The sequence below is a fragment of the Streptomyces sp. NPDC059917 genome, assembly GCF_042730635.1.
Taxonomy (GTDB): domain Bacteria; phylum Actinomycetota; class Actinomycetes; order Streptomycetales; family Streptomycetaceae; genus Streptomyces.
In genome coordinates this window covers 1-56,512 of sequence record NZ_JBHWLC010000032.1, presented here as the reverse complement: position 1 = coordinate 56,512, position 56,512 = coordinate 1, and the positions used below count along the sequence as shown (strand labels likewise).

General features: G+C 74.5%; 48 protein-coding genes (1 of these 48 cut by a window edge). 25 read left to right on the top strand and 23 right to left on the bottom strand.

Annotated elements, in window-relative coordinates:
* Positions 1–225: the end of a VOC family protein gene (locus ACFWAR_RS20035; protein WP_385778914.1), read on the top strand. Its footprint begins 258 nt before the window's first position; only the last 225 of its 483 coding nucleotides appear in the window; its start codon lies off the left edge, out of view; it ends in the stop codon at positions 223–225.
* A 23-nt stretch (positions 226–248) separates the two neighbouring features.
* Here ACFWAR_RS20035 and ACFWAR_RS20030 read toward each other — a convergent pair whose 3' ends face one another.
* A complete protein-coding gene (locus ACFWAR_RS20030) occupies positions 249–983 on the bottom strand; it encodes an NAD-dependent deacetylase (protein ID WP_385778912.1) in 735 nt (244 codons plus the stop codon).
* Between the two features lie 78 nt (positions 984–1,061).
* Entirely contained in the window at positions 1,062–1,514 is a 453-nt protein-coding gene (locus tag ACFWAR_RS20025; RefSeq protein ID WP_385778910.1) for a VOC family protein, read from the bottom strand.
* 164 nt (positions 1,515–1,678) lie between these two features.
* Between ACFWAR_RS20025 and ACFWAR_RS20020 the strand changes: the two genes are divergently transcribed.
* Together ACFWAR_RS20020 and ACFWAR_RS20015 are read left to right on the top strand one after the other, a co-directional pair.
* Complete coding sequence (locus ACFWAR_RS20020) at positions 1,679–2,287, top strand: hypothetical protein (RefSeq protein ID WP_385778908.1); 609 nt, start codon at positions 1,679–1,681, stop codon at positions 2,285–2,287.
* Positions 2,288–2,349: 62 nt separating this feature from the next.
* Positions 2,350–3,216, top strand: coding sequence for a GNAT family N-acetyltransferase (locus ACFWAR_RS20015; RefSeq protein WP_385778906.1), 867 nt, complete (start codon positions 2,350–2,352; stop codon positions 3,214–3,216).
* A 13-nt stretch (positions 3,217–3,229) separates the two neighbouring features.
* Here ACFWAR_RS20015 and ACFWAR_RS20010 read toward each other — a convergent pair whose 3' ends face one another.
* From ACFWAR_RS20010 to ACFWAR_RS20000, 3 genes are all read right to left on the bottom strand, one after another.
* Positions 3,230–3,652, bottom strand: coding sequence for an SSI family serine proteinase inhibitor (locus ACFWAR_RS20010; RefSeq protein WP_385778904.1), 423 nt, complete (start codon positions 3,650–3,652; stop codon positions 3,230–3,232).
* Between the two features lie 315 nt (positions 3,653–3,967).
* A complete protein-coding gene (locus tag ACFWAR_RS20005; RefSeq protein ID WP_385778902.1) occupies positions 3,968–4,414 on the bottom strand; it encodes a Crp/Fnr family transcriptional regulator in 447 nt (148 codons plus the stop codon).
* An 82-nt stretch (positions 4,415–4,496) separates the two neighbouring features.
* Entirely contained in the window at positions 4,497–4,799 is a 303-nt protein-coding gene (locus ACFWAR_RS20000; RefSeq protein WP_351049094.1) for a hypothetical protein, read from the bottom strand.
* A gap of 202 nt (positions 4,800–5,001) precedes the next feature.
* Here ACFWAR_RS20000 and ACFWAR_RS19995 point away from each other — a divergent pair, with 202 nt between their 5' ends.
* Both ACFWAR_RS19995 and ACFWAR_RS19990 read left to right on the top strand, forming a co-directional pair.
* Positions 5,002–6,963: a glycoside hydrolase family 5 protein gene (locus ACFWAR_RS19995; RefSeq protein WP_385778900.1), complete on the top strand. Its 1,962-nt coding sequence runs from the start codon at positions 5,002–5,004 to the stop codon at positions 6,961–6,963.
* 181 nt (positions 6,964–7,144) lie between these two features.
* On the top strand, positions 7,145–9,883 hold the full coding sequence (locus ACFWAR_RS19990) for a DNRLRE domain-containing protein (protein WP_385778898.1): 2,739 nt from the start codon (positions 7,145–7,147) through the stop codon (positions 9,881–9,883).
* 67 nt (positions 9,884–9,950) lie between these two features.
* Here ACFWAR_RS19990 and ACFWAR_RS19985 read toward each other — a convergent pair whose 3' ends face one another.
* The gene (locus ACFWAR_RS19985) at positions 9,951–10,283 is read right to left on the bottom strand and encodes an ArsR/SmtB family transcription factor (RefSeq protein WP_385778896.1); all 333 of its coding nucleotides are present in this window, start codon (positions 10,281–10,283) and stop codon (positions 9,951–9,953) included.
* Positions 10,284–10,355: 72 nt separating this feature from the next.
* Between ACFWAR_RS19985 and ACFWAR_RS19980 the strand changes: the two genes are divergently transcribed.
* Positions 10,356–12,368, top strand: coding sequence for a heavy metal translocating P-type ATPase (locus ACFWAR_RS19980; protein WP_385778894.1), 2,013 nt, complete (start codon positions 10,356–10,358; stop codon positions 12,366–12,368).
* Between the two features lie 118 nt (positions 12,369–12,486).
* Here ACFWAR_RS19980 and ACFWAR_RS19975 read toward each other — a convergent pair whose 3' ends face one another.
* From ACFWAR_RS19975 to ACFWAR_RS19965, 3 genes are all read right to left on the bottom strand, one after another.
* Entirely contained in the window at positions 12,487–13,620 is a 1,134-nt protein-coding gene (locus ACFWAR_RS19975) for a serine hydrolase domain-containing protein (RefSeq protein ID WP_385778892.1), read from the bottom strand.
* A 113-nt stretch (positions 13,621–13,733) separates the two neighbouring features.
* Positions 13,734–14,243 (bottom strand): GNAT family N-acetyltransferase, encoded by a 510-nt coding sequence (locus tag ACFWAR_RS19970; RefSeq protein ID WP_385778962.1) that lies wholly within the window; start codon positions 14,241–14,243, stop codon positions 13,734–13,736.
* A gap of 436 nt (positions 14,244–14,679) precedes the next feature.
* Positions 14,680–15,168 (bottom strand): hypothetical protein, encoded by a 489-nt coding sequence (locus tag ACFWAR_RS19965; protein ID WP_385778890.1) that lies wholly within the window; start codon positions 15,166–15,168, stop codon positions 14,680–14,682.
* Between the two features lie 102 nt (positions 15,169–15,270).
* Between ACFWAR_RS19965 and ACFWAR_RS19960 the strand changes: the two genes are divergently transcribed.
* Both ACFWAR_RS19960 and ACFWAR_RS19955 read left to right on the top strand, forming a co-directional pair.
* Positions 15,271–15,606, top strand: coding sequence for a hypothetical protein (locus ACFWAR_RS19960; RefSeq protein ID WP_385778888.1), 336 nt, complete (start codon positions 15,271–15,273; stop codon positions 15,604–15,606).
* Positions 15,607–15,775: 169 nt separating this feature from the next.
* Positions 15,776–16,516, top strand: coding sequence for an SDR family NAD(P)-dependent oxidoreductase (locus ACFWAR_RS19955; RefSeq protein WP_385778886.1), 741 nt, complete (start codon positions 15,776–15,778; stop codon positions 16,514–16,516).
* Between the two features lie 281 nt (positions 16,517–16,797).
* Here the strand turns inward: ACFWAR_RS19955 and ACFWAR_RS19950 are convergent, their stop codons facing one another.
* The 3 genes from ACFWAR_RS19950 to ACFWAR_RS19940 form a co-directional block, all read right to left on the bottom strand.
* Entirely contained in the window at positions 16,798–17,334 is a 537-nt protein-coding gene (locus tag ACFWAR_RS19950) for an AAA family ATPase (RefSeq protein ID WP_385778884.1), read from the bottom strand.
* On the bottom strand, positions 17,331–18,206 hold the full coding sequence (locus tag ACFWAR_RS19945; protein ID WP_385778960.1) for a MerR family transcriptional regulator: 876 nt from the start codon (positions 18,204–18,206) through the stop codon (positions 17,331–17,333). Before ACFWAR_RS19945 ends, ACFWAR_RS19950 begins: the two co-directional genes overlap by 4 nt.
* A 107-nt stretch (positions 18,207–18,313) precedes the next feature.
* Positions 18,314–18,889, bottom strand: coding sequence for a hypothetical protein (locus ACFWAR_RS19940; RefSeq protein ID WP_385778882.1), 576 nt, complete (start codon positions 18,887–18,889; stop codon positions 18,314–18,316).
* Between the two features lie 454 nt (positions 18,890–19,343).
* On the opposite strand from ACFWAR_RS19940, the gene ACFWAR_RS19935 reads away from it, so the two are divergent.
* On the top strand, positions 19,344–20,195 hold the full coding sequence (locus ACFWAR_RS19935; protein WP_385778880.1) for a peptidoglycan-binding protein: 852 nt from the start codon (positions 19,344–19,346) through the stop codon (positions 20,193–20,195).
* A 166-nt stretch (positions 20,196–20,361) separates the two neighbouring features.
* Here the strand turns inward: ACFWAR_RS19935 and ACFWAR_RS19930 are convergent, their stop codons facing one another.
* Complete coding sequence (locus tag ACFWAR_RS19930; RefSeq protein ID WP_385778878.1) at positions 20,362–21,114, bottom strand: SDR family NAD(P)-dependent oxidoreductase; 753 nt, start codon at positions 21,112–21,114, stop codon at positions 20,362–20,364.
* 184 nt (positions 21,115–21,298) lie between these two features.
* Between ACFWAR_RS19930 and ACFWAR_RS19925 the strand changes: the two genes are divergently transcribed.
* The 7 genes from ACFWAR_RS19925 (at position 21,299) to ACFWAR_RS19895 (ending at position 29,726) form a co-directional block, all read left to right on the top strand.
* Positions 21,299–22,636, top strand: a complete 1,338-nt coding sequence (locus ACFWAR_RS19925) for a tetratricopeptide repeat protein (protein ID WP_385778876.1) — start codon at positions 21,299–21,301, stop codon at positions 22,634–22,636.
* Positions 22,633–23,727 (top strand): tetratricopeptide repeat protein, encoded by a 1,095-nt coding sequence (locus tag ACFWAR_RS19920; RefSeq protein WP_385778874.1) that lies wholly within the window; start codon positions 22,633–22,635, stop codon positions 23,725–23,727. Before ACFWAR_RS19925 ends, ACFWAR_RS19920 begins: the two co-directional genes overlap by 4 nt.
* Positions 23,724–24,836: a tetratricopeptide repeat protein gene (locus ACFWAR_RS19915; RefSeq protein ID WP_385778872.1), complete on the top strand. Its 1,113-nt coding sequence runs from the start codon at positions 23,724–23,726 to the stop codon at positions 24,834–24,836. Before ACFWAR_RS19920 ends, ACFWAR_RS19915 begins: the two co-directional genes overlap by 4 nt.
* A gap of 186 nt (positions 24,837–25,022) precedes the next feature.
* Positions 25,023–25,481: a hypothetical protein gene (locus ACFWAR_RS19910; protein WP_385778870.1), complete on the top strand. Its 459-nt coding sequence runs from the start codon at positions 25,023–25,025 to the stop codon at positions 25,479–25,481.
* A 108-nt stretch (positions 25,482–25,589) separates the two neighbouring features.
* A complete protein-coding gene (locus ACFWAR_RS19905; protein WP_385778868.1) occupies positions 25,590–28,139 on the top strand; it encodes a glycoside hydrolase family 3 protein in 2,550 nt (849 codons plus the stop codon).
* 88 nt (positions 28,140–28,227) lie between these two features.
* Complete coding sequence (locus tag ACFWAR_RS19900; protein WP_385778866.1) at positions 28,228–29,331, top strand: LacI family DNA-binding transcriptional regulator; 1,104 nt, start codon at positions 28,228–28,230, stop codon at positions 29,329–29,331.
* Positions 29,332–29,525: 194 nt separating this feature from the next.
* On the top strand, positions 29,526–29,726 hold the full coding sequence (locus tag ACFWAR_RS19895; protein WP_385778864.1) for a hypothetical protein: 201 nt from the start codon (positions 29,526–29,528) through the stop codon (positions 29,724–29,726).
* Positions 29,727–29,829: 103 nt separating this feature from the next.
* Here ACFWAR_RS19895 and ACFWAR_RS19890 read toward each other — a convergent pair whose 3' ends face one another.
* Positions 29,830–30,126, bottom strand: a complete 297-nt coding sequence (locus ACFWAR_RS19890) for a hypothetical protein (RefSeq protein WP_385778862.1) — start codon at positions 30,124–30,126, stop codon at positions 29,830–29,832.
* Between the two features lie 280 nt (positions 30,127–30,406).
* On the opposite strand from ACFWAR_RS19890, the gene ACFWAR_RS19885 reads away from it, so the two are divergent.
* Positions 30,407–31,147, top strand: coding sequence for a YoaK family protein (locus ACFWAR_RS19885; protein WP_385778860.1), 741 nt, complete (start codon positions 30,407–30,409; stop codon positions 31,145–31,147).
* A gap of 88 nt (positions 31,148–31,235) precedes the next feature.
* Here ACFWAR_RS19885 and ACFWAR_RS19880 read toward each other — a convergent pair whose 3' ends face one another.
* A complete protein-coding gene (locus ACFWAR_RS19880) occupies positions 31,236–32,537 on the bottom strand; it encodes an ROK family protein (protein ID WP_385778858.1) in 1,302 nt (433 codons plus the stop codon).
* Positions 32,538–32,720: 183 nt separating this feature from the next.
* Here ACFWAR_RS19880 and ACFWAR_RS19875 point away from each other — a divergent pair, with 183 nt between their 5' ends.
* From ACFWAR_RS19875 to ACFWAR_RS19855, 5 genes are all read left to right on the top strand, one after another.
* The gene (locus ACFWAR_RS19875) at positions 32,721–34,040 is read left to right on the top strand and encodes an ABC transporter substrate-binding protein (protein ID WP_385778857.1); all 1,320 of its coding nucleotides are present in this window, start codon (positions 32,721–32,723) and stop codon (positions 34,038–34,040) included.
* 10 nt (positions 34,041–34,050) lie between these two features.
* On the top strand, positions 34,051–35,019 hold the full coding sequence (locus ACFWAR_RS19870; protein ID WP_385778856.1) for a carbohydrate ABC transporter permease: 969 nt from the start codon (positions 34,051–34,053) through the stop codon (positions 35,017–35,019).
* On the top strand, positions 35,012–35,878 hold the full coding sequence (locus ACFWAR_RS19865) for a carbohydrate ABC transporter permease (protein ID WP_354383227.1): 867 nt from the start codon (positions 35,012–35,014) through the stop codon (positions 35,876–35,878). The genes ACFWAR_RS19870 and ACFWAR_RS19865 overlap by 8 nt, the downstream gene beginning before the upstream one ends.
* On the top strand, positions 35,875–37,281 hold the full coding sequence (locus ACFWAR_RS19860; protein ID WP_385778853.1) for a GH1 family beta-glucosidase: 1,407 nt from the start codon (positions 35,875–35,877) through the stop codon (positions 37,279–37,281). Before ACFWAR_RS19865 ends, ACFWAR_RS19860 begins: the two co-directional genes overlap by 4 nt.
* Positions 37,282–37,427: 146 nt before the next feature.
* Complete coding sequence (locus ACFWAR_RS19855; protein ID WP_385778958.1) at positions 37,428–38,345, top strand: NADP-dependent oxidoreductase; 918 nt, start codon at positions 37,428–37,430, stop codon at positions 38,343–38,345.
* Between the two features lie 83 nt (positions 38,346–38,428).
* Here ACFWAR_RS19855 and ACFWAR_RS19850 read toward each other — a convergent pair whose 3' ends face one another.
* The 8 genes from ACFWAR_RS19850 to ACFWAR_RS19815 all read right to left on the bottom strand — a co-directional run bounded on the left by ACFWAR_RS19850 (position 38,429) and on the right by ACFWAR_RS19815 (position 52,531).
* Complete coding sequence (locus ACFWAR_RS19850; protein ID WP_385778851.1) at positions 38,429–40,159, bottom strand: discoidin domain-containing protein; 1,731 nt, start codon at positions 40,157–40,159, stop codon at positions 38,429–38,431.
* A gap of 44 nt (positions 40,160–40,203) precedes the next feature.
* Complete coding sequence (locus ACFWAR_RS19845; protein ID WP_385778849.1) at positions 40,204–41,280, bottom strand: DUF1996 domain-containing protein; 1,077 nt, start codon at positions 41,278–41,280, stop codon at positions 40,204–40,206.
* Between the two features lie 132 nt (positions 41,281–41,412).
* On the bottom strand, positions 41,413–43,572 hold the full coding sequence (locus ACFWAR_RS19840) for a discoidin domain-containing protein (RefSeq protein WP_385778847.1): 2,160 nt from the start codon (positions 43,570–43,572) through the stop codon (positions 41,413–41,415).
* Positions 43,573–43,880: 308 nt separating this feature from the next.
* On the bottom strand, positions 43,881–46,895 hold the full coding sequence (locus ACFWAR_RS19835; RefSeq protein ID WP_385778956.1) for a poly(A) polymerase: 3,015 nt from the start codon (positions 46,893–46,895) through the stop codon (positions 43,881–43,883).
* Positions 46,882–48,702 carry an RNA ligase family protein gene (locus ACFWAR_RS19830; RefSeq protein ID WP_385778845.1) on the bottom strand — a complete coding sequence of 607 codons (1,821 nt, stop codon included), beginning with the start codon at positions 48,700–48,702 and terminating at the stop codon, positions 46,882–46,884. The genes ACFWAR_RS19835 and ACFWAR_RS19830 overlap by 14 nt, the downstream gene beginning before the upstream one ends.
* A gap of 102 nt (positions 48,703–48,804) precedes the next feature.
* Positions 48,805–49,290 (bottom strand): hypothetical protein, encoded by a 486-nt coding sequence (locus tag ACFWAR_RS19825; RefSeq protein ID WP_385778843.1) that lies wholly within the window; start codon positions 49,288–49,290, stop codon positions 48,805–48,807.
* Between the two features lie 128 nt (positions 49,291–49,418).
* A complete protein-coding gene (locus tag ACFWAR_RS19820; protein WP_385778841.1) occupies positions 49,419–50,639 on the bottom strand; it encodes a DUF418 domain-containing protein in 1,221 nt (406 codons plus the stop codon).
* A gap of 140 nt (positions 50,640–50,779) precedes the next feature.
* Positions 50,780–52,531, bottom strand: coding sequence for a VanW family protein (locus ACFWAR_RS19815; protein ID WP_385778839.1), 1,752 nt, complete (start codon positions 52,529–52,531; stop codon positions 50,780–50,782).
* 282 nt (positions 52,532–52,813) lie between these two features.
* On the opposite strand from ACFWAR_RS19815, the gene ACFWAR_RS19810 reads away from it, so the two are divergent.
* The 3 genes from ACFWAR_RS19810 (at position 52,814) to ACFWAR_RS19800 (ending at position 56,437) form a co-directional block, all read left to right on the top strand.
* Positions 52,814–54,013: an NUDIX domain-containing protein gene (locus ACFWAR_RS19810; protein WP_385778837.1), complete on the top strand. Its 1,200-nt coding sequence runs from the start codon at positions 52,814–52,816 to the stop codon at positions 54,011–54,013.
* Between the two features lie 121 nt (positions 54,014–54,134).
* On the top strand, positions 54,135–54,779 hold the full coding sequence (locus tag ACFWAR_RS19805; protein ID WP_385778835.1) for a GNAT family N-acetyltransferase: 645 nt from the start codon (positions 54,135–54,137) through the stop codon (positions 54,777–54,779).
* A 731-nt stretch (positions 54,780–55,510) separates the two neighbouring features.
* Entirely contained in the window at positions 55,511–56,437 is a 927-nt protein-coding gene (locus ACFWAR_RS19800; protein ID WP_385778833.1) for a class I SAM-dependent methyltransferase, read from the top strand.
* The last annotated feature ends 75 nt before the right edge of the window (positions 56,438–56,512 follow it).

Below are 56,512 nucleotides of genomic sequence, written 5' to 3'. Positions count from 1 at the left end.
GAAGTGGACCACTACTGGGAGGCGCTGACCGCCGACGGCGGCGCGGAGTCCCAGTGCGGCTGGCTCAAGGACCGCTTCGGCCTGTCCTGGCAGGTCGTCCCGGCCGAGGTGATCGACCTGATCAGCGACCCCGACCCGGAGAAGGCCGCACGGGCCAGCGCCGCCGTGTACACGATGAAGAAGATCGACCTGGCGGCGGTGCGCACGGCCCACGCGGGCGGCTGAGCCGCGGGGCCGGGGCGCAGCGATTAGACCTGGACCTCCTGGAGCCGGTCGAGGAGCGCGGGCAGGGCGCTTCCGATCGGTTCCCGGATCACCTCGTCGGCGAGCGGGTCGTACGGGGTCTCCTCCGCGTTCACGATGATCAGCCGGGCGCCGTGCTCGGCCGCGATCCCGGCCAGCGAGGCGGCGGGCTGCACCTGGAGGGTGCTGCCCACGGCGATGAAGACCTGGCAGCCCTTGGCCACCGCCACGGCCTGCGCCAACACCTCGGGATCGAGGCGCTCGCCGAACATCACGGTCCCGGCCTTGAGGATCCCGCCGCAGGTCAGGCAGGCGGGGTCGGGCTCGCCCGCCGCGACCCGGTCCAGGGTCTCGGACATCGGGGAGCGGACGTGGCACCGGGTGCAGACGACGGCCCGGGCGGTTCCGTGCAGCTCGAAGACCTTGCGGTCGGGCATTCCGGCGAGCTGGTGCAGCCCGTCGACGTTCTGGGTGACGACCCGCACCGGGGTCCCGGCGCGCTCCATCGCGGCCACGGCCAGGTGCGCCGCGTTGGGCAGGGCGCCGAGCGCGGCGATCTCGGCGCGCATCAGCCAGGACCGCCGCCGGATCTCCGGATCCGCCATGTAGTACTCGTAGGTCACCAATTTTTCGGCGCCGGGCTCCCGGCGCCACAGGCCCTGCGGCCCCCGGTAGTCCGGAATCCCGGAATCGGTGGACATTCCGGCCCCGCTGAACACGACGACGAGTGGCTTCCCCATGCCCCGACCCTACGCAGCCCCCGCCCCCCGGGGCGAAGCATTAAGCGGCGCGCCGACCGGCCGGTGGCGCCGGTGGCGTCACTGCACGCAGAACTCGTTGCCCTCGGGGTCCGCCATCACCACGTGCGACATGCCGTGCTCCGCCACCGTCCGCAGCACCGTGGCCCCCAGCGCGGTCAAGCGCTCGCTCTCCGCGTCCCGCCGCTCCGGACCGAAGTGCAGGTCGATGTGCATCCGGTTCTTGCCCTGCTTGGGCTCCGGCACGGCGTTGAAGAGCACGCGGCGCCCCAGCCCGACCCCGGTCGCCGGGTCGACCGGGTCCTCGGGGTGGCGCACGGCCGCGGCGCCGCGCCACACCTTCCGGCCGTCCACCACCATCCAGTCGGCGTCCGTGACCGCGCCGAAGCCGATCAGCCGCTCGATCAGCTCGGAATGCTCCTCCTGCGCGTATCCCAGCGCCGCCGACCAGAACCGCGCGAGGCGCAGCGGATCGGCACAGTCGACGACGAGTTTCCACTGCACAGCGGTCATGGGGTCCTCCGCGAGGGATCGGATCCTGTTCTGGGATCCCGTTATATCCGGGCCCACTGACATCAGCTGAGTACGGGTACTCACGTCCGCGCGGCGCGCGTTGGCGATACTGATCGTTCGGCCCCGCCCGCGGGGTACCACCCGTCAGGGACCCTGGAGACGTTTTGACACCCCGCCGCATTCCCGCTGCCGTCCTCTCGGTCTGCGCCCTGCTCGCGCTGACCGGCTGCGGCACCACGTCGACCACGGGGGGCGGCGCCGATCCGGTCCCGGCCGTTTCCCCGAGCGTGGACTACGCGGCCCGCGCCCGGGCGGCCGCGGCCCGGCACGACCAGCTGTACCCCGAGATCGCCGCGCGGTGCGCGGACCGGGCCACCGGCCTGCCGGAGGCGCCGCAGGGCAGCGCCGGGACGGATCCGGAGGCGGACAAGTACGCCGAGAACCACGCCTTCAAGCGGGAACTGCCCGACACCCCCAGGGAGCAGTGCCTCGGCCGGGCCCACGCGGACCGCATCCGGGCGGCCCTGACGGGGGAGGGCAGGACGGTCCCGCACACCGAGGCGGAGCTGCGGACCGCGCTGGAGGGGCTCGGCTACGCGGTGGATCCGGGCGTCATCAAGAGCGGTCCGGGGCAGACCGGCACCCTCTGGTTCCAGCTGCGCGTCCACGAGGGCGGGCCCTGCGTCGGCGGCCAACTGCACGACCCGGTGCGGATCGAGACCCACGGCTCGTACATGGAGGGCGGCTGCTGGGAGCCCCGGGGCGGTCACTGACGGGCCGTCGGCCGCGCGGGCACCGTACCGGGACGGACCGCACCTCTGGTACAACACCGCACATGAGCGCATTCGAGATCGTCGGCGCGAGCGCCGCGGACATGGAACTGTTCCGGGCGTGGTCCGACGACGAAGGATGGAATCCCGGTGACACCGACCGGTTGGCCTTCGCCGTGGCCGATCCGCGCGGCTTCCTCGTGGGGCGCCTGGACGGCGAGCCCGTGGCCTGCGTCTCGGCGGTCCGCTACGGCGCCGGGTTCGGCTTCGTCGGCTTCTACATCGTCCGCCCCGCCGTGCGCGGGCAGGGGTACGGGATCCAGCTCTGGCACGCGGCCATGGCCCGGCTCGACGGGCGCCTCGTCGGCCTGGACGGGGTCGTCGCCCAGCAGGACAACTACCGCAAGTCCGGCTTCCGTTCGGCCTGGAACAACGTCCGCCACGAGGGCGTTCCCGGCGACTTCGGGAGCCCCGGCGCCGGCATCGAGGTGATCGACGCCCGCTCGCTGCCCTTCGCCGAACTGGCCGCCTACGACCGGCGGTTCTTCCCCGAGCCGCGCGATTCCTTCCTCGCGGCCTGGACCGGGCTGCCGGGCCGCACGGCGCTCGCGGCCGTCCGCGACGGGCGGGTGGAGGGTCTCGGGGTGATCCGGCCGTGCAGTGCGGCCTCGCGGATCGGTCCGCTCTACGCCGCCACCCCGGCCGTCGCCGCCGCCCTGATCCAGCGGCTGGCGGCGACGGTGCCCGGGGCCCCGGACGGGGGAGCGGGACCGGTGGCGGTGGACGTGCCCGACGCCAATCCCGCCGCCCTCGCCCTCGTGTCCGGACTCGGCCTGGTCCCCACCTTCGAGGCCGCCCGGATGTACACGGGCCCCGCGCCGGAGGTCGACCTCCCCGGTCTCTACGGGGTGACCAGCCTCGAACTGGGCTGACCCGGGGCGATCGTCAGAACGCGAACAGGGAGCCGCTGCCGCCCCGCATCGCGCAGCGGTTGGCGAAGGTGTGCTGGTAGGTGTAGTGCTTGCCCTGCCACACTCCGTCGGCCGTGACCGTCACCGGGTCCCATTCCCTGGTGCACGGCCCGGCGGAGCCGCCGCGGGTGATCGTGTCGGCCTGCCCGGCGGCCGCGAGTAACTCCGTACACGCGCCGGCCGGGTCCGGGTGGGTCCCGCTCGGGCGGGGTGCGCAGACGAGCGTCACGGCGCGCAGGACCGTTCCGTTGCGGGCGTCGTCGCCCGCCGTGATCCCGAGCACCAGCGCGGACGGCGCGTAGAGGCTCTCGGTGCCGGAGGGCGCGGCGTCGGCCGCCCCCGACCCGGCCAGTGCGGTGAGCGCGGTGAGCGCCATGGCCGCGGAAGCGAGACCCATACCCCTTGCGATGGACCGCATTTCGAACACTCCCTTGGGTGGTTGTTTCGGATAACGGACACGAGTGTTGCCCACCCAGGGCGCGTCCGCTCACCCGCACCCCCATTTCACGTCACCGAAAGCGACCAGGTGATTGCTGGTTGTGTCGGTCCGGACTCCTGTGACCTGTAGGAAAACCTGTATAGAACCTGTATACGAAACGGCCGAAGATCGGTCCGTCGACATCGGGCCAGCCGACGCCCGCGGCAGGCCGGTATCCGGTCGGTGCGGGGCCCGGCGGCGCGGCCGCGGGGCCGGGCGGAAGGCGCGAAAGCCCTAGTGGGGGGCGTACAGGTCGAGCAGGCGGGTGCGGGTCTGGTGCAGGCGGTGGGCCAGTACCCGGCCCACCCAGTGGCCCACGGCGGAACCGAAGGCCGGGTCGGCGTCCATCAGCATCCGGACCGTGGTTCCGTCGAACTCGTACGCGCGCACCGGGGTCATCGCCTCGGCGCCCAGCTGCCAGACGTAGGGCGGGAACAGCCACGACCAGCCCACCAGCTCACCGGGGCCGAGGCTCTCCACCGGGGTGGGCCGGCGGCCGGGGACCGGGATCTCCAGGGTGACGGTGCCGGAGCGCACGATCCAGAAGGTTTCGGCGCGGTTTCCTTCGTCGAAGATCCGCGCGCCCTCGGGGAAGTTGACCTCGTGGGCGTGGCTCATCAGCCGCCCGCGGTGTTCCGTGGACAGGGCGGCTGCGATCCGGATGGGGGAAGGGTTGCTCACGACGGCCTCCGATCGGGACCCCCCGCTCCACCCAGTGTCGCCGACCGGCGGCCCGATGGCCGTTCCCGGGCGCGATCCGCCGTCATTCGTCGCCGTTGGCCTCCAGGCAGGCCAGCTCCATCGCGTCGAGCACCGCCTCGTAGCTGCGCTGGCTCAGCTCCGCGACGTTCTCTATCTGGGCGGTCGCCCACGCGGAGAGGGTCATCACGAGGACCCGCAGCCCGTCCGTGCCGTGCTCGGCGAGGATCGCGTCCGCGAGGACCATCGCGTCCTCCGGCACCCGCTCCGGCGGCTCCAGCCCGGCCAGCTCCCGCAGCAGCGTGATGGTGCGGCGCGAGATCTCCGGGGTGATCCTCGCCAGCCGCATGTCTTCTTCCCTGTCCATCCGCCCCCGCCTTCCGTCGACCGAGCCGATCCCCCTGCAGGCACGGTAGAGGGGCCGGGGCCACGGCGTGGCGCTTTCTCCAGGGTGCCCGCCCGCCGGGGACCCGGCGGGCGGCCCCGTCGCCCTTCCGTCGGCGGCGACCGGCCGGTAACTTGACCGCGTTCATTCATGTCTGACAGGCGACCGGACCGGCAGGTGCGAGATGCAGAGCCCCCTGAACGTGGCCCGCCACGCCCTTCTGCGGTGTGCGCCGCTGCTGTGCGCGCTGCTGGTCACGGCCCTCGCCGTACCGGCCGGACCGGCGCGGGCCGCCGGGGACCGGCAGGAGCGGGAGGCGGCGGCGGGCGCCGTCCCGGCGGCCGCGGCGACCTGGACGCCGCCGCTGTCGACCCGGGGCCGCTACGTCGTGGACGCGAAGGGCGAGCGCATGCGGCTGCGCTCCGGGAACTGGGACGGCGCCCAGGGCTCCTGGAACGGCTCCGGGAACGCGGCCGACCCCGCCACCCACCACGCGGGTCAGGACTCCCACGGGATTCCGCTCGGCCTCGACCGGACCCCGATCGCGGCCCTGCTCGCCGACTTCCACGCACTGGGCCTCAACAGCATCCGGCTGCCCTTCTCCGGCGAGATGCTGCGCACCACCGCCCCCGTCCCGGACGCGGCGGTGGCGGCCAATCCGACGCTGCGCGGGAAGACGCCGTTCCAGGTGTACGACGCGGTCGTCGCGGCGCTGACCGCCGACGGATTCGCGGTCATCCTCAACAACCACACCAACACCACCCGGTGGTGCTGCGGCCTGGACGGCAACGAACGCTGGAACAGCGGGCGTTCCACCGCCCAGTGGGCCGACGACTGGGTCTTCCTCGCCCGGCACTACCGCGGCAACCCGCGGGTGGTCGGCGCCGACCTCTACAACGAGGTGCGCCGCGACACCCTGGACGACCCCAACTGGGGCCTGGGCGACGGCCACGACTGGTACGCGGCGGCCGAGGAGGCCGCCGACCGGATCCTCACCGAGGCCAACCCCGACCTGCTCGTCGTCATCGAGGGCATCAACTGGACCGGCATCCCGCTGGACGGCCTGCCGCACGGCCGCCCCACCCTGACCCCCGTGCGCACCCTCTCCCACACGCTCGTGGCCTCGGACAAGCTGGTCTACTCCGCCCACTTCTACGGCTACACCGGGCCCCACCACAGCGGCGCCACCGGGCTCGGCGAGACCCATGACCCGCGCTACCAGGACATGAGCGCCGCCGAACTCGAACAGACCCTGTACGACCAGGCCTTCTACGTCGCCGCGGAGAGCGGCAACCACTTCACCGCCCCGGTGTGGATCAGCGAGTTCGGCATCGGGGCCGGTGAGGGCGGCGCCGCGCAGCGGACCTGGTTCAACCGCCTCACCTCGTACCTGGCCACCTCCGACGCCGATTTCGCGTACTGGCCGCTGGTCGGCTGGAGCACCACGGCGCAGGGCGCGCCGGGCGGCGACGACTGGGCCCTGCTCCGCTACGACGCCGCGGGCCGCCGCACCGGCGTCCTGGACCCGGGGGACTGGCGCACCGCCCCCTGGGCCGCCCTCGCCGCCTCCGCCGGGCGCGTCGGGCCGGTAGCCCCCGTCACCCGCTGGTCGATGCTGACCACCGACCACCGCGACCAGGTCGCCTCGCTGCTCACCCGGGCCACCGGCGACTGGGACGGCGGCGCCCGCAAGGCGGTCTGCCCCGATGGCTCCGGGCTGGTCGGCCTGAGCCACACCGGGGGCCGGGGCCTGTGCGTCGGCTCGGGGCTGCGGGCCGCGACGGGCGCGCAGAGCGTGGTGCGCGACGAGCGGTACGTACCGGCCGGTGGCGACTGGGCGGGCGGCTACACGAAGCTCCAGTGCCCGGCGGGCCAGTTCCTGATCGGGTACAGCGTGCGCGGCGAGCGGCTCTCCGCGGCCCTGTGCGCGCCGGGCCGCGCCGGTCTCGCCGGAGCGGGCCGCACGGTCTGGTTCGACCGGGGCGACAACCGGCCGCCGGGCGCGGCGGGCGGGGAGTTCGCCTACGGCGCCTACAAGGGCCAGTGCCTGCCCACGGAGTACGCGGCGGGCATCGCCTTCACCACCCGGGTCGGGTCCCGGCCCTCCGCCGCGGCGCTCCTGTGCCGCGCCGCGCCGGTCGGCTGAGGGGGCGCCGGGCGCGTCGGGAGCGCGCTTTTGCGCATCCGATGGGTCAAGTGTGGTGAACGCGGCGCGAAATCGTCCTAGTGTGCGCCCTACGCACGGCACCGGTTCGGCTGTTTCCGGCCATGTGCGCACACGCACCGCCGTGCACCTTCATCACCTCGCACTGTGAACTGGGGGGTTCATGCGCAGATCCAAAGGCCTGGCGGCCGCTCTCGCCCTGGCCCTGTCCGGTGGCGCCACCGCCATCGGTCTGGGCCTCGTACCACAGGCCGCGGCGCTCACGCCGCCCGTGGCCTTCACCGCCGACGCGCTGTCGACCTGGCAGCCCAACGGGGTCGTCTGGGCGCTCGCCGAAGCGAACGGCACGATCTTCGCCGGTGGCACCTTTTCGGCCGTCCGGCCGCCCGAGGGCGGCGCCGGGGCCGAGCAGTCCGCGGTCAACTTCGTCGCCCTCGACGCGGCGACCGGCGCCCCGACGGCCTGCAAGCTCTCCTTCACCGTCGGCGGCGGCACCGCCACCGTCCGTGCGCTGGCCCTGTCGCCCGACAAACAGACCCTGTACGCGGGCGGGTACTTCGGCGCCGTCAACGGCACGCCGGTCTCCAGCCTCGCCGCGATCGACGTGGCGACCTGCACCCCGAAGGCCGCGTTCCACCCGTCCTTCGCGGCCACGGTCCGCGCGCTCGCCGTCACCGACGACACCGTCTACGCGGGCGGCGACTTCCTGACCGTCCAGGGCCAGTCGCGCCAGCGCTTCGCCGCCGTCGCCACGGCCGACGGCGCCCTGCGGCCCTTCACGGCCGACGCCGACGAACCGGGCCGCGCGGTCGAAGTGACCCCCGACGGCCAGAACGTGCTGATCGGCGGCGACTTCTTCACCGTCAACGGTGCGAACACCCACGCGCTCGCCGTCGTGGACGCCACCAGCGGCGCCCTCGCCAAGTCCTACCCCGGCTTCATCGAGACCAACTCGGTGGTCAAGGACATCGCCGTCGACGCCACCGGCTTCTACACCGGCAACGAGGGCACCGGGGGCGGGGTCTTCGACGGCCGGATCGCGCTCGACCTCGACGGCTTCGGCCAGCGGTGGCGCGACACCTGCCTCGGCGCCACCCAGGCCGTGCTGCCCTACCAGAACGTGCTCTACAGCGCCTCGCACGCGCACGACTGCTCCAGCGTCGGGGAGTACCCCGACGGGCAGCGCCACCACCTGCTCGCCGAACCCACCACCAGCACGGCGAAGCTGGGCTGGGCCCCCGACACCAACGACGGCATCGGCGAGGGCATCGGACCGCGCGTGATGACGGTCGGCTCCAAGGCCGGGGTCCAGTACCTGTGGGTCGGCGGCGAGTTCACCACCGTCAACGGCTCCGCGCAGCAGAGCCTGACCCGCTTCGCCTCCACCGGGGACACCGGGGCGCCGACCGTCCCGGTCGCGAGCGCGGTGAGCTTCAAGCCGGGCCAGGTCCAGGTGCGCTGGCGCACCAGCCTGGACCTCGACGACAGCACGCTGACGTACAAGGTCTACCGGGGCGGCTCGGCCACGCCGATCGCCACGGTCGCCGCCGACTCGCTCTTCTTCCGGCGCCCGCAGGCGTCGTGGACCGACACCACCGTCGTGGCGGGCCAGTCGTACAGCTACCGGGTGACCGCGACCGACGGCGCGGGCAACACCAGCGCCCTCTCCGCCACGGCATCGGTGACCGTACCGGCCACCGCGGACGCCTACCCGAACCAGGTGCGCACGGACGGCGCCGCGCAGTACTGGCGCTACGACGAGAGCGCGCTGCCCTTCGTCGCCGACTCCTCGGACGGCGGCAACTCCAGCGGTGTCCACCTGAACGCCCCGGCGCTGCGCCAGACGCCCGGCGCGGTCACCGGCGCGAGCACCGCGATCGGCTTCAACGGCACGGACACCCAGGTGTACGGCGACCGCCGCTCGACGGTCGGGAACACGTACACGCTGGAGACCTGGTTCAGGACGAACACCACGCGCGGCGGCAAGCTCGTCGGCTTCGGCAACAACCAGACGCGCGGCAGCAGCCAGTACGACAAGCACGTCTACATGACCAACGACGGCCGCCTCACCTTCGGCGTCTACACCGGCGCCACCCGCACGATCACCACCGGCGGCGCCGCCCGCTACAACGACAACCAGTGGCACCACGTCGTCGCGACCCAGGGCGCGGGCGGCATGGTCCTCTACGTGGACGGAGTGCAGAAGGGCACCCTGAACGTCACCACGAACGAGAACTTCGCCGGGTACTGGCACGCGGGCGGCGACAACCTGAACGGCTGGCCGGAGCGCCCCACGAGCGACTACTGGGCGGGCCAGCTCGACGAGACCGCCGTCTACCCGACGGCCTTGACCCCCGCGCAGGTGCAGAACCACTACGCCCTCGCCACGGCTCCGGCGGACTCGGTCGTCCAGGTCCGGGCGGCCGAGGACACCTACGCCAACGCGGGCGCGCCCGGCACCAACTTCGGCACCTCCGGCTCCCTCGCGGTGGGCGGCAGCGCCCTCTATCAGAGCTACCTGCGCTTCGCCCTGCCCGCGGCGCCCGCCGGTACGGCCTTGAAATCGGCCACGCTGAGCGTGAAGACGAACACGATGAGCGGGGCGGGGACCACCGACACCGTGTCCGTGGTGCCGGTCACCGGCGCGTGGACGGAGACCGGCACGACCTACTCCAACCGTCCGGCCCTCGGCGCCACCGCGCTCGGCAGCTTCGCCGGCATCGCGGACGGCTCGGCGGTCGCCACGACCGCCCTGGACCGGGCCGCCGTCGCCGCGGCCCTGAACGGCTCCTACAGCCTGGCGCTGACCAACGGCGGCGCCGACCCGGCGTGGCTGTGGTCCTCGGAGGCGGCCGCGAACGAGGGGACGCCCCAGCTGACCCTGACCTTCGGTCCGCAGTAGTAAGGAGGCACCACTTCGTCGAGGGGGCGCGGGCCGACACGGTCCGCGCCCCCTTCGCGCGTCCCGGTCAGGGGGCGGGGGACGGGCCCGGCCCGCCGTGCCCGATGTGGGCCAGGACCTGCTGGAGCAGCGCGCTCACGTGGGCGTCGTGCAGCTCGTAGACGACGCTGCGGCCCGTGCGGCGGCCCGTGACGAGGTCGAGGTGGCGCAGCAGCCGCAGGTGGTTGGAGACGGTGGGCTGGCCGAGGCCCAGGTCGTCGGCGAGTTCGCCGACCGAGCAGGGCGCGTGCAGCAGCCGGGCGAGGATCCGGATCCGGGCGGGCGAGGCGAGGCCCTGCATGACCTCGGCGACCGCCTCGGCGTCCGGCTCGGTGAGGGTGGGGGCGGCCGAGGGTTCCATGGCGTCACTCTAGGTCAACGGATTGAGATGTGCACAGATTCATATATTTGGATGTGCTGATATATTGATGTCATGAATACGAACCGCACGCCGAACCCGCCCCGCGGCGACGGCCACGCGCACGGTTTCCTCGGCGAGCGCGCCGAACTGGTCAGCGCCCTGCTCGCGCTCACCGTCTACCTCACCGGCCTGATCCTGGAGCTGACCGGCAACGGCGGCCCCGCCACCCTGCCCCTCTTCGTCGCCGCCTACGTCTTCGGCGGGTTCTTCACCCTCCGCGAGGCACTGCTCACCGTCCGGCGCGGCCGCTTCCAGGTCGACTTCCTCATGCTGATCGCCGCGGCGGGCGCCGCGGCCATCGGCAAGTGGGAGGAGGGCGCCGTCCTGCTCGTCCTCTTCAGCCTCGGCCACGCCCTGGAGGGCTACGCGATGGGGCGCGCCCGCAGGTCCATCGAGGCGCTGGGCGAACTGGCACCCCGCAGCGCCCTCGTCCTGCGCGCCGCGACCCCGGTCGAGGTCCCCGTGGAGGAGCTGGTCGTGGGCGACACCGTCCTGGTCCGCCCGCACACCCGGGTCCCCGCCGACGGATTCGTCGCCTCCGGCACCGGCAGCCTCGACCAGTCGGCCATCACCGGCGAGAGCATCCCCGTCGACAAGCAGCCGGTCGCCGACCGCGCCGCGGCCCTCGCGGACCCGGCCGCCGTCGACGCCGGGAGCCGGGTCTTCGCCGGAACGGTCAACGGCGCCGGCGCCCTCGACGTCGTCGTCACCCGCCTCGCCCGCGACAACACCCTCGCCCGGGTGGTGCGCATGGTGCAGGAGGCCGAGGAGCGGACCTCGCCCACCCAGCGCTTCACCGACCGCTTCCAGAAGGTGTTCGTCCCCGGCGTACTGGCCCTGGTCGCGGTACTGCTCGGCATCGGCGCCCTCACCGGCGAACCCTTCGCCGACACCTTCTACCGGGCGATGGCCGTCCTCGTCGCCGCCAGCCCCTGCGCCCTCGCCATCGCGACCCCCGCCGCCGTCCTCAGCGCCGTCGGCCGCGCGGCCCGCGGCGGCGTACTGGTCAAGGGCGGCGCCCCGCTGGAGGAGTTCGGGCGGCTGCGCACCATCGCCTTCGACAAGACCGGCACCCTCACCGAGGGCCGCCCGCGGCTGACCGAGGCCGAGGCCGCCGACGGCGTCGGCCCGCAGGAGCTGCTGCGCACCGCCCTCGCCGTGCAGCGCCTGAGCGACCACCCCCTGGCGCAGGCCGTCGTCCGCGACGCCCCCGCCCTGCTGGGCGCGGCGCCCGCCCGGTCCGCCGAGCCCGCCGCCGTGAACCTGCGCGCCGTCATCGGCCGCGGCGTCACCGCCGAACTCGACGGCGAGGAGGTCCACATCGGCAGCCTGGCCTACGCCGACAGCCTCGCGGGCCCGCCCGTACCGGCCGCGCTGCGCGAGCGCACCAGGCAGCTCGCCGAGAGCGGCCGCACCACCATGCTGGTGCGCCGGGGCGAGCGCTACCTCGGCACGCTCGGCCTGATGGACGCCCCGCGTCCGGACGCCGCCGACACGGTGGCGGAGCTGCGCGGACTCGGCGTGACCCGGATGGTCATGCTCTCCGGAGACGACCAGCGGGTCGCCGACGAGGTGGGCCGCGCGGTCGGCATGGACGAGGTCCGCGGCGGCCTGATGCCGCAGGACAAGGTCACCGAGGTGGCCCGGCTGCGCGCCGCCGAACGGACCGCCATGATCGGCGACGGGGTCAACGACGCACCCGCGATGGCCGGTGCGACGGTGGGCGTGGCGATGGGCGCGGCCGGTTCCGCCGTCGCCCTGGAAACGGCGGACATCGCGCTGATGTCCGACGACCTGCGCCGACTGCCCTTCATCACCGGCCTCAGCCGCCGGGCCGGCCGGATCATCCGGCAGAACCTCTGGCTGAGCCTCGGCATCGTCGCCGTCCTGGTCCCGGCGACCGTCATGGGCATGGGCATCGGCCCGGCGGTCCTGGTCCACGAGGGCTCCACGCTGATCGTCGTGGCCAACGCCCTGCGGCTGCTGCGCTACCCCGACGTCCGCGAAGCGCGGGCCCGCCGGTAGCCGCCGCCCGGTGCCGTGCCGCCCCCCGCCCCCCGCCCGCGGCGGGGGGCGGCACGGCGCGCGGTCTCCCGGCCGCGCCCCGCGGGTGCGCTCGACACCCGCCGGGGCCGTGCACCCGTCAGGCCAGCGCGCGGACCACCGCCCACAGCAGGCGCCCGTTCTCCGGGGCCGCGCCGCCGGGGAAGGCGTACCGGCGCCGCGCGTAGCCGTACGCGAAGCCCTGCCGGGGGTCGGCGAGCGCGAGGGAACCCGCGGCGCCGCTGTGGCCGAAGGCGCCCGCGCCCAGGGCCGGGAAGTTCGGGCCGTAGCTCTGGAAGCCGAGGCCGAAGGCCTTCGCCGTGCCGCTCACGAGGTCCTTGCCCTCGGAGTGGATCCGGGCGAACTCGGCGGCCGTGTCCGGCTTCAGCAGGGGAGCCCGCCCGTCCAGGCCGAAGGCCGCCGCCGCGTACAGCCCCGCCAGGGCGCGCGCCGAGCCGATCCCGCCCGCCGACGCCTGGCCCCCGGCGCGCACGGCACGCGAGTTGGGGAAGTCGTACAGCTCGCCGTTGTCCGGCGCGTGCGCGTTGAAGGCGATCCCGCCCAGGCCGTACGGGCTCGCGGCGGCCGCCTCGATCTCGGCCGCCTGCTCCGGCGTCGGCAGCATCCGCAGCGTGCTCAGGAAGCGCGGCTCCTCGGACTCCGGCAGCCCCAGCCACAGATCGAGACCGTGCGGAGCGCGGATCCGCTCCTCGTACCAGGCCTGGAGCGTGCGCCCGGTGGCCCGGAACACGACCTCGCCGACGAGGGCGCCGATCACGATGGCGTGGTAGCCGAAGAAGCGGCCCGGCTGCCAGAAGGGGCGCTGCCCCGCCAGGCGGGCGGCCAACGCCCGGTCGTCGGCCAGCTCGGCCGCGGTGAAACCGGCGTCCGCGCCGATCACCCCGGACCGATGCGCCAGCAGCTCGCGCAGCGTGACCCCGCCCTTGCCCTCCGCCGCGAAGTCCGGCCAGTACGAGGCGACGGTCCGGTCCAGGTCCAACACGCCGTCCTGCACCAGCAGCGCCGTCACCAGGTACGCCGCGCCCTTGGTGGACGAGAAGACGCCGAGCAGGGAGTCGGCCTCCACCCCCTGCGACCACAGGTCCACGACCCGCTCACCACCCCGGTACACCACCAACTGCGCACCGGGCGCGTGCTCCTCGGCCGCGAGGAAGGCGGCGAACTCCTCGCGCACCCCTTCGAAACCGTCGACCACGGTGCCGTTCACTGCCATGAACCCTCCCGAACCATCCCGTTGACCTCGCAGTCCCGGCAACCCGGCACCCCCCGGCCGGTATTCCCCGCCCCACCGGAGCGTGCTCCCGGCGCCCCGGGACGGACACCCCCCTAGGAGAGGGGGCCGAGACGCCAGCGGACCTCGCCGTCCTGAGCCTCGGCGGTGGGCGCGAGTCCGCAGGCGGCGGCCACGGCCGCCGAGGCGCGGTGGTCCGGGTGGACGTGCGCGACCACGGTGTGCGCGACGGCCGGGCCGACGGAGGGCGCCGTCAGCGCGGCGACCAGCGCGCGCGCCGCCTCCCGGGCGTAGCCGTGCCCCTGCCAGGCGGTCCCGACCACCCAGGCCACCTCCGCCGTGCCGTCCTCGACGGTGGCCTGTACGGTCCCCACCAACTGCCCTCCCGTGTGCGACCGCAGCACCCAGTTGCCCCACAGGACGGCCGGGTCGGGGGAGCCCGCGGCCTGTCGCGCGTAGCGGGCGCGCAGCGCGTCGAGGTCCTCCGGCGCACCGCCGATGAACGCGTGCAGCGCGGGATCGGCCAGTACGTCGACCATCTCCCGCGCGTGTTCGACCGCCAGCGGCACCAGGTCCAGCCGCCGCGCCGGAACCGACCCGGGCAGGGGAGCGGCGGGAGCGGCCCGCGGGCGGACCCGGTCCGCCGCGCCGGGACGCGGGACGCCGTCGACGCTCACGCAGATGCCGTAGACCCGCTCGCGGCCCGTCCAGCCGTTGACGTGGCCGCGGTTGTCGCTGATCCGCACCCGCCCGCGCGCCGGATCCAGCGCCGACACCAGGTGCAGGTGGACGGCGCCGCCGACCCGCGCGAGGACGATGTCGCCGACCTCGATGCGGGAGCGGTCCACCGGCGCCACGACCACCGGATCCCGGTCGTGGACGAGCGGGACCATCGAGGAACCCCTGGGCCGGAACCGCACCGTCTCGCCGCCGTCGACCCGCGCCGCCAGGGCGTCCATCAAGCTCATCCGGCCAGCGTGCACCAGCGCCACCACGGACGGCACCGGATTTTCCGGCGGCGGGCGCCGGGGCGCGCCGTGCTCAGCGCCGCGGCTCCACCTCCAGGAAGCGCCGGCGCCGCGGCCCCCGGTAGAGCAGGCACTCCCAGCCGTGCCGCCCGAGCACCTCGGCGCACGCCGACAGCCGCTCCTCCTCCGCCCCGGCTGCCCCGCCGCCCGGGGGCCCCACCCAACTCACCTCGACCCGCTCCGGGTCCTGCCCGGCCAGGACCCGGTAACCGGTGGCGGCGCGCCCGCCCGCCGCGTCCAGCGCCGACGGCGCGAAGCCGGCGGCCTCCAGTACGAGCGCCACCGCGCGCGGCATCCGCTGCCGCTCCCAGGGCGCGGGCATGGGGAGCGGCAGCGGCCCCTCGACGGCCGCGCCGCCGGACAGGATCCGGCGCATCGTGAGCAGCCCCTCGTAGGCCGTGCGCACCTCCGCGGCCCGTGCCTCCGCGGCCGCCGCGCCATGCGCCGACGGCGGTCCGTCGCCCGTCGCGGGCTCGAAGCCGCCCGGTGCCGCATCCGCCATGGTGTTCCGCCCTCCCGGCCCGCGCCGTCTGAGTACCTCACACCCAACGACCTGAGTACGCCGCCCGATTCCCCGCGCGGCCGGTCCTGCTCGAATGAGGACATGACATCCGACGCCGCCACCCGAAGCCGCCACCCGCACCTGCGGAACGTCACCACCGCCGGGTCCGCCCTCGCCGTGGCCCTGCTCCCGCTGGTGGTGGGCGTGCTGGTGGCCAAGGGGATGGCCGCCGATCCGCACGCCCCGGTGAACGCGCTGATCACCGGCGGCGGGCCGCGCGCGGGGATCCCGCGCGCCGAGTGGCGCCGCCGGGGCCACCACGCCCGCACCACCCTGCGCCGACTGCGCCCGGCGGCCGAGCCCCTGCGCCGCGCCCGCCGACGCCGCACGCAGGAGCCGTCCCGAGCCGTCCCGTGCGCCTCCACGCCGGTGTCCTAGTGCTGCGACCCGGTGGACCTTTCCGGTCACGGCACAAGGCGTCTCGCGGAAACCACGCCCACCTGCGTAAATGCCGCGCCCCGGGCGCTGACGGCGGGTATCGACGCGAAGACCCGTCTGAGTAAGGTGACCATTTGATCGATCATTTATCGCAGCTCGGAGGACCGAAATGGCGGAACAGGGAGAGCGGCAGCGGGTGACCGTGGTCACCGGCGGCAGCCGGGGCATCGGCGCGGCGATCTGCCTGCGGCTCGCGGCCGAGGGTCACGACGTCGCCATCGGTTACCGGTCGGACGCCGAGGCGGCCGAGAGCGTGGTCGAAGGGGTGCGCGCGCTGGGCCGCAAGGCGATCGCCGTCGCGGTCGACACCTCCGACGCGGCGGACGTGGACCGGCTGTTCGACACCGCCGCCGCGCAACTGGGCCCGGTCACCGGGCTGGTCAACAACGCCGGGGTGAGCGGGCCGGTCGGCCCACTGACCAGCGCGGACCCGGAGGGGATGCGGCAGGCCCTGGAGGTCAACATCCTGGGCTACCTGCTGTGCGCCCGCCGTGCCCTCGGCGGCATGACGGCGGGCGGGGCGATCGTGAACATCTCTTCCGCCGCCGCGACCCTCGGCAGCCCCGGTACCTACGTCCACTACGCGGCGGCGAAGGCCGCCGTGGACGCCATGACGGTCGGGCTGTCCAAAGAGGTGGCGGCCGACGGCATCCGGGTCAACTGCGTCGCCCCCGGCACGATCTGGACCGATTTCCACGCCGACCCGCAGCGGCCCGCCAAGATCGCGGCACTCGTCCCCATGGGCCGCGCCGGCCAGCCCGAGGAGATCGCCGGAGCGGTCTCCTGGCTGCTCTCGGACGACGCCTCCTACGCCACCGGCACGGTGATGAGGATCGCCGGCGGGGTTTGAGCACGAGCGGGTACGCCGCCTCGGGACAGGACCGACGCCATTGTGCCCGGCGGCGACTTGGGTGCCTCTTCAGCTGTGATCAAGGAGTAGGACCTAAGCCGTTCGGGGTACGGGTCGTACCTCCCGATCGGCAGGTACGGCTCGATGAACTCCCACTCCGGATCGGCTAGTTGCACCCGCGTCATGCGAGAAGATCTACCGATCCAGGCCCCCGCGGCGAGGCCGATTCCCGAAGATTGATCACCACTCGATACGCGGCCCGGGCCCCCGGAGGGAAGTGGCTAGGCGGTATCGGGTCGTTCGAGGTCGCGCAGCCAGGCCGTGGCCTCGGCCTGGCTGCGCAGGCGGACCACGTGCAGCGGGGCGAAGCGGGGGTCGGCCGCGCGGCGGGCGATCTCCGCGCGCCGGGCGGCGTAGCGCGACCACGCCCACCACACCGGATGGTCGGCCTGCAACCAGCCGAGCCAGCCCTCGACGTTGCCCCCGAAGACCCGCTCGCGACGCACGGTCCTGCGCAGCGAACGGCGCAGCACCCGCCACATGACCACCCGGCGCGGGTGGTCCAGCCAGACGATCGTGTCGGCCCGCTCCCACAACAGGTCACGGACGGCCCGATAGCCGAGCGAGTCGAAGATCCACGCGTCCCGCTCGGCGAGGCGGGCCGTGTCCCGCACGAAGGTCTCGTTCACGCCCCACCGCGGCCCGGTGAAGTACAGCGCGTCCATCTCGTGGTGCGGCACCGCGAGACGTCGGCTCAGCGCCGCCGCCAGGGTCGACTTTCCGGCCCCGCTGATCCCGACCACCAGAATGCGTCTCATCCCGGCAGCCTACGCACCGCGCTCCCGCGGGCCCCGACCGGTCGGGCGATCGGCTCCTGGAGCTCGGTGACCCACTGGCTCCGGTCGGGCGGGCACGCGAGCGTCACCTCGCGGGCGTAGCCGACCGACCGCAGGTCCCGGGCGTCGAGCCAGCGCGCCAGCGCCTGCGAGGCGGGCAGTACGTCGTCCATCGCGCCCCGGTGCACCACGGTGGCCGCGCGCTCCACGGCCGCGAGGACGACGATCCGCACCCGCCCGCCCAGGTCCTCGGCGCGGACCCCGGACGCCACGGGCAGCGCCGCGTGCACCAGGATCGCCCCGGCGTCCTGGTCCGGCGCGTCCTCGTAGTAGGCGAGGCCGGGACCGGTGGGCGTCACCCGGGCCGCGTCCGCCCGGGCGCAGAGGTCGTCGAACAGCGGCCCGATCACCGGCCCGATGTCCTGCGGCGCGTAACTCGCCGCGATCGCCGTCAGCTCGGCCACGCGCACGGCCGGCAGGCTCTTGATCACGATGTCGTCGGTGGACATGGTGCCCTCGCTCTCGATGGTCCGGAGCCTCGTCTCGACCTGGGCCAGCCGGTCCGCCGCGGCGGCCACGGCGCTCTCCAGCTCCGTACGGCGCAGCCGCAGCATGCCGCGCAGCTCCCGGGGATCCAGGCGCTCGTCGAGGATCGAGCCCACCTGCTGGAGGCTGAAGCCGAGGTCCTTGAGCGCGATGATCCGGTTGAGCCGCGAGAGCTGGGCCGCCTCGTAGTGGCGGTACCCGCTGCGGGGGTCGACACGTGCGGGGTGCAGCAGACCGATGGCGTCGTAGTGACGCAGCATGCGGACCGACACCCGGCCGTGCTTGGCGAAGTCTCCGATGGTGAACATGACGTCTTCCAGTGCAAGGGCTGACACGGGGGGAGGGTCAAGTCCATTGTCGCGAGCGGCCGCGCCCCGCCGCCCCGCGGGGTCGCGGGTGGTTCAGCGCACGCGGTTCATTCGCCGAACCGGCCCACGCACAGGTCCACGACGGAGGGCGGAAGCGTGCCGTCGGCGGCCGAGCACAGGTCGTCCATCTCCTGCTGCCCGCTCACCCGGGCGGGCGGTGGGGCCGCGTACCGGCGGGGGTGGGACGGCGCGGGCTTGCGCGGGGACGTGCGCCGGGGCGCCGACGGCTGCATCGCCCGTTCCCCGGCCCGGCGTTCCTCCCCGGACCCGGACCCGGACCCGGACCCGAGGTCCGCGAGGTCGGCCCCGGGCGTGGGGCTGGCGGACGGCGGCGCGGGGCCGTCGGCGCCGGTGCCCGTGTGGCCGCGGGTGGCGGTGTGCGCGCCGGGGGCGCTCCGGACGTTCGGCGCCGGGTCCGGCACCACGAAGAGCGGGCCGGGGGGCGCCCCGGAGGGCGAGGATCCGGTCCGGCCGCCGCGTGCGGGCGCGGAGGCGTCGGCGGACGGTGCGGCGGGGCGGGAGGAGGACGGGGCCTGGGCGCCGTCACCGTCACCGACGGAGGAGCATCCGGTGCCCGCGAGGAGCACGACGAGGGACAGGGGGACGGCCCGGCGCAACTGCATCCCTCCACCATGCCGCACGCACGTCCCGGACGCGGGGGTCCCGTACCGCTTACGGGTGACGACCCGTCGGCGTCGTGGCGGCCACCGGCCCCCGGGCCCGGCCGGGGCGGCCCACCGGCGCGCCGCACGAGGGGACACGTCGGGCGGATCGCCGATTCACGGACATCGGGCTTGACCCGGGTGCCTTCGGGAGGAAAGAGTGCGCCCGACCAAGAACCACCGCACGGGGCGCACTTCGGGTATCGGCACGACGCCGCCACCGGGGTCCGAAGAGCCGGGCGGGGGCCGGTTCCGCACCGCCGCACCGGTCCCCGTCCCTTCCCGCGGGTCGGGGCGGGCGTTTCCGGCCGGGTGAAGTGTCATGTTCCGGCCCCGCCGTGGGGACGGCGCCGGGTTCGCGCTACTTTGACCCCAGGGGCCACCCCCTGACCGTTGGCCCTGCCTGGAGACGACCGTGCCCCACCACCCCGACGAGAACGGCCCCGACTTCGACGACCGGCTCCTCGTGCGCCCCTACGTCGACCGCGGCGGGAGCCCCTCCCGCCGCACGGGCACCCCGCTCCGGCCGCAGCCCGGCCCGGTCGCCGCCCCCTCGGACACCTGGGCCGACCAGGGGCCCCGTCCCGAGGCGGCCGCAGCGCCCGCTCCCGGCGCGACCCCCTTCCCGACGGACGTCACCGCCCCGGTCCCCGTCGATCCGGTCCCCGCCGGTCCGGCCGCCGTCGGTCCGGTCCCCGTCGATCCGGCCCGGGTCCCGGTACCGCCCGCGCCCGGACGGCGCGAACGCGGCACCCGCTACTCGTTGGTGGCCCTCGGCCTCCTCGCGCTGCTCACCGCCGCCACCCTGCTCGCCCTGCTCGACTCCCCGCCGGACGATCCGCCGCGCCCGGTCAGACCGCCCGAGGTGCCCGGCCCCGGTCTGCTGGCCCGCAGTCCGGGCGCCGGAGAACCCGACGCGTCCTCGACCGGCTCCGCACGCCCCTCCGCGTCCGCCCCGCCGAGTTCCGCCCCGTCCGGTTCCGCGAGCCCGGCGCCGAGCCGCTCGGTGCGGCCGGAGCAGTCCGTCGCGCCGCAGCGCACCCCGACCCCGGCGGCCGGCGGAGTCCTGCGGCCCGGAGACACCGGAGCCGAGGTGCGCGCCCTCCAGGAACGGCTCTTCGCGCAGGGGTTCACGTACGTCTCCCTCACCGGCGTCTACGACGACCCGACCCGGCGCGGGGTCGGCCAGTTCCAGAGCGACCGCGGCCTGACCGGTGACCCCAAGGGCATCTACGGCGCCGAGACCCGCGCCGCGATGGGCGGCTGATTCCCCCCTCCGGGGGAGCCTCGAACTCCCCCGGCCGACGCGGGGAGGCGCCCCCCCCGGGCGAGGCCGCATTTCCAGCCCCGCCGGCGTGTGAGACGCCCCCTGAGGGCAGGTCGGAGACCGGCAGGACGCGGGTCGGATCCCGTCCGCCCGGCGGCGGGCGGGCTCAGCGGCCGCCGGCGACGCGCAGGATCGTGCCCGTCGTGTACGACGCCTCGTCCGACAGCAGCCAGGCGATGGCCGCGGCGACCTCCGCGGGCTGCCCGGGGCGGCCGAGGGGGATCCCGGGACCCGAGCGGGCCGCGCGGTCCGGGTCGCCCATGGCCGCGTGCATGTCGGTGTCGATGATTCCGGGTGCCACGGCGTTCACCCGGATCCCGTCCGCGCCGAGTTCCTTGGACAGGCCCACGGTCAGGGTGTCGGTGCCCGCCTTCCCGGCCGCGTAGTGGACGTAGTCCCCGGGCGCCCCGAGGGTCGCGGCGGCCGAGGACACGTTGACGATCGCCCCGCCGCCCGAGGCGGCCATGTCACGGGCGGCCCGGCGGCAGCACAGCAAGTACCCGAGCAGGTTCACGTCCAGGACCCGGCGCAGGTCCGCGGTGCGGGCGTCCGCGAGCCGACCCAGCGGACCCGTCACCCCGGCGTTGTTGACCAGCCCGGTCACCGTGCCGAGTTCGGCCCGCGCGCGGTCGAACAGCCGCTCCACGTCGGCCTCCTCGGAGGTGTCCACGCGCACCGTCACGCACGCCGCGCCCAGCGCCCGCACCTCGGCCGCGACGCCCTCCGCGGCCGCGGAGTCGCTGACGTACCCGAGGGCCAGGCGGTGCCCGGCGGCGGCCAGGCGCAGGCAGGTCGCCGCGCCGATCCCCCTGCTGCCGCCGGTGACCACGGTGACCGGAACGGTCGGTCCTGCGCCCATGTGCTGCCTCCCACGTGTCGTCCCCGGCGGTAGTCCGGGCCGCTGCCCGGCAACGGCCGGTGAGCCGCCGGTCCGAGGTCCGGAGCCTCCATGATCACCCGCTGCCGACCGCGTGCGGTCATCGGCCACCCGTCAACGGCGGCCAGGTTTCGTCACATCGGGGTTCACTCCATAGGGTGAAGCCATGTCCGACGAGTCCCCCCTGATCCGGAGCCTGCGCACAGCGGTCGCCGCCGCGCCCGACGACGTTCCCCTGCGCCTGCACCTCGCCGAGATGCTGCTCGCGGCGGGCCGGGCCGACGACGCCGTGGCCGAGGCGGCCGTCGCCCTCCAGTACGCCCCCGCGGACGCCGACGCCCGCGCCCTGATGCTCCGTGCGATGGGCCTGCCCCCGGCCGGATCCGCGCCCGCACCCGCCGCACCGGCCCCCGCCGCACCGGCCCCTCCCGCACCGGCCCCCGCCACCCCCGCGGCCGGACCGCCCGCCGCCCCCGGCTTCGACTGGGCCGCGGCGGAGCAGGAACTCGACGGCGTCGTCGGTCCCCGCTTCGTGGCCCCCTCCGAGGACGCCGAGGGCGCCCGCGAACGCCCCCTCACCAGCGAGGGCACGGGCGAGGACGGCGACGCGGCCGACTCGCCCTGGGAGGTCGACGCGCCCGGGACCGTGCGCCTCGCCGACGTCGGCGGCATGCAGGAGGTCAAGGACCGCCTCGAAGCGGCCTTCCTCGCCCCCATGCGCAACCCCGAGCTGCGCAAGCTCTACGGCAAGAGCCTGCGCGGCGGCCTGCTCCTCTACGGCCCGCCCGGTTGCGGCAAGACCTTCATCGCACGCGCCGTCGCGGGCGAACTCGGCGCGAGCTTCATGTCCATCTCCCTCTCCGACATCCTCGACATGTGGATCGGCCGGTCCGAGAAGAACGTCCACGACATCTTCGAGACCGCCCGCCGACAGGCACCCTGCGTGGTCTTCCTGGACGAACTGGACGCGCTGGGCGCCAAGCGCAGCCGGACCGCCCACAGCGGTCTGCGCAACGTCGTGAACCAGCTGCTCACCGAGCTTGACGGGGTCGGCAGCGGCGCCCACGAAGGCGTCTTCGTCCTCGCGGCCACCAACGTCCCCTGGGACGTGGACATCGCCCTGCGCCGCCCCGGGCGGCTCGACCGGACCCTGCTCGTGCTGCCCCCGGACGCAGCCGCCCGCGAGGCGATCCTCCACTACCACCTGCGCGAGCGCCCCATCGAGGCCGTCGACCTGGGCAAACTCGCCAAGGCCACCGAGGACTTCTCGGGCGCGGACCTCGCCCACGTCTGCGAGAGCGCCGCCGAGACGGCCCTGCTCGACTCCGCCCGCACCGGCACCGTCCGCATGATCGGGATGAAGGACCTGCTCTCCGCCGCGAAGCAGATCCGCCCCTCCAGCGAGCCCTGGTTCGCCTCCGCCCGCAACGTGGCCATGTTCGCCAACGACGGCGGCATGTACGACGACCTGCTCGCCTACCTGAAGAAGAAGCGGAAGCTGTGACCGGAGAGCACACCCGCCCTGCGCACGGGACGCGCGACCCGCTCGTCGAACAGGGCGTGGCCCTCGTCGACGCGGGCCGCGCCGACCGGGCGCTGGAGGTGCTCGGGCGACGCCTGGCCGAAGATCCGGAGGACCTCCACGCCCGGGTCTGGTTCGCCCGCGCGCACTTCCAACTCCGGGACTACCAGGCCGCCTACGCGGCCGCCGCCGACGTGCTCGTCCGCGACCCCGAGCACTACGACGCCCACTTCGTCCGCTCCTTCTGCCTGCGCCGCGTCGGCCGCTACGCGGACGCCCTCGACGTGATGGAGCAGGCCGTCCGGATCGACCCGGACAACTGGCTCGCCCGCACCGCGCGCGCCGAACTGCTCATGCTCGTCGACCCCCGGCGTCCCGACGAGGCCTGGGAGGAGGCGCGGGCCGCCGCCCGGCTGGGCCCCGAGGAACGGTACGTCTGCGAGGTGCTGCTCTACGTCGCCACCGAGACGGGACGCGAGGAGGCCGCCGAGCAGGCCCGCCGGACCCTGCTCGGGATGGACCCGGCCAACACCTTCGCCGTGCCCTACCTCGCGCGCCGCGAGGCCGACAGGCCCGGGACCAGCGCGGCGCGCGCCGCCGACACCTTCGCCGCAGCGCTGGCCGCCGTACCGGGCTCGGCCGACCTGCGCGCGGGACTCGACGCCGCCGTCTACCGCATGCTGCGCGGCACCCGGTGGCTCGCCCTCGCCTGCCTGGCCGTCGCCGCGGTCGCCCTGGACGTCTTCCCCACCGAGGGCGAGGAGCCCAAGGCCCTGCCCCTGCCGATCGGCATGCGGCTGTGGGCGCTCGTCCTCATGAGCGCCGTCTGGGGCTTCGGGGCCTGGCGCCGCTACCGGCGCATGCGGGTGGGCGCGCGCCTGAGCGTGCGCCCGCTGATCGCCCGTGAACCGTGGGCCCGGGTGGTGCTGGCCCAGGCGGCCTGGGCCACGCTCGCGGCCGTGCTCCTCGCGGTCGTCCCCTGGACCGAAAGGGGCGTCCCGCAGCTGGTGTTCTGGACCGGTCTCGTCCCGGCCCTGGCGACCGTGGTCCACGACCGGAAGAAGATCGGATGAGCACCGAACCGTCCCGCCCGGAGCGCGTCGACACCGGTGGCCTCGACCGGGCCGAGGCCCTGCACGACCTCGGACGCTTCGAGCAGGCCGCGGCGCTCGCCGGTATCCACCTGGCCGAACACCCGGACGACGCCGGGGCGTTGATCCTCCTCGCGCGCTGCCGCCGCTCGCTCGGCGACCCGTCCGGGGCGTTGGAGAGCGTCGACGAGGCCCTGCGCGTCGCGCCCGAGAACCTCTACGCCTGGCTGGTCCGGGTCGACGTCCTCGGCAAGCTGGGCCGCTTCGCCGAGGCCGAAGCGGCCGCGCGCCGCTGCGTCGAGATCGGCCCGCTCTTCTGGGGCAGCCACCACTGCCTCGCGGTCGTCCTGGAGCAGAGCGGCCAACGCAACCGGCGCACCGAGGCGTACGTCGCCGCCCGGCGGGCCACCGAGCTGGAACCCGAGGCGGCCGCGGCCCACTTCATGGTCGGGCTGCTCGCCCACCGCCTCGGCGACCGGGCCACCGCCCGGCTGGCGTACGAGACCGCCCTGCGCCTCGATCCGGAGAACAGCGAGGCCCACAACAACCTGGCCACGCTGCACATGCGGCGCAGCTGGTTCAGCCGCGCCGCGTGGACCCGCGCGGCCGAGGGCTTCGTCGACTCGGCCGCCCTCGACCTGGAGGACCGCCACGCCCGGTTCAACCTGGAGGCCATGGCCTGGGGGGTCGCGGCCGGCGCGCGCTGGCCCGCCCTGGTCGGATTCGTGCTCTCCCTCGGCTGCCGGGCCCCCGAGGGCACGGACGGTGCCACCCGGGCCGCCGTCACCGCCGTCGGGGCGGTGCTGATCGTCGGGCTGTGGGCGGGCTGGGTGCTGTGGCAGCGCGGGAAGATCTCGCCGCGGCTGCGTCGGCCGATGCTGCTCACCGCGCGCGGCTGCCCCCCGGTCGTGGCGATGGCGGTGGCCGTGGCGTCGATGGCGCTCGGTTCGGTGGCCGTCCTGGCGCTGCCGGTGCTCGGCGCCGGGCTCGTCGGCTGGCTGGCCGTGCCGATCTTCTGGGGGCTGATCCTCACGTACTGGATCAGCCGCGCCGCGCTGAACCGGCGCGCGCCCTCCCGGCGCGGGCGGTAGGACGACCCGGCGCGGGCGCTAGGACGACCGGGCGCGGGCCTCGGGGCGCCCGAGCCCGGGCCGTGGGACGACCAAGATCGAGTCGACACGGCTCGACGGAGGTCCGTAGCATCGAACCCGCGTCAATCGCCCCATAGTGGGTGTTTTTGCTCCACATGGGAGAGTCCGTCACCACGGGAGTCCAATGTGAACGCAGCAACGACCTACCTGCGCGGCCCGCGCGGCCCGCACGGCCGAAGCGGTCGCCGGGTCCGGATGGCGGCCGTCGGCGCCCTCTCCGCGGCCCTGCTCGCGGCCGGAGCCGCCGGTACCTTCGCCTCCGCCGCCGCGACCCCGAAGCCGAAGCCGAGCCCCTCCGCCTCCGCCTCCGCATCCGCCTCCGTGACGCTCACGGCCACGCCGACCACGGTGAAGGCGGGCGACAAGGTGACCTTCACCGGCCGGACCAAGGGCGTGCCGATCGGTACGAAGGTGGTGCTCCAGCACAAGTACGGCGCCAAGTGGACGACGCTGCGGGCGAGCACGACCGTCAAGCAGGGAAGCAGCTTCTCGCTGGACAACGCGTTCCGGGACAAGGGCAAGGAACAACTGCGGGTGATGGTCGGCGATGCCGTGTCGCCCACCGTGGACGTGACCGTGAACTGACGCTCGCGCAGCGCCGGTTCACCACCGTTGACAGGCTCCGCCGCGGCCCGGGATCATCTGGGAGAGCGCTCTCCCGCTCTCTCGGATGATCCGGACGAAGGGGCCCGCATGCGCGGCGGTGGTGGCGGCATTGACGACGAGGAACGGCTCGCGACCCGGCCGGGGCGGCCGCCCACCGGATCGGACCTGCCCGCCGCGGTGCGCCCGCCCGGCCCGGTGGACCCGCCGGATCCGGTGGACCTGCTGGACGTCGACGGCCAGGTGCGGCTGCTGACCGGCGCGGACACCTGGCGCACGGTCGCCGAACCGGCCGTCGGACTCCGGCGGATCGTCTTCTCCGACGGCCCGGCCGGGGTGCGCGGACCCGGCTGGGACGAGCGCGACACCTCGGCCCTGCTCCCCTCGGCGAGCGCGCTCGCCGCGCTCTGGGACGAGGACCGGGTGCACCGCCTCGGCGTGCTCCTGGGCGACGAGGCCCGGCGCAAGGGCGTCGACGTCCTGCTCGCCCCCACCCTCAACCTGCACCGCAGCCCCCTCGCCGGCCGCCACTTCGAGTGCTTCTCCGAGGACCCGCTGCTCGCCGGACGCACCGGAGCCGCGCTGATCCGCGGCATCCAGTCGCGCGGGGTCGCCGCCACCGCGAAGCACTACGTCGCCAACGACTCCGAGACCGACCGGCTGACCCTGGACGCCCGGATCGACGAGCGGGTGCTGCGCGAGCTGTACCTCGCCCCCTTCGAGGCCGCCGTACGGGCCGGTGTGTGGCTGGTGATGTCGGCCTACAACGCGGTCAACGGCGCGACCATGACCGAGAGTCCGCTCCTGGCCGAACCCTTGAAGGGGGAGTGGGAGTTCGACGGCGCCGTCGTCTCCGACTGGGGCGCCGTCCGCTCGACGGCCGCCGCCGGGTCCGCGGCGCAGGACCTCGCCATGCCGGGCCCGTCCGGTCCCTGGGGGCGGGCGTTGGCCGACGCGGTCCGCTCGGGGACGGTGCCGGCGGAGGCCGTGGCGGACAAGACCCGCCGCCTGCTGCGGCTCGCGGCCCGGGTGGGCGCCCTGACCGCACCCGAAGGCCGGGGCGGCGCACCCGCCCCGGCGGTGGAGCTTCCCGCCGCCCCCGGCGACACCGCCGCGGTGCTGCGCGACGCGGTGGCCGCCGGCGCCGTGCTGCTGGAGAACCGGGGGGTGCTGCCGCTCGCCGCGGACCGACTGCGCGGCCTCGCGGTCATCGGCGCGCACGCCGGGCGCCCGCGGGCCCAAGGGGGCGGCAGCGCCGAGGTGTTCCCGCACTCCGTGGTCACTCCGCTGGACGGCATCCGGGCCGCGCTGCCCGCCGGGGTACGGGTCCTGCACGCCCCCGGCCCGGCCCTGCACGACGCGGAACCGCTGCCCGTCGCCGGGGGGCTCTCCCGCGACCCGCGGACGGGCGAACCGGGGGTGCGGCTGCGCGTCCTGGACGTCCGGGGGGCCGTCCTGCACTCCCTGGGCCTGCCCTCGGGGCGGGTGCTGGAGCCCGAACTGCCCCCCGGATCCGACACCGTCGAGCTGGTCGGCGTACTCCGTCCCTCCGTGAGCGGCACCTGGACGCTGGGCCTGGGCGGCTTCGGGCGGATGCGGCTGACCGTGGACGGCGAGGTGGTGCTCGACGGGGAGTTCCCGGCCGAGACGGACGACCCGGCCGTCGTGCACGTACGGCCCCCGCTGCGCACCGTCCGGGTGCACCTCGTGGCGGGCCGGGAGGTACGGGTGTGCGCCCGCCGTCGACTGGCGCCGGGAACCGGCCGGGCCACCGTCCTGGCGGCCGCGCCGCCCGACCCGGACCCGGCCGAGGCCCTCGCCGAAGCGGTGGCGGCGGCCCGCGCGGCCGACGCCGCGGTCGTCGTCGTCGGCACCACCGACGGCAGCGAGTGCGAGGGGCACGACCGCACCGACCTGCGCCTGCCCGCGCCCCAGGACGAGTTGGTGCGCGCGGTGCTGCGCGCCAACCCGCGCACGGCGGTCGTCGTCCAGGCGGGCGGCCCCGTCGAGCTGCCCTGGCGCGCGGACGCCGGTGCCGTCCTGCTGTCCTGGTTCCCGGGGCAGGAGGCCGGCAGCGGACTCGCGGACGTCCTCTTCGGCCACCGCGAACCGGGCGGCCGCCTCCCGACCACCTGGCCGGACGTCCTCGCGGACGCCCCCGTCCGCACCACCCGCCCCGCCCCGGACGGTCGGCTGGCGCACCCCGAGGGCCTGCACATCGGCCACCGCGCCTGGCTGCGCACGGGCCGCGCGCCCGCGTACTGGTTCGGGCACGGACTCGGCTACACCACCTGGGACTTCGAGACCCTGACCCGGCTCCCCGGCGACCGAGGCGCCCCCGTCACCGAGTTCGCGGTGGTCCTGCGCAACACCGGTGCGCGCAGCGGCCGCCAGCTGGTGCAGCTGTACCTCGGCCGACCCGACTCGGCGGTGGAGCGCCCGGTGCGCTGGCTCGCGGGCTGGGCCGCGGTCGAGGCCGGGCCGGGGGAGCGCGCGACGGCGGTCGTACGGGTCCCCGCGCGCGCCCTGCAGTACTGGTCCCCGGAGGCGGCGACGTGGGTGACGGAACCGGGCCGGTACGAGGTCCTTGCCGGACCGACGGCGGGATACCTCCCGCTCCGGGCGGTGCTGGAGGCGTGACGCGCGGCGGGGCGCGGGGTCGGTGGTGCGCGGACCGTACGCCGGGGCGCGGGGTCGGCCGCCCGTGGGCCGCGGATAGGGTGCCGCCATGGATACGGAGCGGGACGCGGGCGGGACCGGCGGCGCGGAGGTCGGGGCGGGCGCGGCGCCCACGCTGGAGGACGTCGCACGGGCCGCCGGGGTGTCCCGCGCGACGGTGTCGCGCGTGGTCAACGGCGTCCGCAACGTGGATCCCGCGATCCGGCGGGCCGTGCGGAGCGCGGTGGACGCCACCGGGTACGTGCCGAACCGGGCCGCCCGCTCCCTGGTGACCCGGCGGGCCGGGGCGGTCGCGCTGGTGGTCTCGGGGGCGGGCGCGGACGACGCGGGCGGCTTCGCGGCCCGCGTCTTCCAAGACCCCTTCTTCGGCCGGGTGGTCAGCGGTGTGGTCGGCGCGCTGCGCCCGCGCGGGGTGCATCCGCTGCTGATGTGCGTGGAAACGGACGCGGAGCGCACCGAGTTGCTCGCCCACCTCGCCCAAGGCGGCGCGGACGGAGCCTTGTTGGTCTCCACCCATCCGCACGACCCGCTGCCGGGGTTGCTGGCGCGGGCCGGACTGCCGGCGGTGCTGTTCGCCCGGCCCGAGCCGGACGTGCCGTTGCCGTCGGTGGACCTGCGGCACCGGGACGGGGGCGCGCTCGCGGCGCGGCACCTGCTCGCCGGTGGCCGCCGCCGCGTCGCGGTCATCGCGGGGCCCGGCGACGTACCGGCGAGCCGGGAGCGGGTGGCGGGCTGCGCGCGGGCCCTGGCGGAGGCCGGGCGGCAGCCGCTCGCCGTCGCCGAGGCCGACTTCACGGTCGAGGGGGGCGAGCGGGCCGTCCTGCGGCTGCTCGCCGAACACCCGGACCTGGACGCGGTGTTCGCGGCCAACGACCTGATGGCCCAAGGGGCGTGCCTGGTGCTGCGCGAGCACGGGCGCCGGATCCCGGACGACGTGGCGGTGGTCGGCTTCGACGACTCCAGCGCGGCCACCGCCTGCCGCCCGCGCCTGACGACCGTGCGGCAGCCGGTGGAGGACATGGCGGCGGAGATGGTGCGGCTGCTGCTCGACGGCCCCGGCGCGGGCGGGGGAGCCCCCGAAGCCCACGTCGCCGGTACTCCCGGGGGGCCGGTCCTGTTCGCACCGGAGCTGATCGTCCGGGATTCGGCCTGATCCGGCGCCGCGGGGATCGTCGCCGCGGGCCGCGCACGGTCGGTCGGCCTCCCGGGCGATAGCCCGTCCGGGTGGTGCCGTGTCGTTCGTCCGGAGTGCGGGGGCGGTCCCGGTGGCCGACGGGGGCCCGGGCCGTGAAGGGTGTGTGCCGCGGCCCGCCACGGTCCGCGCTCCGCCGAGGAAGGGACCGGGACATGGACAAGGGACGGCTGCGCGCGTACGCGACGGCCGGGCTGGCGGCGGCACTGTTGAGCGCCGCACCGCTCGCTGCCTCGACCGCGCGGCTACATGATCCCCTCGCCCTCGGCGAGGCCGCGACCGACTGCCGCTGGGAACCCAACGCCTTCGATCCGCAGGCGCCGTGGGTGTGCGTCCCGGTCGGCGCCGTTCAGTAGCGGCGCGGCGCGTCACGGCGCGGCACACGACGACGCGCCCCGCCTGGCGCGGGACGCGTCGTCGTGTCACGTGGTGGTGCGCGCCCAGGGCGAAGGGGGCGAACTAGTTGCCGATGCCCGCGGTGCCGAGGCCGGAGTTGCCGATGCCGTGGCTGCCGACCCCGGTGTTCTCGATGCCCGCGTTGCCCAGGCCCGCGTTGGCGATGCCGGCGTTGCCCAGCCCCCAGTTCACGATGCCCGCGTTGCCGACGCCGTGGTTGGCCACCCCGGCGTTGCCCACGCCGTGGTTGCCGATACCGGCGTTGCCCACACCGTCGGCGCAGGCCGCCCCGGCGCCGACACCGGCCAGGAGCGCCGCGGTGCCGAGCGTGACGGCCGCGCGGAGAAGAGTCGTACGCATCGTTACATGCCTCTCGCTTAACGGATATGTGCGGTTATATCCATAACATGCGCGTGAGGTGGATCTGGGGAGATATGCCCGAGTCCGGCGCGTCCTTGCCCCGGTCCGCTGATCGGGTCGGCGGGTGCGCTGCGCGTGGCGGGCGTCGTTGACCGCCGGTCGGACCGCCGGTCGATACGATTCCCGCGAGCCGGGCGACCGCGACCGGACGCGTCGATCGGTCCGCTGCCCGCGGGCGCCGCGCCGGCGGCCCGGCCGCGGACACCGAGGGAGCCCGCGCATGGAATCCGAGCCGGTGCCCCGGGTGCCCGCTCCCGCGCGCCGCGGGGTGCTGCACGTGCTGGGCGACCTGCTGTTCCCGCCCGGCCCCGGTGGCGCGGGGAACCCGCACGGGGCGCTGCCCCCGCTGCTGATCGTGCTGACCTTCGTCAGCGGACTGGTCGACGCGGTCGGCTTCCTCGGCCTCGACCACGTATTCGTCGCGAACATGACCGGGAACGTCGCCTTCCTCGGCTTCGCCCTCGCCGGGTACGGCGCACTGTCGGCCGGGGCCTCGGCACTGGCCCTGGGGGCCTTCCTCGCCGGGGCGCTGATCGCCGGGCGGCTGCGGCGCCGGGAGCGGCCCGCGGGCCCGGCGGGGCCGCTGGTGGCCGTTCAGGCGGCCCTGGTGGGCGCGGCGCTGGCCACCCGGGAGGGCGGCGGCGGGCCGCTCGCGGTCATCGCCCTGCTGGCCCTCGGCATGGGCCTGCAGAACGGCGTCGTGCACCGGCTCGCCGTGCCCGATCTGACCACCACCGTCGTCACCCGGGCGCTGGCCGGTCTCGCGGTGGACCGCTGGGGGCCGGCCTCGGTGCGCCGACTGGTCACCGTGGTGACCCTGCTCGCCGGTGCGCTGACCGGCGGCGCGCTCACCCTCGGCCACGGGCCGCGCCCGGCGCTGGTGCTGGCGCTCGTGCTGCTCCTGGCCGTCGCCCTGGCGGCGGCCCGCGCCGCCGGACCCCGGCCGGACCCGGCGGCGTAGGGCCCGGCCGGGCGGGGCCGGGCCGCCCCGACCGTGGCGGCGGGCCCGCGTGCGGCGCCGGGGCGCACGGTCGTGGCCGTGGGGCGCTTCAGCGGCCCGCCGCCCCGCCGCGGGTGGCCAGGGAGGCGTGCCAGCCGGGGGGTTCCGTCACGGGGGCCGGGACGGGGCGGCGGCCGCCCGTGGTGAAGAACGCCGAGAGCGGGAGGGTGGCGGCGCCCACCGTGACCGCGTCCGGGCCGAGCGAGCCCAGGTCGATGCTGACCCGGTCGGCGGGGTGGCGCAGCGAGTAGCGCCGGGCGTGCGCGCGGACCGACGGCAGGATGTGCGGACCCAGCATCAGCCCGGCCCAGCCGCCGATCAGGATCCGCTCGGGCTGGAAGAGGTTGATGAGGTCGGAGAGCCCGGCGCCCAGGTACTCGGCCGTCTCCTCCAGCACCTCCACCGCCACCGGGTCCCCGGCGACGCCGTGCGCCAGCAGCACCGCGAGGGCCTCCTCCTCGTCCTGGACCTCACCGGCGCTCCCGCCCCGCTCGGCCCACCTGGCCAGCAGCGACTCGGCCCCGGTGTACGCCTCCAGGCAGCCCAGGGCGCCGCACCGGCAGCGCCTGCCGCGCACCGACACCGTCAGGTGGCCCCACTCCAGCGGGGTGCCGTCGGTGGACCCGCCCTCCGGGGAGCCGTCGGTGACCAGGCTGGCGCCCACGCCGGAGCCGAACAGGACGACGACCGCCTCGCGGGCGCCGCGCCCCGCCCCGAACCACATCTCCGCCTGCCCGAGGGTGCGGGCGCCGTTGTCGATGAGGTACGGGACCTCCTCGGGCAGGGCCCCGGTGGCGCGCAGCAGGGCCTCCAGCGGGACCGCGTCCCAGCCGATGGTCTGGCCGTGCACTACGGTCCCGCCGGGGGCGTCGCGCTCGACGATGCCGGGGACGCCGATGCCGACGCCCAGCAGCCGGTCCGTACCGACGCCCGCCTCGGCGAGGACGGCGGCGATGCCGGTGCGGATGTGGTCGACGATGGGCCCGACGTCGTAGCAGCCGCGCGGCTGCAAGGGGAGTTCCGTGCGGGCGAGTTCGGTGAGGGTCAGGTCGAACAGCTCGACGCGGACCCGGGTCTCGCCGACGTCGACGCCGATCATGTGGGCGCTGCCGGGGGCCACCCGCAGCAGGGTGCGCGGCCGACCGCCGTCGGAGTCGACGATCCCCGCCTCCTCCAGGAGGCCGTCGGCGACCAGTTCGCCGACCACGTTGCTGACGGATCCGGAGCTGAGCCCGGTGACGGGGCCCAACTCCTGGCGGCTCATGGGTCCGCCGAAGTACAACCGCTGCAGCACGGCGCTGCGGTTGCCGCGCCGCAGGTCCCGCACCGTACGTCCGTGACTGCCCGTCATGTGGCTCCTTCCGCCCTGACAACGATTCGCAACATACCCTTGCGCGACCCCTTGACGCGACCCTTTCCCGAGGCTTAACTCACGTCCTAAATTAAGGCCTGGAAGTAACGGGGCGGCCGAAAGGCGGCACCCGACCTCCCTCCCGGCCGCTCGCCCGACCCTGTTGAAAGGGGCCGATCCGCCATGCGCAGAACCCGAGCCGCGGCCGCCGTCGTGGTCACCGCCTCCCTGCTCGCCGCCGCCACCGCCTGCGGCGGTGGTTCCACCGGCGACGAGGGCGGTTCCAACGCCGCCCCCAAGGAACTCACCTACTGGGCCTCCAACCAGGGCCCCGACATCGCGGCGGACCAGGCGACCCTCGGGCCGGAGCTGAAGAAGTTCGAGGAGCAGACCGGCATCAAGGTCAAGCTGGAGGTCGTCCCCTGGGCCGACCTGCTCAACCGCATCCTGGCGGCCACCGCCTCCGGCCAGGGCCCCGACGTCCTCAACATCGGCAACACCTGGTCCTCCTCGCTCCAGGCCACCGGCGCGCTCCTGCCCTGGAACGCCAAGAACTTCGACGCCATCGGCGGCCGCGACCGCTTCGTCGAATCCGCCATCGGCTCCGCGGGCGCCAAGGGCCAGGACCCGGCCGCCGTCCCGCTGTACTCCATGTCCTACGCGCTCTACTACAACAAGAAGATGTTCAAGGACGCGGGCATCGACAAGCCGCCGGCGACCTGGGACGAGATGGTCACCACCGGCCAGAAGCTGTCCAAGGACGGCAAGTGGGCGCTCGGCGCGGAAGGTTCGAACCTCTCGAACAACATCCACCAGGCCTACGTCCTCTCCCGCCAGCACGGCGCCGAGTTCTTCGACGCGGCGGGCAAGCCCACCTTCGACACCCCGGCCAACGTCGAGGCCGTCAAGCAGTACGTCGACCTGATGGCCAAGGACAAGATCATCGCGCCCGGCAACGCCGAGTACGACAAGAACCAGTCCCTCCAGGACTTCGCCAACGGCAAGACCGCCATGGTCCTGTGGCAGAGCGCGGCCAGCAGCTTCAAGGCCCACGGGATGAAGGAGGGCGACTGGGGAGTGGCCCCCGTCCCCGTGCCCGCGGGCGGCACCCCCGGCCAGGGCAAGAACATCAACTCGATGGTCGCGGGCATCAACATGGCCGTCTTCAAGAACACCGACAACATCGACGGCGCGCTGAAGTTCGTGAAGTTCATGACCAGCGACGAGGAGCAGAAGCTGCTCAACAAGACCTACGGGTCGATCCCGCCGGTCAAGGCCGCCCAGCAGGACCAGGCCTTCGCCACCGAGGACCTCACCGTCCTGCGCACCACACTCGGCACCAGCGCCGCTCCGCTCCCGCAGGTCCCCGAGGAGTCCCAGTTCGAGACGGCGGTCGGCACCGCGGTCAAGGAACTCTTCGCCGACGCCGCGGCCGGTCGCGCCGTGACCACCGAATCCGTGAAGGCCAAGCTGTCCAAGGCCCAGCAGCAGATGGCGAAGTGAGCCCCTCCCCATGACTTCCGCCACCGCGGGGCGGGTACGCCGCACCGCCGCCCGGGTGCGCCGCACCGGTCGGCTGCGCCGTACCGCCCTGCCCTACCTGCTGCTCCTGCCCGCCCTGCTGATGGAACTGCTCATCCACCTGGTCCCGATGGTGATGGGCATCTTGATGAGCTTCCGCCAGCTCACCCAGTTCTTCATCCGCGAGTGGTCCCGCGCGCCCTGGACGGGCTTCGACAACTACTCCCTCGCCGTCGACGTCAACGCGCCCGTCGGCGAGGCCCTGCTCCGCTCGTTCCTCACCACCTGCGAGTTCACCCTGCTCTCGGTGGGCCTGTGCTGGTCCATCGGCACCGCCGCCGCCGTCTTCATGCAGGACGCCTTCCGCGGCCGCGGCTTCCTGCGCGCCCTCTTCCTCGTCCCGTACGCGCTCCCCGTCTACGCCGCCGTCATCACCTGGGGCTTCATGTTCCAGCGGGACAACGGCCTGGTGAACCACGTCCTGCACGACCAGTTGGGCATGAGCGGCGAGCACACCTTCTGGCTGCTCGGCGACAACAGCTTCTGGGCGCTGCTCATCGTGTCCGTCTGGAAGGGCTGGCCCTTCGCCTTCCTGATCGTGATGGCCGCCCTGCAGAACATCCCCAAGGAGCTGTACGAGGCCGCGGCCCTCGACGGCGCCGGGACCTGGCAACAGGTCCGGCGGATCACCCTGCCCTCCATCGGGCCCGTCAACCAGGTCCTGGTGCTGGTCCTGTTCCTGTGGACCTTCAACGACTTCAACACGCCGTTCGTGCTCTTCGGCAAGTCGGCCCCGCAGGCCGCCGACCTGATCTCCATCCACATCTACCAAGCCAGCTTCGTCACCTGGAACTTCGGCACCGGCTCGGCCATGTCCGTCCTGCTGCTGCTCTTCCTGCTGCTGGTCACCGCCGTCTACCTGCTCGTCACCGGACGCGGAAGGAGCAAGGCCGATGCCTGAGGCCCGGCGCAGGTCCCCGCTCGCCCCGGCCCGCTCCTTCCAGGCGGTCCGGGCGGTCTTCCTCACGCTGCTCACCGGCTTCGTCGTGCTGCCCGTGTACGTCATGGTCACCAGCTCGCTCAAGCCGCTCAAGGACGTCGCCGGAGCCTTCCACTGGATCCCCAGCGGGCTCACCGTCCGCCCGTACGTCGACATCTGGCACACCGTCCCGCTCGCGAAGTACTTCGTGAACTCCCTGATCGTGGCCGGCTCGGCGACCGCCGCCTCCGTGGTCATCGCCGTCTTCGCGGCCTACGCCGTCAGCCGCTACCAGTTCCGCGGCAAGCGCGTCTTCACGGTCACCGTGCTCTCCACCCAGATGTTCCCCGGCATCCTCTTCCTGCTGCCGCTCTTCCTCATCTTCGTGAACGTCGGCAACGCCACCGGGATCGCCCTCTACGGCTCCCGCGGCGGCCTGATCCTCGCCTACCTCACCTTCTCCCTGCCCTTCTCCATCTGGATGCTGATCGGCTACTTCGACTCGGTGCCGCGCGACCTCGACGAGGCCGCCACCGTCGACGGCTGCGGCCCGATCGGCGCGCTGCTGCGGGTCGTCGTCCCGGCCGCCGTCCCCGGCATCGTCGCCGTCGCCGTGTACTCCTTCATGACCGCCTGGGGCGAGGTCCTCTTCGCCTCGGTCATGACCAACCAGGAGACCCGGACCCTGGCCGTCGGCCTGCAGGGCTACTCCACCCAGAACGACGTGTACTGGAACCAGATCATGGCCGCCTCGCTGGTCGTCAGCATCCCCGTCGTCGCGGGATTCCTGCTGCTCCAGCGCTATTTGGTGGCGGGACTCACCGCGGGAGCCGTCAAGTGACCACCGAACTCATCCGCCCCGGAAGGACCGACGTGAGCGAGCACCAGCCCATCGACCTCGGCGCGCTGCCCCGCGACTTCGCCTGGGGCACCGCGACCTCCGCCTACCAGATCGAGGGCGCCGTCGACGAGGACGGCCGCTCGCCGTCCATCTGGGACACCTTCTCGCACGCCCCGGGCAACACCGCCGGCGGCGACCACGGCGACACCGCCTGCGACCACTACCACCGCTGGCGCGAGGACGTCGCCCTGATGCGCGACCTCGGGACCAACGCCTACCGTTTCTCCGTCGCCTGGCCGCGCGTGGTCCCCGGCGGCGACGGTCCGGCCAACCCCAAGGGCCTCGACTTCTACGACCAGCTCACCGACGCCCTGCTGGCCGCGGGCATCGAGCCCTCCGTCACCCTCTACCACTGGGACCTGCCGCAGGCCCTCCAGGACCGCGGCGGCTGGCCCGAGCGGGCCACCGCCGAGCACTTCGCCGCGTACGCCGCCCAGGTGGCCGAACGGCTCGGCGACCGGGTCACCCAGTGGACCACCCTCAACGAACCCCTGTGCTCGGCGTGGATCGGCCACCTCGAGGGCAAGATGGCCCCCGGCCTGACCGACCTGACCGCGGCCGTGCGCGCCTCCTACCACCTGCTCCTCGGCCACGGCCTGGCCGCACAGGCCATCCGCGCCGCCGCCCCGGGCGCCCGCATCGGCATCGTCAACAACCTCTCCACCGTCGAGCCCGCGAGCGGGAGCGAGGCCGACCTCGCCGCCGCCCGGCGGATGGACGGCCACGTCAACCGCTGGTGGCTCGACCCCGTCCACGGCCGCGGCTTCCCCGCCGACATGCGGGAGGTGTACGGCGTGGACCTGCCGGAGCGCCCCGGAGACCTCGCCGCCATCGGCGCACCGCTCGACTGGCTGGGGCTGAACTACTACTTCCCCCAGTACGTCACCGACGACCCCGACGGCCCGGCCCCCCGGGCCCGACAGATCGACCGCCCCGCCGTCGCCCGCACCGGCATGGACTGGGAGGTCGACGCGAACGGCATCGAGACCCTGCTCATGCGCCTGACCGAGGAGTACGGCGCCCGCCGCCTGCACGTCACCGAGAACGGCTCCTCCTACCCCGACGTCGTCGCCCCCGACGGGAGCGTCACCGACCCCGAGCGGACCGCCTACCTGCACGCCCACCTCGCCGCCTGCGCCCGCGCCGCCCGCCGGGGCGCCCCGCTGGCCGGCTACTACGCCTGGTCGCTGCTCGACAACTTCGAATGGGCCTACGGCTACGACAAGCGCTTCGGCCTCGTCCACGTCGACTTCGCCAGCCAACTGCGCACCGTCAAGGCCAGCGGCCACCACTACGCCTCCGTCATCCGGGCCCACCGCGCCGCCCACGACGAAGGCCGCTGACCGGCCCCGCCGCGGCCCACCAGCGCGCGCCGTGCCCGCCCCGCACCGGGGGACGGGCACGGCGTTTCGTGGTGGGATGGGTCCCGGGGGCCGTTCCACCAGCTCACGGAGAGGCGAGGCGCATGTCCGAGGACAGCGAGGGCACCATGCGGGCGATGGCGTACGAGACGTACGGCGGGACGGAGGTGCTCGCCGAGACCCGGTTGCCGGTGCCCAAGGTGGGACCCGGCGAGGTCCTGGTCCGGGTCAAGTGCGCCGCGGTCAACCCGGTCGACTGGAAGATCATGGCGGGCGGCCTCGACGGCCTCATGGACGTCGTGTACCCCGTGGTCCCGGGCTGGGACGTGGCCGGAACGGTCGAGGTCGTCGGCATCGACACCCCCGAGTTCACCACGGGCGACGAGGTCATGGCGTACGCCCGCAAGGACTACGTGCACGGCGGGACCTTCGCCGAGTTCGTCACCGTGCCCGTGCGCGCCCTCGCGCACAAGCCCGCCGCCCTCGGCTGGGCCGAGGCCGCCGGACTCCCGCTGGCCGGGCTCACCGCCTACCAGCTGCTCACCCGCCTGGGCACCGGCAAGGACGACACCGTCCTGGTGCACGGCGCGGCGGGCGGGGTCGGCTCCTTCGGCGTCCAGATCGCCCGGGCCCTGGGCGCCCGGGTCATCGGCACGGCCTCGCCCCGCAACCACGACCGGCTGCGCGAGCTGGGCGCCGAACCCGTCGCCTACGGGGACGGCCTCGCCGACCGGGTCCGCGCCCTGGCCCCGGACGGGGTGAGCGTGGTCGCCGACTTCGTCGGCGGGGTCCTCGACGTCACCCGGGCGGTCCTGGCCGACGGAGGCAGGCACGCCTCGATCGCCGACCCGGGCGTGCTGGGCGCCGGCGGCGAGTGGATGTGGGTCCGGCCGGTCGGCAGCGACCTGGCGGAGCTGGGGCGCCTGGCCGAGGCCGGGCAGCTGTCCGTCACCGTCGCCGAGACCTTCCCGCTGTCCGAACTGGCGGCCGCCTTCGCGCTCAACCAGGACGGACACACCGCGGGCAAGATCGTCGTCGAGGTCTGACCACGCACGTGACCGCGCGCCGCCCTGGCGGGAAGGAGGGGCGGCGCGCGGGGTTCACGGGAGCGGGGCGGGGACCGGAAGGATCAGGCGTACACGCCGAAGTGGAACAGCGAATAGCCGTAGCCGGTGCCGCGCTGGCTCATCTCCAGGCGTACGTACCGTCCCGAGGCGGCGATGTCGAAGTCGTCGATGCCGCCGTCCCCGGTGGACGTGGCGTACGCCGTGCGCCAGTTCTGCCCGTCGTCGGAGACCTTGATCGTGTACGCCTTCCCGTACGCCGTCTCCCACACCAACTGGGCGTGCCGCAGCTGCTTCACCGCGCCCAGGTCCACCTGGAGCCACTGCGGATCGGCCCAACTACTGGCCCACCGCGTGTCGTTGCGGCCGTCCGTGGCCAGCGCCGCGGTGCACGGACAGCCGCCCCAGGAGTCGTTCTGGAAGGTGGAGGCGCTGGTCGGTCGACCCAGCGCCACGTCCGTCCCCGACACCGGCGGCGGGACGACCCGCACCGAGCGCTGCTCCACGCCCACGTTGCCGCGCCCGTCCTTGACCTTCACGTACAGGATCCACACCCCGGTCTTCGCCGGTGCCGTGGCCCTGATGGTCCCGCTTCCCAGCGGGCCCGAGGCCACGGAGAGCAGCCCGCCGCCCCCGTCGACGTACTTGCCGCCCCAGAGCACCTCGTAGGACAGTGCGTCGCCCTCCGGGTCGGTCGCCGGGGCCTGGATGGTGATCTCCTTGCCGGCCGGGACGGCCGAGGCGTCGGCGACCGAGGGGACGGACACGGTCGGCGGCAGGTTGTCCCCGGCCGTGTTCCCGCCGTACATCCGCTTCACCGCGTAGTACGCCTTGCGGCGCTCCCCGGCGGGGGTCAGGTTGAACCAGTGCCCGCCGAAGTCGTACTCGGTGCCGTAGTGGAACACGGTCGCGCCCAGCGCCACCCCCCGGTGGCCTGTGACGCAGTTCCACGCGTTGGTGTAGCCGTCGGCCATGGCCTGGTCGCCGACCTGCCGCGGCACCCCGTTCGCGTCGTTCGGCACCTCCCACTCACCGGCCGGGCCGGTCTCGGTGATGATGTAGGGCTTGTTGTAACCGCCCTGCTCCCAGGCCTGCTTGACCCCGCAGACCTCCTTGTAGGAGTTGACGGCGTACAGGTCGAGGTCGGGGGAGTTGCGCTTGTAGTAGGTCCAGGCGCCCACCCACGCGTCGGTCGAGGTCACCGGGTGGTTGGCGTCGATGCGGTGGATGGCCTTCGCCACGTCGTTCACGAAGGTCGTGTAGGCGTTGCGCTGGTTCTCCAGCTCGGTGCCCGAGTAGCAGTTCTGGAGCCCGAGCACCGACTCGTTGCCCACGTTCCACATCAGCACGCCCGGGTGGTCCTTGTAGGTCTGCACCCACTTGGTGAACTCGGCGAGCATGTTGTTCTTGTAGGTCGCGTCCGTGACGTAGTTGGTGCAGCCGCCGCTGCCCGGGCCGCCGCCCGGCTGGAGCCAGAAGCCCGCGACGACCTTGATCCCGTTGGTCGCCGCCGCGTCGAACAGCGGCTTGCTGCTCGCGTCGGTGCCCCAGGTGCGGATGGTGTTGGCGCCCAGCGACTTCACGTCGGGGAGCAGGCGCGCCGCGTCGGCCGGGGACGGGCCCCAGGTGACGCCCTTGACCTGGTACGGCGAACCGTCCACCTGGAGCTGCCAGTTGCCCTGGGAGCCGGTCACCTTGACCACGCTGCCCGCGGCGTGCGCGGGCAGGGCGGGCAGGACGGTGACGGCTCCCGCGAGCAGGGCTGCCGCGGTGAGGGTGCGCATGCGGGAGTGCATGCAGGACCTCCTTGGAGGGGTGGGGGGAGGGGACGGGGGCTGGGCTAGGGGAGGCGGTAGTCCGGGCCGAGTACGGCGCCGGCCGCCGGGTGGGTCTCGTCGTAACCGCGGGCGTTGCACTGGAGGCCGCCCTTGATGCAGTGCTCGACGAGGGCGTTGAGGGTCCGGTCGTCCCACGCGTTGAAGAAGTCGTAGTGGAAGGTGTGACCGGCCCCGCTGGAGAGCCGTACCTGCGACATGTCCCCGCTGACCGGGAAGGCCATCTTGAACTCGACCATCGGCAGCGCCACCGGGTGGTCGGCGGGGCAGACGTTGTCGTTGTTGCCCGGCTTCACGACCGGGTAGGCCATGTGCGCCTTGTGGTCGGGCGTGTCGAGGTTCTTGCCGTCCCAACAACTCGGGGACTGCATCCGGATGTTGAGCTGGGTACCGGCCGGACAGTTCGCCGGGAACTCGACGTTCTTGAAGCTGTCACCGCACTCCCAGCCCTCGACCCAGCCCTTGTGGGCGCGGAACTCGGCCGCGGTCTGGGTCGGGCTGCCGACGACGAACCGCAGGCCCTTGGGGAAGGGCCGCACGCTCGTGTAGTCGGTGACGCCCGTCTTGTAGTAGATCACCTGCGGTCCGGTGGGCAGGACCGGCACGCTGCCGTTGTAGAGCGTCGGCATCCAGTAGCCGGACAGGTCGCCGGGGGCGTTGCACGCGGTGCCGCCGCCGCTGAGCGAGGCGGTGGTGCTGAAGGCGTCCGTCGTGGTGTTGCCCATGAAGGTGTGGTTGTGGGAGGCGCCGGGGCGGCCCGCGTAGACGATCGGGTCGTCCGGCGCGGTCCTGCTCACCGCGCAGTTGGCCTGGAACTCGTGGAAGTACCGGGCCGGGGGGTTGTTCCAGGACGGGGTCACACCGGTGACCTGCGGTACGGCGGGGATGTAGCCGTCACCGTCCGGGTCGTCGCCCCCGGCGAGCGGGGCCACGGCCGAGTGGTCCATGTTCATGTGGACGGCCGTGCCGGAGTCCTGCGAGGCCTGCGCGGTCAGGGTCGTCAGGCCCAGGCCTGCGGCGGCGGTCACGGCGCAGGCGACCGAGACGAGTAAGGCGGACAGGGCCCGCGGGCGGAGTTTCATCGGGTCGGCTCCTTCGGGTGGGGAGTGGTGGGTCGGTCCGGATCGCGCCCTGGGAGAGCGCTCTCTCAGACGGCCCGGAAAACGCGGGGCGGCCGCCGGGCCGCCCCGCGTCCTGCGGGGGTCAGGGGTGGATCAGGGGAACGAGACGACGGTGGACGGGGTGGTCGACGTACCCGACGTCGCGGCGCCCGTGTTGTTGATGACGTGTTCGTACTGGCCGTTGCCGCCGAGCGAGACGACGAGCAGGTCGTGGAACTTCACGCCGGGCTTCACCGGGACCTCGAAGCCGTGGTCCTGACGGATCGTCGGGTCGACGTTGTAGTAGCAGTAGCTGCCCAGGCCCCAGCCCTCGTGGGTGGTCACCGAGTCCGCGACCTTGTAGGCCGCGTAGCCCTTGATCGAACCGTTCTGCACGGCGGCCTGGTTGGGGGCGTCGTAGGCCTTCTCGTTCTGGAAGAAGATCGTGCGGCCGCGGTCGCCGTTCCACTCCACGTCGTACTTGTTGAAGTGCTCGACGAACAGGCCGGTGGCCAGGACGTCGTCGCCGTTGACCCGGAAGCCGTAGTCGGAGCGGTTGGTCTCCCAGCCCACCCCGTCACCGTGGTCGGCGCGCCAGATCCAGGTGTGGTCGACGATCGTGTCGTGGTTGTTGATCACCATGCCGGCCGTGGCCTTGCCCGCGCCCGCGCCGCCGACCCGGATGAAGACGTCCTGGACGGTGGTCGGGTTCGCCGCGTGGTCCGTGGTGGTGCCGGCCGGGCCGACCTCCAGCAGGCTCGGCGAGTTGACGGTGCCCGCGTCGACCAGGAAGCCCGCGAGCTTGACCCCGTCCACGTCGCCCACCTTCAGCGCGGTCACGCCGTTGTCCGGGACGATCGTGGCGAGGCCGAGGCCCAGCACCACCGTGTCGGCACGGTTGACCTGGATGGTCTGGTTCACGTGGTAGACGCCGGGGGTGAAGAGCAGGTGCAGGCCCTGGGCCAGCGCCTGGTTCATCGTCGCCGCGGTGGTGCCGGGCTTGACCACGTAGAAGCGGCTCAGCGGGATCGAGGTCCCCTGCGGAGCGCCGTTGCCCCAGGACGTGCCGCGGGCGTTCACGCGCTTGGCGGGCACGAACACCTTGTACTCGGAGCCGTCCAGGTACAGGAACGGCTTCTCGCGGGAGACCGGGGTGGTGTCCAGCGTGGTGTAGCGCGGCTCCGGGAAGGACTGCGCGGGCGCGCCCTGGGTGCCGGAGAAGACCTGGTTCCAGACCGAGTTGGTCCAACCGCCGATCGAGCTGTCGCGGGTGTACCACTGCTGCTGCGAGTAGTTGCCGACCTGGCCGTCGATCTTGGAGTCGGCGATGTACCCGCCGGACGCCCAACCGTAGCCGTTCGGCGCCAGGTTGAGACCGCCCTTGACGTGCATCCGGCGGAACGGCGCGGCCTGGGAGACGGCCCAGCGGTCGGTGCCGTTGACCGGGTTCAGCGCCAGGTTCTCGGCCGAGCGCCAGAAGTTCTGGGTGGCGTTGCCGCCGAACCAGCCCGCGTCGACCGTCACGTCACCGTTGATGGTGGTGTCGTCCGGGTTCAGGCCCAGGCCCGAGATCGAGGTGTAGAAGCCGATCTGGGCGTTGAGGCCGTTGTAGGTGCCCGGCTTGAAGAGGAACTGGTAGCGCCCGGAGCCGAACTGGGCGGACTCCTGCTGGGCGAAGACCTGGTCCAGCTTGGCCTGGATGTTCGGCGTCGACGGATCGAAGACGATCACGTTCGGGCCGAGGTCGCCGCCGCCGGGAAGGGTCGGGCCGGTGTCCCCGCTCGTCCCGTACACCTGGAACTCGAAGAGCGAGTAGCCGTAACCGGTGCCGCGCTGGGTCCCGTACACCCGGACGTAGCGGGCGGTGCCGCTGACGTCGTGCGTCTGGACCCCGCCGGTGCTCGCGGCCGTGGAGTACGCGGTGCTCCAGTTGGTGCCGTCGGTGGACAGTTCGATCCGGTACGCCTTGCCGTACGCGGTCTCCCAGCGCAGGACGACCTGGCTCACCTGGGCCGGTGCGCCCAGGTCGACCTGTATCCACTGGGGATCGGCGAACTGGCTGGACCAGCGGGTGTTGTTGTCGCCGTCGACCGCGGCGGAAGCCGGGGTGCCCGCGCCCTCGATGCTGGACGCGGTCGCGGGCTTGCCCTGGGAGAGCAGCGTCGGGGCGGCCTGGGCGGCGGTGGCGGGCAGCAGCATGAGCAGGGCCGCGACCAGCGCGGCGGCGAGCGCCGCCGCGGTGAACCGCGGCGGCCGATCGGAGAGCAATCGCATGGAGGTACTCCTGACGTCGGGGATCCGGGGGGATCGAAGCGTGAGTGAACTGCCCCCGGGTGGGACCGTCAAGAGGTTCAGCGTTCATGAACTGAAGATCCGTCGATGCGTCACATACGCGTCAGGCCTGTGAACTTGGGGTTTCTTCAATCCTTGTGAAAAGTATTGACGAAAAAAGTCGCGGGCGCTTGGCTAAGGCTCCCAACGGATCCGTCCGGCCGTGCCCCGAGGACACCCGGGAGGCCCGCTGTGCGCAGTGTGTTCGGGAAATGGCGACACTGTCCCCTTTCTTGGGGACAGTGCCTTCGCTACTTGTTCGGAGGGGTCCGTGACGGCAGCGGCGCGGGCCCGTGGGGCGTCGGTACCTCGCCGCCCGCGACCAGGGTCACCCCGACACCGGCCAGCCCGGCCGCCCAGCGCCCGCCGACGGCGGCGATCCGCCCGGCGTCCGGCGGGGTCGCCCCCAGGCCGATCGCGTACCGGACGACGCCCGGCTCCGACGGGACGGGGTGCGGCCAGGCGTGCGCGTCCACGGCCCCCGCCTCCTCCAGCGCGGTGACCAGCGCCCGCATCCGCCCCCGGACCTTCCCGGGCAGCGCCGCGGGCTCCCCGGCGCCCGCGAGCTCGACGGTGACCTGGGCCCAGGCCGCGTGCCGCCGGTGCAGCGGCGGCGGGTCGAGCAGCTCGGGCCACGGCCCCGGACCGCTCTCCGCGATCTCCCAGGCCCGGTACAGCTCCCGCACCACCAGGTCGCGGAAGCCGGCGCCGACCTGGCCCGTGCAGCTGCGCACCGGCTCGGAGGGCGTCAGTACGGTGACCGGCGCGCCGCTCCCGCCCCCCGCACCGGCGTCCTCCCCGCCCGCGCCGTCGGCCCCGCCCAGGGTCACGGGAATCCGCCAGTCCCAGGCGGCCCACTCACCGAAGAACTCCCGCAGCAACACGTCCCCGGCCGCCCCCACGGGACGGTGCGCCACCGTACGGGCCGCCAGTACGGACCAGGCCAGCCCCGGGAGGCCGCCGAAGGGGGCGCCGTCCAGGCCTCGGGCCCGCGCCCATTCCTTGACCCGGCGGGCCAGTTCGGCGAAGGCGGGCAAGCGGTCCGGGCCCACGCCGAGGCGGACCGCCTCGGCGTCGCTCACCGCGCTCAGCGCGAGCGCCGCGCCGTCGCCCAGCTCGGCCCGCCGGGCCACCGCGGCGTCGGGCGCGATCCCCGCGCTCGCCACGACCGCGAGGTCCACGTCCAACGCACCGACCCGCAGCCGCAGCCCCGGTACCCGGGCCCCGCGCACCTCCCGGACGTCGACCGCCTCCGGCAGCGCGGCCAGCACCCGCTCGCGCACCCGCGCGGGATCGACCCGCCCCGCCAGCGCCGCGACCAGGTCCAGGTCCGCGCCGGGCAGGGCGCAGCCCATCCGACGCGAGCCGGTGACCTCCACGACCCCCTCCGGCAGGGCCCGCGCCAGCCGTTCGGTGACGGCCCGTGCGAGGCCGTCGGTGACGTCCGGGTCGGCGGGGCGCGCCGGGCGGTCGTGGTCCTGCGGCAGCCACCGGACCTCGCCCGTGCCCAGGGCCACCGTGAAGCGCACCCGCATCGGTTCCCCGGCCCGGCGGGACAGCACGGCGAGCGAACCGACGCGCACGGGCCCCATGGGGGTCGCGGCCAGCGCGTCCGCGCACCGGGCCGCCGCGCGCCCGGGGTCGGTGCTCCGCCCCAGCGTCAGGTGCGGGGTGAAGCCGTCGGCGCGGCCCCGACAGCGGGGGAACCGCCGTACCAGCGCCGCCCGCAACTCCTGCCAGGGCGCCTCCCCGTCCGCCGCCGGGTCGAGCCACAGGGTCGCGTCCTCGCGCTGCCCGAAGGTGTGCACCCCGGCCGGGCGCGCGGTGAAGGCGGGCACCCCGGCGACGGCCTCGGCCAGCAGTACGGCGGCCCGCTCGAAGGCGGACTCCGGGACGAACCCGAACAGCAGGTTCACGTGCGGCGGCCAGCGGTCCACCCGCGGGTCCAGTTCCCGGCGCAGCTCCTGGATCGCCGGCCACGACTCCTCGGGCGGGATCCAGGCCACGGCGGTCCGCGCGGTGGGCGCCAGGTCGAGCGCGGCCGGTCGGCCCCGGTCCGCCCCTGCCGGTACGTCGTGCCCTTCGGGTACGTCGTGCCCTCCTGGTACGTCGTTCCCTTCGGGTACGTCGCTCGCCGCCGGAGCGGGTCCGCACGCGCCGAAGTCCAGCGCGGCCTCCACGGCGTAGTGGTCGGACACGAACAACCCGTCGGCGGTGGCGGGCCGGTCCCCGCGCAGGGTCGCCGAGGTGGTCACGGCCCCGCCCCGCAGCAGGATCCGGTCCAGCCGGGCCGCGCGCCCGGTGAGCGAGCCCACCGCGGCCAGTGGATTGACCGCGGGGTCGAAGGTCGCGGTGGTGTCCGCCTCCCCGTGCACCTCGGCCCACGCGTCGCGCAGCCCGAGGGAAGCGGCGGGACCCGCGGCGCCCCCGCGCCCGTCGTTGAAATCGCCCATCAGTACGACCTGGCCGTCGATCCCCGCCAACCCCTCGGAGAGACCTGCCAGTTCGGCGGTGCGGCGACCCGCGCCGTCCGCCGAGTGGTCGCTGCTGAGGTGGGTCGCGGCCACCACCAGCGGGCCCGCCACCGTCTCCACGGTGACGGCGGTGACCCCCTTGTGCGACCCCAGCGAGTGGACTCCCGCCTCGCGCACGGACATCCGGCTCAGCAGGAGCAGACCGGTGTCGGCCACGTCCCGGGCGCGCGGCGAACCGCCCAGGGTGTAGGAGGCGCGCACCCAGGGCTCGGCCAGGACCATCTCCAGCAGCCGGGGCTCGACCTCCTGGAGCGCGATGACGTCGGCGTCCGCGGCCGCCAGCTCGGCGAGCAGCAGCGGGCGCCGCCGCGCCGTCTCGATCAGGGGCCCGTCGTAGCGGTCCCACAGGGTGTTCCAGGTGAGCACGCGCACCACCGCCGCCGTGGGCGGGGCGGGCACGGCGTCACCGACCGGCGCCCAGCCGCGCGCCGGATCCCAGGCGTGCGCCGCCCGCGCCGTGAAGAAGGGCGCGCGCAGCAGCCGGGGGGCGCGCGCCCGCCCGGCTCCCGAGCTCTCGATCCGGTCCACGCCGGTGGCCCGGTCCCACACCAGCTCGCCGTCCGCCTCGACGAACAGCACCCGGTGCCAGGGGACGTCGCCGCCCGGCACGAAGGAGGGCAGTGCGACGCGCTTCGGCCCGGCCCCGCGCTGGAGCAGCCCCAGCACGAACCGGGCGGGGTCGAAACGGGGGTCCCAGCGGACCTGGTGGTACAACTCCTCACTGGTCCGCATCACGCCGCCCTCCCGCACCGTCGTACAGCCCGCCCGCCGTGTCCTCGACCGTGCCGCCCGTCCCGACGTACCACGTCCGGTGTGCCCGACCGGGGTACGGCGGGTCGAACCGGCGCAGCTGGGCGTCCAGGACCGCGGCCGGTACCGGATGCGTGCGGGTGCCGTTGCGGCGGCGCAGCGCGTCCTCGTCGGCCAGGACGACGACTTGCGTCACCAGTGCGTCACGCCGGCGGGCCACCGACCCGACCAGGGCGCGCTGCGGGGCCACCAGCGAGGTGGCGTCCCACACCACGGTGCCCCCGGCCCCGAGCGCCGCGTCGAGCCGGTCCAGCCCTTCCCGCAGCACCTCCCCGTTGGCCCGTTGGTCCCCGCGCGCGCCGCGTGCGGAGCGCAGGTCGTCCAGCGAGACGTACGCGTCCACCCCGGCCAGCGCCCGGCCGAAGGTGCTCTTCCCGCTCCCCGAGGGCCCGACCAGCTGGATCAGCCGCGGGAAGTCGCCGTCCCGCCACCGCCAGGTCGCGGCCACCGCCTCCTCGACCCCGCCGACGCGTCCCTCGGCCCACGCCTGCCGGGCCTGCGCCCAACACCGGTCCGCCGCCGCCGCGTCGAGCCCGGCCAGCGCCTCCCGCAGCCCCGAACGCAGCGGCCCGCAGGGCCGTTCGCCGAGCAGACCCGCCTCCTGCGCCCACAGCGCCGACCACTCCACGCACTCGCGCGCCCCGGCGCCCTCCGCGTCCGCGCGCCCGCCCGCGACGGCCCCGGCCACCGCGTGCAGCACGCCGAGGTCCGCGGCCGCCGACATCCCCGCCAGCCCGGACCGCCGGTCCTCATCGGGGAACGGCAGGTGCAACCTCCCCTGGAGCCCGACGAGATCGGCCACCCGGCGGGCGAGCGGCAGTCCGAGCGCCACCGCGAGCCGCGGCGCGAGGAGCCCCCGGTGCGCACCGTGCAGCGCGGTGGCGAGCACCCCGGCCAGCCGGGCGTCCCCCGACCGCCCCAGCACGTCGAGCCGGGCCGCGACGTCGGCCACCGCCTCGATCACCGCGTCGGGTACGGCCTCCGGCGCCGCGTCGGGCACCGCCTCCGCCGACGAGGCGGACCCCACCGCGGCGGCCGCGAGCACGGCCGGTACGTCGGGCCGCGCCCCCGAGCGGACCGCCCACAGCGGGGCGGCCGGGCCCAGACCGTTCTCCACCACGGACGCGAACATCCAGTGGGTACCGGTCTGCACGTGCCCCCCGCGCACCCACTTGGCCACGTGTCCGGCGAAGGCCGTACGGTCGAAGCCGGCCACGGAGCGCACGACGTACCCCTCGTGGCGGGCGGTGTCCAGCTTGAGCTTGCGCAGCGCGCGCTGCGCCGGGGCGTCCAGGACGCCCCGCCACAGCACCCGCGGCACCGGCACGCCGAGCCCGGTCAGGAACCGCACGGTGCGGTCCCAGTCGAGGCAACGGTCGCCGTCCCACACCGAGAAGCCGTAGAACCAGCTGTCGAGCGCGTCGTAGGCGAGGGAGTGGCGGGCGTAGAGGTTCTCGCCGCAGATCCGCCAACCGGCCGGAATGCCCGCGCCGATGCGCCCCTGGAGGGCCTTCACCCAGGCGCGCGAAGGATGGTGGGCGGAGTCGAGGGAGCGCGCGTGCAGGCCGTCGGCATAGAGCGTCGTGTTCTCGCCGTCGAGCTTCTCGGTCACGACCACCTCGCGCCCGCAGAGCCCCGGCAGCCCCGCCAGGTCACCGGCCCGGACGTCGTCGGGCGTGGCCCCCGGGGACCAGGGGAGGTGCGGGGTGCGGGGGTAGTGGGTGCGCATGGTCCGCTCCGGTCGGTGACGTGTCCCCGCCACTGTAGGAAGGGGCACCGAACGGATCCACCCAATATCCACCGACCGGTTCGAGCCACTCGCGGCCGTCGCTCAGCGGCCGTACTGCTCCGCGCACAACCGCGCGATCGACGGGGACACCGTCCCGTCGGCCGCCGCGCACAGCGCCGACATGTCGTACGCCCGCCCCGGCGCGGGCCGGGCCTGGGGGCGCGGCCGGGCCCGTGGCGTGCGGGCCTTCGCCGGGGCGGGTGCCCGTACCGTGCCGGAGCGCCGGGGTGTCGAGCGCCGGGTCCCGTCCGCGTCCGGTGCTTCCTCCCGGTCCGCGGCCCCGGCCGCCGGGGCTGCCGCCGCCCCGGCCGTTGCGGGCGGCCCGGGAGCGGGCGGGGCGGCCGCCGACCCCGGGTCCTGCGGCACGCGCCCCAGGGGGAGCACCGCGCGCGCGGAGGGCGAACGGACGATCACGGGATCCGGTGTCCGGGCGGCCGGTGCGACCGGTGCGACGGTCGTACATCCGGTGGTACCCGCGCCCAGGAGGAGCACGGCGAGGGACAGGGGCAGGGCCCGGCGCAGCTGCATCCGCCCACCCTGCCGCATACGGGGACAGGGAGCGGCGCACCGTCACGCGTACGGGTGAGCGCGAGCCGCACCCGTGCCGGGGTGCGCGGAGTGCGAGCCGGCGCGCGGTGTGCGGCGCGCTCTCGGGATCAGGCGCGGGCGCGCGGCGCGGTGGCCAGTCTGAGGACGTGTTCCAGCGGCCCTCGGCGCAACGGCGAGTGCGCCCAGGCGCGCTGCCACCCCCAGGCCGAGGCCAGGGCCACGGCGCAGAACGCGGCCAAGGCGCCCCAGGACGCCGCCCCGTTCGCCGGACCGGCCAGCACCAGCGCGTGCACGACGTAGGCGCTGAGCGCCATCGCGCCCAGCGCGGTGAGGGGCCGTAGCAGCCGGGCGGCCCGCCGGCCGCGGGCCAGCAGCACGAAGCCGCCGATGAGCGCGGCGCCGACGCCCGCGTTGCCGAGCGTCTCCAACGGGGTCTGGCTGTAGGGGGAGGCCAGGAGCAGCCAGTCCCACGAGGTGCTGGGTATCGCGCCGTACTGCTGGGCGAGCACGGCCCGGACCGGATCGCCGGCGGCCATGGCCTCGGGGTGGTGCGCCGCGATGGCGGCCAGCAGCCGCTGCCGCCCGCCGAGCACCTCGGTGGCCAGCCACGCGGAGCCGTACGCCGCGGCCGCGACGGCCGCGCCCCACAGGGCGAGCCGTCGGGCGACGGCCTTCTCGCGGACGTCGCACAGCCGCCCCAGCGCCATGCCGGCGAGCACGTACGGCAGGTAGGTGACGACCGGGTACGCGCCGGTGAGCAGCAGCCCGCGCAGGACGTCGCCGAGTCCCGTCCAGCCACGGGCCAGGTCGGTGAGGTCGGGCACCGTCCCGCGGCCCGAGGCGCCGACCCCGAAGAGCGGGCCGAGGACGTACGAGAGCAGCGGCCCGACCACCACGCCCGCGGCCGCGACCACGGCGAGCGCCCTGGTGGACAGCCGGGTGAAGGGCTCGGCGGCGAGGAAGTAGAGCGCGAAGAAGGTCAGGATGACCAGGATCCCGGGCCAGAGCGCGGCCAGGGACAGGCCGAGGGCGGCGAGCACGGCGCACCGGATCAGCAACGGCCGCAGCCGCCCCGGCGCCCCGCCCCGCCCGGCTCCGCCCCCCTCGGAGCCCGGGCCCGGGAGCGCGTCCGGGCGTTGCCGCTGGGCCAGGGCCAGCGAGAAGCCGGCGAGGAGGGTGAAGACGGCGGGCGCCCGTCCGTCGGCGGCCAGGACCAGGTAGTTCGCGCCGGACGGGCGCGCACCGGGTCCGACGTGCACCGCGAACATCCCCAGCACGGCCAGGCCGCGCGCGGCGTCGACACCGGACAGTCTGTTGCTGGCGCTCATCGGTTCCTCGGGGCAGGGCGGGAGTACGACGTCATGCTCAGGTAGAGGTCGATAGTGGAACAAAGGTTCCGTTTCGCCCCGACGAGCCCGGACCGGCCGCGCGGTTCGCGCGGTTCGCGCGGCTCGGCCGCCGGTGGGCCTCAGCCGCAGGTCACGCGGTCGCGCGGGGTGTAGCGCGTCGTGAACTTCTCGCGCTTGACCTCCTTGCCGCCCTGCTCGAAGATCCGGTCGACGCTGACGTCGAACCCTTCGAGCGGGGTCTGCGCCTCGCACCGCGCACCGCTCCCGGTCCGGGTGCCCGGCTGCTCGATGTTGCTGCGCGGCCCCTTCACCGCCTTGACCGCGTCGTACTTCTTGGTGCCGAGGAAGGTGATGGTGACCGAGGTGTCGGTGGCCGACGCCTGGATGTAGAGCGCCTTGCCCGAGTCGTTGCGGAAGCTCTGGTCGAGGCTGCCCCAGGCCACCGTGGCCTCGCGGCCCTCCGGGTAGCGCTCGATGTAGAAGGAGTGCGCCCCGTACTCCACGGGCTTGACCCCGGCGAAGAACACCGCGTTGAAGACGGTCGTGGCCACCGCCGAGACCCCGCCGCCCGCGGCCTTCTCGTACTGGCCGCCATTGATCATGATGCCGTCGACGAAACCGTTCTCCTTGGTGCGTTCGCCCACGGTCCGGTTGAAGCTCCAGGTCTCGTCCGGCAGCACCACCGAGCCGTTGATCAGCTCGGCGGCCCGGCCTATGTTCGTCGTGCGGTAGTCGGCGACGGGGAAGTCGACGGTGAAGGAGGACACCTCCTCCTTGATGCCCAGCTCCGCCACGTTCTGCCGGGTGAGCCTCGGCTGCACCGCCTCCGTCGCCACCGCGCCGGTACGGGCCCCCGCGCCCGACTTCACCAGCAGCGGGAGTACGGCCTCGCCCAGGGTCCGCTCGGTGACCCGGCGGCCCGCGCGGCCGTCCTCGGCCACGGAGACCCGCCCCGGGCCGTCGAGCCGAAGGCGCGCCTCCAGCGGACCCGGCGAGGCCGCGCGCAGCGGGCCCGCGAGCGCCGGATCGGCGAGCAGCGCCTTGGTGTCGAGGTCGGGGACCAGGCGGCCGCCGTCGCCGGCCTTCATGGCGAGGTGCCGGGCGAGGACGGCGGGGTCGACCACCACGCGCCGCCCTTCGAGGGTGAGGGTGACGGGGGCCGACACGGCGGGTCGGGCGAACTCCTCGAGGGCCCGCTGCGTCTCCTTCGCCCCGATCCGGGGCTCGGTGGTCCGCACCGGCAGCTCGACGGGGTCCGACCCGGTGCGCGGATAGGCGGCGCGCAGGACGTCGAGCGCGTCGTCGTCGCGCAGGGCGACGCCGCTGACCGGAGCGACCGCCTTGGGCCCGCCCTTCTCGAAGGTGATCGCCCCCTCGACGACGGCGCGCCCCGTCTTCTCGGCGAGTCCGTCCAGAGCGGCCCGCGCCACCCCCTCGTCCACCCGGACCACCGGCTCCACCTCCCGGCGGTCGCGACCGAAGAGCCGACCGAGCACGGTGACCGGATGGGATCCGGCCCGCGCGGCGCGCTCGGCGGTCGCGGCGGAGTCGAGGGACAGGCCGAGGGCGCTCGGCCGCACCTGCTCGACCCGGTCGCCGACGCGCACGGCGAAGGCGGCTCCGGCCTCGGCCGCGGGGCCGAAGGCGCGGTCCAACGCCCGGCGCGCCCGGTCCTGGTCCATGCCCCCGAGGTCCACGCCGCGGACCGTGGTGCCCCGGTCGATCGCGTCTCCGGCCAGCGACAGGCCCGCGACGTACAGACCGGCGCACCCGATGGTCAGGGCTCCGCCGGTGACGGCGAGCGGACGCAGCAACCGCCGCCGTCGGTTCCCGGTGGCCGTCGCGGTCCCGGTGTCACCGGCGTGTGGCATCGCTGTCCCCCTGGTCGTTCGCGTCTGGACGGGCCGGGGGCTTTCACGCCGACCGGCCCGCGCCCCGAAAGCTACCAAGAAGTACATAACCAGGTAATAAACGGTCATAGGTCAGGTAAAACCGGCAGGTCGCGGGCGCATTCGGCCGCCTCGTGTGCCCGGTGTGCGCGCCGTGCGCACGGCGCCGTAACCCGGGGACCGCGCGCGCTGTTGCACAGGCGTCGGGAACGGCGCGACGAGCCCCGACCCGGCCCTCTCCCACCCACGGTGAACGGAGTACCGATGCCGCAGCTGACCGACACGGACCGCACGGACCGGGCGGACCACGCGATCCCGGAACCCGCGACCCCGGACCATGCGATCCCCGATCTCGGCGTCACCCCTGACGCGGACGCCAACGCCGAAACCGACCTCGACCTCGATCCCGTGTTCCCGGATGCCGTGCCGGGGGCGGACCGGACCGCGGTGGGCGCCTCCCCGGCGGACGGGACCGCCGCGGCCGGTGGCACGTGGATGACCGCCGCCGAGTACGGAGCCTCGCGCGCCGCGCTCTGGAGCGGAGCCTGCGTCCTGGTCACCGACCCCGACGGGCGGGTGCTCGTACAGACCGTGGACTACCGGCCCGACCGGCTGCTGCCCGGCGGCGCCGTGGACGCGGGGGAGGCGCCGTCCGCGGCGGCCGCGCGCGAGGTGTACGAGGAACTCGGCATCCGCGACCACTACCCGCGCGGGCTGGTCGTGGACTGGATCCCCGCCGACACCCCCGGTTTCGAACCGGAGATGCGCTTCCCCGGCGAGATCCTGCACGTCTTCGACGGCGGCACCTGGGACGCGGAGCGCATCGCCGCCATCCGGCTGCCCGCCCAGGAGATCACGGGGGTCCACTTCGCCGAACCCGCCGATCTGCCGGGCCTGATGCACCCCGGCGACGCCCGGCGCGCCCTGTCCGCGCTGCGGGCCCGCATCGACGGCGGCGGTCCCGCCCTGCTGGAGGACGGGCGGCCCACCGTGCCGGGCGCGCTGGACCGGCTCGGCGCGCTGCGCACCCGGCGCGTTCCGCAGCGGGGCGGCTGGTGGGAGGGCCCGGCCCCGGAGGGGGCCGTGGTGCTCGACCGGGCGGCCTGGCTGTTCGCCCCCGACGGGCGGGTGCTGGTGCTGATCGCGCGCGCCACCGGGGCCGCCGGGCTCCCGGACCTCACCCCCGACCTGGTCACCTCCGCTCCCGAAGCACTGGGCCACCTGCGCGAGGCGGACGGGGTGCGCCTGCGCTCCACGGCCCGGCTGCACGCCATCGGCCCCGCCGTCGACCCGGCCCACGTCCGGCTGCTGGCCACGCCCGAGCAGGTCCGCGACCTGTGCGACTGGGGCCCGGCCGCGGCGGACCAGCTGGAGGCCGTCCACGCGGCCCGCGTCCGCCTCGCCCTGCCCCGCCCCCCGCACCGGCCGGTCACGGAGCTCCCGGCGGAGGGTCCGGCCTGGTGAACCCGGGTCCCCGTACCGGGCGCCGCGTAGGGTTTCACCGGCCGTGCGCGGGCGACGCGGTACGGGGACCGGGACCAGAGCCCCCGTACGAGGACGACGGGGACGGGACGGGGAGGACGGCATGGGACGGACACTGGGGGAGATCCTCGACGCGGCGGCGCACGGGCGGTTCCCCCCGCCCGACGGCGGGACGACCGTGGTCGCGCAGGAGCGGCACCGGGACGCGGGGGTGATCGCCTTCACGGCGCACTCCGTGGTCTTCACCGACGAGGATCCCGCGTGGGTGCGGGCGACCCTGGCCGCCGTGGACTGCGACGGCCTGGCCGCCAGCATGAACCCCCGCTTCCTCGCCGCCCTCCTGGACCGCACCGGCCGCGGGCACGACACGATCGACCTGCTGACCGTGGCCGACCCGCTGCCGGGGGAGCCGCCGCTGGCGCTGCGGGAGATCGCCGACCGCGACCATCCCCGGGTGGTCCGCGCCCGCGCCCGGCGCGACGACGTGCGCGTCTGGGCGGCCGACGGCGGGGTCGTCGTCCTCGGCCGCGGGATCGCGGGCCGCTGGGAGACCGCGATCGAGGTGGACGAGCGGGTCCGCCACCGCGGTCTGGGCCGCGCCCTGGCCACGGCCGCCCGCCACCTCGTCCCCGCGGGCGCCCCGGTCTGGTCCCAGCAGGCGGCGGGCAACGCCCGCAGCATCCGCGCCTTCCAGGCCGCCGGTTACCGCCCGATCGGCTCGGAGGCCCTGCTGTTCGCCGGCCGATGACGGGCCGATGACGCCCGATGACGGGTCGACGACGGGCCGATGACAGCCGATGACGGGCGGACGGCGGGCCGATGGCGGCCCGATCCCGGGTGATCGAAAGAGAAAATGATCAAGTCTTCGCCCCGCCGTGCGACGGTCCCGCGGGTCGATCGCCGGGCGCCCGAGGCGAGCCCGACGGCCCGGTGCCCCGGGGGCTCGCCAGCCGTTTCGAGACGCCTGCCGCCGGGCCTGGGCCAATGGATCGGGTGAGCCTCCCGTGCATGGACCAATGGCACAGTGCCGCACCGGACGGGCTTCCCGTTCGCGAAGAGCGCCCCGCGGGTCCGGATCGTGCGCGGGAGACGGTCGGGGCCCGTGCCTCCTGCAGTCCGCGACGGCCCCGCGGTGGGCGGGGGCCCCGAGGTCGAAGGCGGACCGTTCACTTGCGCAAGGGGAGGTGGCCGCAGGTGGTGGACCACCCGCCCTCACGGAGCCTTCGAGGGCCCGTGCCGACTGGCCCCGCGCGTGGTGTCCCCGCTGGTCAGGCCCGGGGGCCGGGGGCTTCGCGGGCCCGCCGCCCGACCCCCCACCGGCAACGGCCCGCGCGGCGCGATCCGTTCCTCCGGCGCTCCGCTTCGGCGTCTTCGGCATCTCCACAGCCTCGTCATGTACCCGTCCTGTGGTCTAAGGTCTGGCTACCCGGCCAGGTGTCAGTGCTGATCCCATGCCATATCCCCGGAGGACGACTCTCCATGTCGCAAGCTGCGCGTCTCCCTCTCACCGACCCCGAAGTGCTGTCCACGGCACCGGTTCCCGCGGGGTTCAACGACGTGGAGGGATGGTTCTGGAACGTCGACCAGGTGTTGTTCGACTGGTTCCTCGGGCACCAGAACGCCGATGCAGAGCACCGCGGTGACCTGCTCGAACTCGGCTCGTACATGGGCAAGAGCGCGATCTTCATGGGCAAGTACCTGCGCGAGGGCGAGGAGTTCACGGTCTGTGACCTCTTCGACTCGCCCGCCGAGGACGAGTCCAACCTCGCGGAGACCCAGTCCTCCTACGCCTCGCTGACCCGCCAGGCCTTCGAGACGAACTACCTCGCCTTCCACGAGGCGCTGCCCACCGTCATCCAGGCCCCGACCTCCGTGGTCGGCGACCGGGTGCGTGCGAACAGCTGCCGCTTCATCCACGTGGACGCCTCCCACCTCTACGAGCACGTGCACGGGGACATCCAGGCGTCCCGCCTCCTCGCGGCGCCGGGCGCGGTCGTGGTCTTCGACGACTACCGCTCCGAGCACTGCCCCGGCGTCGCCGCCGCCGTGTGGGGCGCGGTCACCACGGCCGACCTGCGCGTCATCTGCGTCTCCGGTACGAAGCTCTACGCGACCTGGGACGACCCGGCCCCGCTGCAGAAGGCCCTGCGCACCTGGCTGGAGGGCCGCGAGGACCTCTGGCACGGCATCGACACGGTCGTGGAGGCCCCGCTGGTGCGCATCGGCGGCCAGAAGGCGATCGCGCCGCCCGCGCCGAAGCCGCTCAAGGCTCCCGAGGTGCCCGTCCTCGCGGCGGTTCCCGCCCAGCCGAAGCCCGCGCCGCGCTCGCGCCGGGCGCGCAAGCTGGCGAAGGACCTGCTGCCGCCCATCGTGACGCGGGCGATCGTGGCGAGCCGCCGCCGCTGACGCCGGACTCCGGTCCGCAGGCCCACGGGAAGGGGCCGGGTGCGCGTATCGCGCCCCCGGCCCCTTTTCCTCTTC

Excerpts from the sequence above, each read along its gene's own strand:
- ACFWAR_RS20030 (WP_385778912.1), bottom strand. The coding sequence starts at position 983 with ATGGGGAAGCCACTCGTCGTCGTGTTCAGCGGGGCCGGAATGTCCACC.
- ACFWAR_RS20025 (WP_385778910.1), bottom strand. The coding sequence starts at position 1,514 with ATGACCGCTGTGCAGTGGAAACTCGTCGTCGACTGTGCCGATCCGCTG.
- ACFWAR_RS20015 (WP_385778906.1), top strand. The coding sequence starts at position 2,350 with ATGAGCGCATTCGAGATCGTCGGCGCGAGCGCCGCGGACATGGAACTG.
- ACFWAR_RS20010 (WP_385778904.1), bottom strand. The coding sequence starts at position 3,652 with ATGGGTCTCGCTTCCGCGGCCATGGCGCTCACCGCGCTCACCGCACTG.
- ACFWAR_RS20000 (WP_351049094.1), bottom strand. The coding sequence starts at position 4,799 with ATGGACAGGGAAGAAGACATGCGGCTGGCGAGGATCACCCCGGAGATC.
- ACFWAR_RS19995 (WP_385778900.1), top strand. The coding sequence starts at position 5,002 with ATGCAGAGCCCCCTGAACGTGGCCCGCCACGCCCTTCTGCGGTGTGCG.
- ACFWAR_RS19990 (WP_385778898.1), top strand. The coding sequence starts at position 7,145 with ATGCGCAGATCCAAAGGCCTGGCGGCCGCTCTCGCCCTGGCCCTGTCC.
- ACFWAR_RS19985 (WP_385778896.1), bottom strand. The coding sequence starts at position 10,283 with ATGGAACCCTCGGCCGCCCCCACCCTCACCGAGCCGGACGCCGAGGCG.
- ACFWAR_RS19980 (WP_385778894.1), top strand. The coding sequence starts at position 10,356 with ATGAATACGAACCGCACGCCGAACCCGCCCCGCGGCGACGGCCACGCG.
- ACFWAR_RS19975 (WP_385778892.1), bottom strand. The coding sequence starts at position 13,620 with ATGGCAGTGAACGGCACCGTGGTCGACGGTTTCGAAGGGGTGCGCGAG.
- ACFWAR_RS19965 (WP_385778890.1), bottom strand. The coding sequence starts at position 15,168 with ATGGCGGATGCGGCACCGGGCGGCTTCGAGCCCGCGACGGGCGACGGA.
- ACFWAR_RS19960 (WP_385778888.1), top strand. The coding sequence starts at position 15,271 with ATGACATCCGACGCCGCCACCCGAAGCCGCCACCCGCACCTGCGGAAC.
- ACFWAR_RS19955 (WP_385778886.1), top strand. The coding sequence starts at position 15,776 with ATGGCGGAACAGGGAGAGCGGCAGCGGGTGACCGTGGTCACCGGCGGC.
- ACFWAR_RS19950 (WP_385778884.1), bottom strand. The coding sequence starts at position 17,334 with ATGAGACGCATTCTGGTGGTCGGGATCAGCGGGGCCGGAAAGTCGACC.
- ACFWAR_RS19945 (WP_385778960.1), bottom strand. The coding sequence starts at position 18,206 with ATGTTCACCATCGGAGACTTCGCCAAGCACGGCCGGGTGTCGGTCCGC.
- ACFWAR_RS19940 (WP_385778882.1), bottom strand. The coding sequence starts at position 18,889 with ATGCAGTTGCGCCGGGCCGTCCCCCTGTCCCTCGTCGTGCTCCTCGCG.
- ACFWAR_RS19930 (WP_385778878.1), bottom strand. The coding sequence starts at position 21,114 with ATGGGCGCAGGACCGACCGTTCCGGTCACCGTGGTCACCGGCGGCAGC.
- ACFWAR_RS19925 (WP_385778876.1), top strand. The coding sequence starts at position 21,299 with ATGTCCGACGAGTCCCCCCTGATCCGGAGCCTGCGCACAGCGGTCGCC.
- ACFWAR_RS19915 (WP_385778872.1), top strand. The coding sequence starts at position 23,724 with ATGAGCACCGAACCGTCCCGCCCGGAGCGCGTCGACACCGGTGGCCTC.
- ACFWAR_RS19905 (WP_385778868.1), top strand. The coding sequence starts at position 25,590 with ATGCGCGGCGGTGGTGGCGGCATTGACGACGAGGAACGGCTCGCGACC.
- ACFWAR_RS19900 (WP_385778866.1), top strand. The coding sequence starts at position 28,228 with ATGGATACGGAGCGGGACGCGGGCGGGACCGGCGGCGCGGAGGTCGGG.
- ACFWAR_RS19895 (WP_385778864.1), top strand. The coding sequence starts at position 29,526 with ATGGACAAGGGACGGCTGCGCGCGTACGCGACGGCCGGGCTGGCGGCG.
- ACFWAR_RS19890 (WP_385778862.1), bottom strand. The coding sequence starts at position 30,126 with ATGCGTACGACTCTTCTCCGCGCGGCCGTCACGCTCGGCACCGCGGCG.
- ACFWAR_RS19885 (WP_385778860.1), top strand. The coding sequence starts at position 30,407 with ATGGAATCCGAGCCGGTGCCCCGGGTGCCCGCTCCCGCGCGCCGCGGG.
- ACFWAR_RS19880 (WP_385778858.1), bottom strand. The coding sequence starts at position 32,537 with ATGACGGGCAGTCACGGACGTACGGTGCGGGACCTGCGGCGCGGCAAC.
- ACFWAR_RS19875 (WP_385778857.1), top strand. The coding sequence starts at position 32,721 with ATGCGCAGAACCCGAGCCGCGGCCGCCGTCGTGGTCACCGCCTCCCTG.
- ACFWAR_RS19870 (WP_385778856.1), top strand. The coding sequence starts at position 34,051 with ATGACTTCCGCCACCGCGGGGCGGGTACGCCGCACCGCCGCCCGGGTG.
- ACFWAR_RS19865 (WP_354383227.1), top strand. The coding sequence starts at position 35,012 with ATGCCTGAGGCCCGGCGCAGGTCCCCGCTCGCCCCGGCCCGCTCCTTC.
- ACFWAR_RS19855 (WP_385778958.1), top strand. The coding sequence starts at position 37,428 with ATGCGGGCGATGGCGTACGAGACGTACGGCGGGACGGAGGTGCTCGCC.
- ACFWAR_RS19850 (WP_385778851.1), bottom strand. The coding sequence starts at position 40,159 with ATGCACTCCCGCATGCGCACCCTCACCGCGGCAGCCCTGCTCGCGGGA.
- ACFWAR_RS19845 (WP_385778849.1), bottom strand. The coding sequence starts at position 41,280 with ATGAAACTCCGCCCGCGGGCCCTGTCCGCCTTACTCGTCTCGGTCGCC.
- ACFWAR_RS19840 (WP_385778847.1), bottom strand. The coding sequence starts at position 43,572 with ATGCGATTGCTCTCCGATCGGCCGCCGCGGTTCACCGCGGCGGCGCTC.
- ACFWAR_RS19835 (WP_385778956.1), bottom strand. The coding sequence starts at position 46,895 with ATGCGGACCAGTGAGGAGTTGTACCACCAGGTCCGCTGGGACCCCCGT.
- ACFWAR_RS19830 (WP_385778845.1), bottom strand. The coding sequence starts at position 48,702 with ATGCGCACCCACTACCCCCGCACCCCGCACCTCCCCTGGTCCCCGGGG.
- ACFWAR_RS19825 (WP_385778843.1), bottom strand. The coding sequence starts at position 49,290 with ATGCAGCTGCGCCGGGCCCTGCCCCTGTCCCTCGCCGTGCTCCTCCTG.
- ACFWAR_RS19820 (WP_385778841.1), bottom strand. The coding sequence starts at position 50,639 with ATGAGCGCCAGCAACAGACTGTCCGGTGTCGACGCCGCGCGCGGCCTG.
- ACFWAR_RS19815 (WP_385778839.1), bottom strand. The coding sequence starts at position 52,531 with ATGCCACACGCCGGTGACACCGGGACCGCGACGGCCACCGGGAACCGA.
- ACFWAR_RS19810 (WP_385778837.1), top strand. The coding sequence starts at position 52,814 with ATGCCGCAGCTGACCGACACGGACCGCACGGACCGGGCGGACCACGCG.
- ACFWAR_RS19805 (WP_385778835.1), top strand. The coding sequence starts at position 54,135 with ATGGGACGGACACTGGGGGAGATCCTCGACGCGGCGGCGCACGGGCGG.
- ACFWAR_RS19800 (WP_385778833.1), top strand. The coding sequence starts at position 55,511 with ATGTCGCAAGCTGCGCGTCTCCCTCTCACCGACCCCGAAGTGCTGTCC.